48 protein-coding genes and 2 pseudogenes are annotated in these 52,921 nt (G+C 69.9%); 2 read left to right on the top strand and 48 right to left on the bottom strand.

Annotated features, from left to right (window positions below; translation table 11 throughout):
* From mnmA to hisS, 9 genes are all read right to left on the bottom strand, one after another.
* Positions 1-849, bottom strand: an 849-nt coding sequence (gene mnmA, locus QN163_09575; GenBank protein ID MDR5684258.1) for a tRNA 2-thiouridine(34) synthase MnmA, incomplete at its 3' end; no start/stop codon positions are given.
* A gap of 84 nt (positions 850-933) precedes the next feature.
* On the bottom strand, positions 934-2,820 hold the full coding sequence (locus QN163_09580) for a glycoside hydrolase family 125 protein (GenBank protein ID MDR5684259.1): 1,887 nt from the start codon (positions 2,818-2,820) through the stop codon (positions 934-936).
* Positions 2,821-2,830: 10 nt separating this feature from the next.
* Positions 2,831-3,916, bottom strand: a complete 1,086-nt coding sequence (locus tag QN163_09585; protein MDR5684260.1) for an ABC transporter ATP-binding protein — start codon at positions 3,914-3,916, stop codon at positions 2,831-2,833.
* Positions 3,917-3,923: 7 nt separating this feature from the next.
* A complete protein-coding gene (locus QN163_09590) occupies positions 3,924-4,733 on the bottom strand; it encodes a carbohydrate ABC transporter permease (protein MDR5684261.1) in 810 nt (269 codons plus the stop codon).
* The gene (locus QN163_09595; GenBank protein MDR5684262.1) at positions 4,730-5,629 is read right to left on the bottom strand and encodes a sugar ABC transporter permease; all 900 of its coding nucleotides are present in this window, start codon (positions 5,627-5,629) and stop codon (positions 4,730-4,732) included. The genes QN163_09590 and QN163_09595 overlap by 4 nt, the downstream gene beginning before the upstream one ends.
* A gap of 122 nt (positions 5,630-5,751) precedes the next feature.
* A complete protein-coding gene (locus QN163_09600) occupies positions 5,752-7,059 on the bottom strand; it encodes an extracellular solute-binding protein (GenBank protein ID MDR5684263.1) in 1,308 nt (435 codons plus the stop codon).
* Positions 7,056-8,468, bottom strand: a complete 1,413-nt coding sequence (locus QN163_09605; GenBank protein MDR5684264.1) for a replication-associated recombination protein A — start codon at positions 8,466-8,468, stop codon at positions 7,056-7,058. Before QN163_09605 ends, QN163_09600 begins: the two co-directional genes overlap by 4 nt.
* A 57-nt stretch (positions 8,469-8,525) precedes the next feature.
* Positions 8,526-10,271: an aspartate--tRNA ligase gene (gene aspS / locus QN163_09610; protein MDR5684265.1), complete on the bottom strand. Its 1,746-nt coding sequence runs from the start codon at positions 10,269-10,271 to the stop codon at positions 8,526-8,528.
* On the bottom strand, positions 10,268-11,548 hold the full coding sequence (hisS, locus tag QN163_09615; GenBank protein MDR5684266.1) for a histidine--tRNA ligase: 1,281 nt from the start codon (positions 11,546-11,548) through the stop codon (positions 10,268-10,270). Before hisS ends, aspS begins: the two co-directional genes overlap by 4 nt.
* A 416-nt stretch (positions 11,549-11,964) precedes the next feature.
* Here hisS and QN163_09620 point away from each other — a divergent pair, with 416 nt between their 5' ends.
* Positions 11,965-12,666 (top strand): nucleotidyltransferase family protein, encoded by a 702-nt coding sequence (locus tag QN163_09620; GenBank protein MDR5684267.1) that lies wholly within the window; start codon positions 11,965-11,967, stop codon positions 12,664-12,666.
* Positions 12,667-12,717: 51 nt separating this feature from the next.
* Here QN163_09620 and QN163_09625 read toward each other — a convergent pair whose 3' ends face one another.
* The 36 genes and pseudogenes from QN163_09625 to rny form a co-directional block, all read right to left on the bottom strand.
* Positions 12,718-13,839, bottom strand: coding sequence for a PQQ-dependent sugar dehydrogenase (locus QN163_09625; GenBank protein ID MDR5684268.1), 1,122 nt, complete (start codon positions 13,837-13,839; stop codon positions 12,718-12,720).
* Positions 13,836-15,212 (bottom strand): amidase, encoded by a 1,377-nt coding sequence (locus QN163_09630; protein ID MDR5684269.1) that lies wholly within the window; start codon positions 15,210-15,212, stop codon positions 13,836-13,838. Before QN163_09630 ends, QN163_09625 begins: the two co-directional genes overlap by 4 nt.
* A complete protein-coding gene (locus QN163_09635; protein MDR5684270.1) occupies positions 15,209-15,400 on the bottom strand; it encodes a hypothetical protein in 192 nt (63 codons plus the stop codon). The genes QN163_09630 and QN163_09635 overlap by 4 nt, the downstream gene beginning before the upstream one ends.
* Complete coding sequence (gene dtd, locus QN163_09640; GenBank protein ID MDR5684271.1) at positions 15,397-15,849, bottom strand: D-aminoacyl-tRNA deacylase; 453 nt, start codon at positions 15,847-15,849, stop codon at positions 15,397-15,399. The genes QN163_09635 and dtd overlap by 4 nt, the downstream gene beginning before the upstream one ends.
* Before the next feature lie 4 nt (positions 15,850-15,853).
* A complete protein-coding gene (locus QN163_09645; GenBank protein ID MDR5684272.1) occupies positions 15,854-17,026 on the bottom strand; it encodes an aminotransferase class I/II-fold pyridoxal phosphate-dependent enzyme in 1,173 nt (390 codons plus the stop codon).
* Between the two features lie 34 nt (positions 17,027-17,060).
* Positions 17,061-17,825, bottom strand: coding sequence for an enoyl-ACP reductase (locus QN163_09650; protein MDR5684273.1), 765 nt, complete (start codon positions 17,823-17,825; stop codon positions 17,061-17,063).
* Positions 17,826-17,917: 92 nt separating this feature from the next.
* Complete coding sequence (locus tag QN163_09655) at positions 17,918-20,125, bottom strand: bifunctional (p)ppGpp synthetase/guanosine-3',5'-bis(diphosphate) 3'-pyrophosphohydrolase (GenBank protein MDR5684274.1); 2,208 nt, start codon at positions 20,123-20,125, stop codon at positions 17,918-17,920.
* Positions 20,126-20,128: 3 nt separating this feature from the next.
* Positions 20,129-23,680: a single-stranded-DNA-specific exonuclease RecJ gene (recJ, locus tag QN163_09660; protein ID MDR5684275.1), complete on the bottom strand. Its 3,552-nt coding sequence runs from the start codon at positions 23,678-23,680 to the stop codon at positions 20,129-20,131.
* Positions 23,681-23,720: 40 nt separating this feature from the next.
* Positions 23,721-24,014 carry a LapA family protein gene (locus tag QN163_09665; protein MDR5684276.1) on the bottom strand — a complete coding sequence of 98 codons (294 nt, stop codon included), beginning with the start codon at positions 24,012-24,014 and terminating at the stop codon, positions 23,721-23,723.
* 62 nt (positions 24,015-24,076) lie between these two features.
* On the bottom strand, positions 24,077-24,697 hold the full coding sequence (locus QN163_09670) for an ABC transporter permease (GenBank protein ID MDR5684277.1): 621 nt from the start codon (positions 24,695-24,697) through the stop codon (positions 24,077-24,079).
* Between the two features lie 22 nt (positions 24,698-24,719).
* Complete coding sequence (locus QN163_09675) at positions 24,720-25,679, bottom strand: ABC transporter ATP-binding protein (protein MDR5684278.1); 960 nt, start codon at positions 25,677-25,679, stop codon at positions 24,720-24,722.
* Positions 25,680-25,743: 64 nt separating this feature from the next.
* Entirely contained in the window at positions 25,744-26,646 is a 903-nt protein-coding gene (locus QN163_09680) for a glycine betaine ABC transporter substrate-binding protein (GenBank protein MDR5684279.1), read from the bottom strand.
* Positions 26,647-26,688: 42 nt separating this feature from the next.
* A complete protein-coding gene (locus QN163_09685; GenBank protein MDR5684280.1) occupies positions 26,689-27,330 on the bottom strand; it encodes an ABC transporter permease in 642 nt (213 codons plus the stop codon).
* Positions 27,331-27,355: 25 nt separating this feature from the next.
* Positions 27,356-28,321, bottom strand: coding sequence for a protein translocase subunit SecF (gene secF / locus QN163_09690; protein MDR5684281.1), 966 nt, complete (start codon positions 28,319-28,321; stop codon positions 27,356-27,358).
* A complete protein-coding gene (gene secD, locus QN163_09695) occupies positions 28,318-29,670 on the bottom strand; it encodes a protein translocase subunit SecD (GenBank protein ID MDR5684282.1) in 1,353 nt (450 codons plus the stop codon). Before secD ends, secF begins: the two co-directional genes overlap by 4 nt.
* Before the next feature lie 104 nt (positions 29,671-29,774).
* A complete protein-coding gene (locus QN163_09700) occupies positions 29,775-31,256 on the bottom strand; it encodes an aldehyde dehydrogenase family protein (protein ID MDR5684283.1) in 1,482 nt (493 codons plus the stop codon).
* A 53-nt stretch (positions 31,257-31,309) separates the two neighbouring features.
* On the bottom strand, positions 31,310-32,512 hold the full coding sequence (locus QN163_09705; protein MDR5684284.1) for a 3-oxoadipyl-CoA thiolase: 1,203 nt from the start codon (positions 32,510-32,512) through the stop codon (positions 31,310-31,312).
* 3 nt (positions 32,513-32,515) lie between these two features.
* On the bottom strand, positions 32,516-34,084 hold the full coding sequence (locus tag QN163_09710; GenBank protein MDR5684285.1) for a 3-hydroxyacyl-CoA dehydrogenase NAD-binding domain-containing protein: 1,569 nt from the start codon (positions 34,082-34,084) through the stop codon (positions 32,516-32,518).
* Between the two features lie 37 nt (positions 34,085-34,121).
* The gene (locus QN163_09715; GenBank protein ID MDR5684286.1) at positions 34,122-34,907 is read right to left on the bottom strand and encodes an enoyl-CoA hydratase-related protein; all 786 of its coding nucleotides are present in this window, start codon (positions 34,905-34,907) and stop codon (positions 34,122-34,124) included.
* Positions 34,908-34,917: 10 nt separating this feature from the next.
* The gene (locus QN163_09720; GenBank protein MDR5684287.1) at positions 34,918-35,691 is read right to left on the bottom strand and encodes an enoyl-CoA hydratase-related protein; all 774 of its coding nucleotides are present in this window, start codon (positions 35,689-35,691) and stop codon (positions 34,918-34,920) included.
* 43 nt (positions 35,692-35,734) lie between these two features.
* Positions 35,735-36,676, bottom strand: a complete 942-nt coding sequence (locus tag QN163_09725; GenBank protein MDR5684288.1) for an enoyl-CoA hydratase/isomerase family protein — start codon at positions 36,674-36,676, stop codon at positions 35,735-35,737.
* Between the two features lie 70 nt (positions 36,677-36,746).
* Positions 36,747-37,052: an EthD family reductase gene (locus QN163_09730; GenBank protein MDR5684289.1), complete on the bottom strand. Its 306-nt coding sequence runs from the start codon at positions 37,050-37,052 to the stop codon at positions 36,747-36,749.
* Positions 37,053-37,141: 89 nt separating this feature from the next.
* Positions 37,142-37,567, bottom strand: coding sequence for an SPOR domain-containing protein (locus QN163_09735; GenBank protein ID MDR5684290.1), 426 nt, complete (start codon positions 37,565-37,567; stop codon positions 37,142-37,144).
* Positions 37,568-37,582: 15 nt separating this feature from the next.
* On the bottom strand, positions 37,583-40,225 hold the full coding sequence (locus tag QN163_09740; protein MDR5684291.1) for a valine--tRNA ligase: 2,643 nt from the start codon (positions 40,223-40,225) through the stop codon (positions 37,583-37,585).
* Between the two features lie 271 nt (positions 40,226-40,496).
* Positions 40,497-40,778, bottom strand: coding sequence for a SelB C-terminal domain-containing protein (locus QN163_09745; GenBank protein ID MDR5684292.1), 282 nt, complete (start codon positions 40,776-40,778; stop codon positions 40,497-40,499).
* A complete protein-coding gene (locus QN163_09750; protein ID MDR5684293.1) occupies positions 40,775-41,554 on the bottom strand; it encodes a hypothetical protein in 780 nt (259 codons plus the stop codon). Before QN163_09750 ends, QN163_09745 begins: the two co-directional genes overlap by 4 nt.
* 61 nt (positions 41,555-41,615) lie before the next feature.
* On the bottom strand, positions 41,616-42,170 hold the full coding sequence (locus QN163_09755) for a GTP-binding protein (protein MDR5684294.1): 555 nt from the start codon (positions 42,168-42,170) through the stop codon (positions 41,616-41,618).
* 83 nt (positions 42,171-42,253) lie between these two features.
* Positions 42,254-42,850: pseudogene (locus tag QN163_09760) on the bottom strand (L-seryl-tRNA(Sec) selenium transferase).
* Between the two features lie 46 nt (positions 42,851-42,896).
* Positions 42,897-43,307, bottom strand: a pseudogene (locus QN163_09765) (L-seryl-tRNA(Sec) selenium transferase).
* On the bottom strand, positions 43,208-43,609 hold the full coding sequence (locus tag QN163_09770; protein ID MDR5684295.1) for a hypothetical protein: 402 nt from the start codon (positions 43,607-43,609) through the stop codon (positions 43,208-43,210). Before QN163_09770 ends, QN163_09765 begins: the two are co-directional and overlap by 100 nt.
* Positions 43,610-43,630: 21 nt before the next feature.
* The gene (locus QN163_09775) at positions 43,631-43,852 is read right to left on the bottom strand and encodes a hypothetical protein (GenBank protein ID MDR5684296.1); all 222 of its coding nucleotides are present in this window, start codon (positions 43,850-43,852) and stop codon (positions 43,631-43,633) included.
* A gap of 16 nt (positions 43,853-43,868) precedes the next feature.
* Positions 43,869-44,723 carry a PHP domain-containing protein gene (locus tag QN163_09780; GenBank protein MDR5684297.1) on the bottom strand — a complete coding sequence of 285 codons (855 nt, stop codon included), beginning with the start codon at positions 44,721-44,723 and terminating at the stop codon, positions 43,869-43,871.
* Positions 44,724-44,768: 45 nt separating this feature from the next.
* Positions 44,769-45,077: a stage V sporulation protein S gene (locus QN163_09785; GenBank protein MDR5684298.1), complete on the bottom strand. Its 309-nt coding sequence runs from the start codon at positions 45,075-45,077 to the stop codon at positions 44,769-44,771.
* A 61-nt stretch (positions 45,078-45,138) separates the two neighbouring features.
* Complete coding sequence (locus tag QN163_09790) at positions 45,139-45,912, bottom strand: TIGR00282 family metallophosphoesterase (protein ID MDR5684299.1); 774 nt, start codon at positions 45,910-45,912, stop codon at positions 45,139-45,141.
* Positions 45,912-46,457 carry a hypothetical protein gene (locus QN163_09795; GenBank protein ID MDR5684300.1) on the bottom strand — a complete coding sequence of 182 codons (546 nt, stop codon included), beginning with the start codon at positions 46,455-46,457 and terminating at the stop codon, positions 45,912-45,914. The genes QN163_09790 and QN163_09795 overlap by 1 nt, the downstream gene beginning before the upstream one ends.
* 22 nt (positions 46,458-46,479) lie before the next feature.
* A complete protein-coding gene (gene rny, locus QN163_09800; GenBank protein ID MDR5684301.1) occupies positions 46,480-48,009 on the bottom strand; it encodes a ribonuclease Y in 1,530 nt (509 codons plus the stop codon).
* 180 nt (positions 48,010-48,189) lie between these two features.
* On the opposite strand from rny, the gene lexA reads away from it, so the two are divergent.
* Positions 48,190-48,804, top strand: coding sequence for a transcriptional repressor LexA (lexA, locus tag QN163_09805; GenBank protein ID MDR5684302.1), 615 nt, complete (start codon positions 48,190-48,192; stop codon positions 48,802-48,804).
* Positions 48,805-48,855: 51 nt separating this feature from the next.
* Here the strand turns inward: lexA and hflX are convergent, their stop codons facing one another.
* The 3 genes from hflX to miaA all read right to left on the bottom strand — a co-directional run.
* Positions 48,856-50,592 carry a GTPase HflX gene (gene hflX, locus QN163_09810; GenBank protein MDR5684303.1) on the bottom strand — a complete coding sequence of 579 codons (1,737 nt, stop codon included), beginning with the start codon at positions 50,590-50,592 and terminating at the stop codon, positions 48,856-48,858.
* Between the two features lie 141 nt (positions 50,593-50,733).
* Entirely contained in the window at positions 50,734-51,915 is a 1,182-nt protein-coding gene (locus QN163_09815; GenBank protein MDR5684304.1) for an LL-diaminopimelate aminotransferase, read from the bottom strand.
* Positions 51,916-51,966: 51 nt separating this feature from the next.
* Positions 51,967-52,921, bottom strand: a 955-nt coding sequence (gene miaA, locus QN163_09820) for a tRNA (adenosine(37)-N6)-dimethylallyltransferase MiaA (GenBank protein MDR5684305.1), incomplete at its 5' end; no start/stop codon positions are given.

The following is a 52,921-nucleotide window of genomic DNA, read 5'->3' on the forward strand; positions in this document are numbered from 1 at the left end:
CTCGACCTCGGAGGCCATCAGTTCGTCTTCGGAGCCCACGATCACCGTGTTGGACTCGGGGTCGATCGCGACGACGTACAGCGGCTTCCCCGTGGCGACTCCGAGCCCACGCCGCTGCCCGACGGTGTAGCGTCCGATCCCCTGGTGGGTTCCGAGGCGCCGGCCCTCGGTGGCGACGATCGGACCCGGACGAAGGGCCTCCGGTCGGAATCGGCCGATCACATCGCTATAATGTCCACGCGGCACGAAGCAGATCTCCTGGCTGTCCGGCTTGTCCGCGACCTCCAGGTTCCACCGCCGGGCGATCGACCGCGTCTGCTCTTTCGTCAGCTCCCCGACTGGCAGCAGCAGGCGACGCAGCTGTGGCTGCGTCAGCGCGTACAGCACGTAGGACTGGTCCTTGCGCCGATCCCGTCCCCTCAGCAGCACCGCGCGGTCACCGTCGCGCCGGATGCGCGCGTAGTGGCCGGTGGCCAGGTAGTCCATCCCCAGCGACGACACCTTCTCGAGCAGCAGCGCGAACTTGATCGCGCGGTTGCACGACACGCACGGATTGGGCGTGCGGCCGCGCGCGTACTCGTCTGCGAACGGCGCGATCACCGCGTCCTCGAACGCCTCGCGCATGTTCAGGACGTAGTGCCGGATGCCTAGACGGCGCGCCACACCGCGCGCGTCCTCCACCGCGCCGACACCGCAGCACAAAGCGGACGCCCCGTCTTCGTCGTGCGGAACCCACGTCGGCCACAGGTTCATCGTCAGGCCCACGACCTCGTGACCCGCCTCGACCATCAGCGCCGCCGCGACCGAACTGTCCACGCCGCCGCTCATCGCGACGGCGACGCGCGCCATCTCCGTCTCTCACCTCCGTGGGACCATCATAGCAGAGGCATGAGCGGCCGTCGGCGCCCGGTCGGCGCAGGCACGGCGCCGGGTTCACAGCGAATCCCCCAGCAGCAACGCGGCCAGCACCGCCCCAGGCCAGGCGAACCATGCGCGTGTGCGGGGCAGGCCGGAATGCGCGTCGTAGGACTCGCACAGCAGCCCGTCGTCGAACGCCACTGCCCGCAAGCGCTGTTCTGCAGCCGCCTTGGCCGCGGCGTCTCCGGTGTCGTGCGCCACGATCCACCGCTGGATGTCGCCCAACGTCCACGGCCCGGGCGCGTGCACCGACCCCAGGCCGCCGAACGGCCCGTCGAACCAACCGGCGTTGGCTGCGCTGTACGCGAACACGATCGTCCGGCGCCACCACACGTCGTCGGGTGCGCAGAATCCCCACCGAGCCGCGCAGGCGGTGGGCAGGTCGTTGGCGTCGTGATACCGTCGGTGCCCACCTTCGCCGTCCGTGGCGTACGCGTAGATCCCGCTGTCCCGGATGCGGAAGTGGCGTTCGACGAGCCCGCGCAGTCGGTCGGTTTCGGATAGCAGACGCTCACAGCCTGGCAGGCGGCTGAGCAGTGCGAGCGTCCGCCAGGCCAGCACGTGGGAGGAGAAGTGGTACGGCAACGACAGCGGGTCGTCGGCCGGCGTCTCCGACGTGGGAAACAACCCGAGGGCAGAGCGCATCGCCAGCAGGGCGTCCAGCGAGCGCAGCGCCTGGCGGCGGTGACGGTCCCACAGGTCGGTCTGTCCCCATTCCAGCGCCGCGCGCGCGAGTTCGAGCAGCGGATACCACTGCTGGTCGAGCTGGAACGCGCGGTCCTTCACCTCGCCGTTCGTCAGGTGGCTGCGGCCCCACAGCCCGTCGGGGCGCGCGGCCACGTCGAACAGCCAGGTCAGGTGGCGCCGCAGCGCACGGCGCGCGGTCTGCCCCAGCGGCGATCCGGAATTCCGGACGGCGAACGCGCCGAGCAAGCAGGCGACGTAGTAGGCGTCGCGGTTCCACGACAGCGGCAGCAGAACGGGATCGGTGACCAGGCAGGTGCCCTCGCCGACGTCGACTGCACAGACGTCGAGTGCGAACGCCAGGTTGCGGTGAATCCACCACCGCGCCGCGGGTTCGGTGCCGACTTCGGGTGCGCACGCGCGGCCGACGGCGTCGTGCAGCCACGCGTGCACGTCGTCTGCGGACGGAATCGCCAGCGGAGCGCGAAACTCGGTTTCCCCGAGTTCGGCCACCAGGACGTGTTCCGCACAGCCCTCGCTCAGGTCCAGGGTCACGTCCCACCGCAGGGCCACCGGAGGCATCCGTTCGCAGTCGGCGACGCGCGGGGCCGGTCCCACCCGCGCCCATCCCGGAAGACCCGGTGCCTCCCACCACACCGCCCCCTGGACCCAGCGCACGCGGTTGCGGGCGTCGTATGGAGGGAGCGGTCCACCTTCGGTGATCTGACCGTAAGCCGCCCGCACAACCCCCAGAGTCGGCGCGAATTCCACGGTCAGTGCGGCCGGACCGTCGGGCCGGCGGGAACGGGCGTGCAACCAGCAGATCAGTCTGCCGTCCCGGACAAACGGGATCCACCACACCGCCAAGCCGTCTGCGCGCCAGCGAAACGCCGGGATCCGATGCGCCACCCATCCGCGTTCCGGACTGCCCATGCCCCGGGGGCGCACAGACAGCCCTGGCCCTGACGGGTCGCCCATGCTCCGTCGAAATGTGCGCACGAACTCCGGATCCCTGCGCCGATCCTCGGGAAACGGGGGGAAGCCCGCGAGGTGGAACCAGCCGTGGCGGGTGTGGGGACGGTGCATCGACAGCACGCGGCCGTCGCTGCCCAACGACGCCGAGGCGGTCCCGTCGCCTGCGTCCCACGGCTTGGCGTGGCGCCCGACCGGCGGGTCCACGGGGAGGGCACCCACCGGCGCGGGGAGCCAGCCGGACATCACTGCCAGCTCAGGGGGACCGCGGCAGCGCCTGCTCGGTGGTCGGGTCCATGAACCGCATCCGCCCGGGTTCGGGGTTCAGGCGCACGCGCTGGCCGGGCTCGGCCGGATCTTCGGCCCCGACGGAGACCTTCAGCATCTCGTCACCGACCCGCACGGTCACCAGCTTGTGGGGCCCCAGCGGTTCGGTCACCATCACCTCCCCGGCCAGGGGCCCGTCACCGGGACGGATGTGCTCGGGGCGAACGCCGACCAAGACCTCCCGACCGCGGTAGGCCGCGACAGCCGTCCGGTAGGGCGCGGGCACAAGCAGCGAAGCGTCTCCCACCCGCACCACCGGCGTGCCATCTGCGGCGTCGACCGCCCCTCGCAGGAAGTTCATCGGGGGGCTGCCGATGAACGAACCGACGAACACGCTCGCCGGGTCGTCGTAGATGCGAGAGGGCGTGTCGCACTGCACGATCTCGCCGTCCTTCATGACCGCGATGCGGTCGCCCAAACTCAGCGCCTCCACCTGATCGTGCGTCACGTAGACGGTGGTCGACCGCACCTCGCGGTGCAGCCGCTTGAGTTCGGCCCGCATGTGCAGCCGCAGCAGCGCGTCGAGGTTGCTGAGCGGCTCGTCCATCAACAACACGTCGGGCCGCATCACGATCGCCCGCGCGACGGCCACCCGCTGGCGCTGGCCGCCCGACAGCTGGGCCGGGTAGCGGTCCAGCAGGCCGCCGATCTGCAGCAGTTCGGCCACCTCCTGCGCCCGGCGGCGCTGCTCGGCGGCCGGCACGCCGTGCATCCGCAGCCCGAAGACGATGTTGTCGTACACGCGCATGTGGGGGAAGACCGCATAGGACTGGAAGACCATGCCGATGCCACGCCGGCCGGGCGGCAGGTCCGTTACGTCGCGTCCGCCAATGCGCACCCGGCCGCGGTCCAATCGCTCCAGACCCGCGATGGCTCGCAGCGTGGTGGTCTTGCCGCAGCCCGAAGGGCCCAAGAAGACAACGAACTCGCCTTCCTGGATGTGCAGCGACAGGTCGCGGATCGCAGTCACGCGACCGTAGGTCTTGCGCAGTCGTTCGAGGTGGATCTCCGCCATGTCTGCCCTATCGGACCGTCACGCCCCACAGCGTCAGCAAGTAGCGCCGGATCAGGAAGATGATCACCAGGGCCGGTACGACCATGAAGAAGCCGCCGGCGAACCGATAGTGCAGGGGCGCGCCGGCCGCGCTGATCGCGTTGATCACGAGAGCCGGCAGCGTCCGGTTGTTGAGCGTCAGGATCGTCGCGGCGAACACCTCGTTCCACGAGAGCACGAACGTGAAGATCGCGGCGGCAGCCAAGCCCGGCAGCGCCATGGGCATCGCGATGCGCAAGAACGCCTGGAAGCGGTTGCAGCCCAGGGTCATCGCAGCCTCTTCTAGTTCGTAGGAGATGCCCACGAACACGCTGGTGACGATCACCGTGACGAAGGGGACGCTGAGCGCCGTGTGGACGATCGCCACACCGAGCAGCGTATCGTACAGTCCCCATCGGATGAACGCCACCGCGAGGGGGATGGACAGCACGGTGGCCGGAAACATCTTCGTCGCGAGGATCGCCAGGTTGATCGTCTCCCGTCCCCGGAAGCGGTAGCGGGCGAGCGCGTATCCGGTCGGCGCGGAGATCGCGAAGGCGAGCGCGATCGTCATTCCGGCGACCAGCACGCTGTTCCAGGTGGACTGCAGCACACCCGCCGAGCGGACGAAGAACAGCAGCGTCTCGGTGGTCAGCTGGCGCGGGACGATCGGGCGTGGCCAGTCGTACAGGACGTCCCGCGGCGTGAACGTCGCTAGCGCGATCAAAACCAGCGGGAGCAGCACCCAGGCGGCGATCAGCACGGCGGCGCTGTAGACCCCGAACCGCCGGAACGTCATCCGCCCGCGACCTCCTCGTGCCGCGCGCGCAGCGCGCGCAGATAGACCCAGGTGATCCCGCCCGACAACACCAGGATCAGCGTCGCGTAGGCGCTGGCGACGTTGGGGCTCCGGTACAGCGAGTACCAGAAGTACGCCTCGCCGGCCAGCACCGGCACCAGCCGCCCGGCCAGTGTGATCACCGTCGCGAACAGCTGAAAGGCGAGGATTGTCCGGATGATCAGTGCGGTCTGCAGGCTCGGGCGCAGCAACGGCAACAGGACGTGCCACAGCGTCTGCCAGGGCCGCGCTCCGAACACCTGGGCCGTCTCCAGGTAGTCCTTGGGGATCAGCTGCAGGCCTGCCACCAAGATGATCATGACGATCGCGGTGGCGCGCCACACCTCGGTCAGCACGATCGCGCCGATCAGCCACACCGGCCGCTCGTAGGTGAGGAACGTGATGGGCTGGGCAGTCAGGCCCAGCGCGTCCAAGAACGCGTTCAGGTACCCACGCTCGGTGAAGATCGACAACCAGATGAGCCCCGCCGCAAGGTCCGAGATCGCGATCGGGATCGCGCACACGTACAGGAAGATCGAGTGACCCGGAAAACGCGTGTTCACGAGCAGCGCGATCGTCAGTCCCAGTGCGACCTGCAGCGGGATCGCGATCGCGGTGATGAGGACCGTGTAACGGATCGCCTGCCGGAAGTACAGGTCCTCCGACATTCGCCGGAAGTGCTCCAGGGTCAGCGCGCCCGACTGCGGATCCGAGACCGCCAGCCAGATCGCCTGCGCCATCGGGTAGACGAAGAACACTGCCAGGTAGGCCGCCGTCGGCAGCACCAGCAGGTAGGGCGTCCAGTCGACGCGGCGTCCGGCGCGCTCGAGTTCCAGTGGGGCCTCAGCGACAGCCATGGGTCAGCCGCCGGTCGTCCCTCGAGAAGGACCGCGTCTGCGTGTCACGTGCCGGGTCCCCAAGTTTCCCTCCGGTCCAGCGGGGCCGCGGATGGACCCCACCCCCATCGCCGACCGCAGACCTAGTCCGGCCTGCACGGACGCATCGGTGGGTCCGGCGGCGGGCACGGAGCGTTGGTCGCGCGGTACAGATCCTCCAACCTGCGGGCCTGCGTCGCCAGGGTCTGCGGGATGTCGCGCCCCTCGATGGCGATCAACCGGAAGGTGTCGACGTAGATGGGCACGAACTCACCGGTCCGCGCCCCCAGGCCCACGGGCAGCAGCGCGGTCCGCGCGTCCGGCGCGCCCGCCTGCGCCGACACGCCGTCGGCCATGACCCTGAGCCCGCCGGTCGGGACCGCGCGCGCGGCCTCAGGGGACACCGGGAAGAACGCCACTCCCTGCAGCGTCGCGACCTGCGTCGCGGGACGCGTCAGGTACTCGATCAGCCGCGCGCCCGCGTCGGGGTTGGGCGCCACGCGGGGGATCGCCAGCCCCACGACGACCGAGAGGAACGAACGTCCCTTCGGCCCCGCCGGCGAGGGCAGCACCACGAAGTCGCCCGGCCGCTGGCGCAGCGCCGGGATCAACCGCGCGGTGTGGTCCCACCCCACCCACGCCTCGCCGGTCAGGAGCGGTTCGTGCATGAACTCCCACACGAACGACGACGGATGCGTCACACCCCACAGCCGCCGCAGGTAGCGCCACATCTCGACCGCCTCGGCGGACTTGAATCCCTTCACCTGCGAACCGGTAAACGACGGGTACGCGTAGCCGTGCAGGAACCGCCCGTACAGCCCGCGCGGCCCAACGGGGAATCCCAGCCGCCGCTGCCCGGTGGCCTGGCGGATGTTGTCGCCCCACTCCAGCAGATCGTCATAGGTCATCCGCATCGGGTTGCGGCCCGACGGGAAGTAGCGCATCGCCTCGCGGCGCGCCGCGATCAGGTAGGTCGCCTGCATCCACGGGATGAACGCCTGGATGTTTCCGATGCGGCTGACGTCGCGCAGGTCCCGGTAGAACGTGCGGTCACCCCGCGCATCCAGCTGCCGCTGAAGGGCCGCCATGTCGCGGATGGCGTTTTCGGCCACGAAGACCGGGAAGATGCCGTGCAGCGTCCCGGTGACGTCGATCGTGCCGCGCCCCGCCCGGGCTTCGGCCAGGACACGGTCGACGTACGGCCCCTCCGGCTCCGTGATGAAGCGCACGCCGATGCCGCTTTCCTCCGTGAAGCGGCGCAGCAGCGTGCCGCGCGCCCACTCCTGTTCTTCGACCGGCGTGAACTGGTTCGAGGTGAAGACGATCTCCTGCGCCGGCGCGCCCACGCCGGGGCTCACACCGGCCACCAGTACGACGGCGACGAGGATCGCCGACAACCTCAACACGCTCATGATCCCCCCTCTCCCTTCTCAGATGTGTCGCTGTCCGAAGTATTTGCCCTGCGGTCGGCATCTCCCTCCCCGACGCCGGCGGTCTCGTCCGAGTAGGCCTTGCGGCCACGCCACAACCTGCGCAGGCGTTCGCGCACTCCGGCTTCCTCACCGTAGCCGGTGGGCTCGTAGTAGACGCGGTCGCGGATGGCCTCCGGCACGTAGTCCTGCGGCACGAAGCCACCGGGGTGGTCGTGGGGATACTCGTAGCCGCGCCCCGACCCCAGCCTGCGCGCACCAGGATAAGAGGCATCGCGCAGGTGGAGCGGGACCGGCGGGGAAGGCAGGTTCTCGACGTCGGCCGCAGCCCGGTCGATCGCGCGGACGACTGCGTTGCTCTTAGGCGCGCAGGCGATGTAGATGGCAGCCTCGGCCATCGGGATGCGGGCCTCGGGAAGCCCGACGTATTCGACCGCGTGGGCGGCGGCGGTCGCCACCAGCAGCGCCTGGGGATCGGCGAGCCCGACGTCCTCGGCGGCGTGGACGATCATCCTCCGGCAGATGTATCGCGGGTCCTCGCCGGCGGCCAGCATCCGGGCCATCCAGTAGACCGCTGCGTCGGGATCCGATCCGCGCAGGCTCTTGATGAACGCCGAGATCACATCGTAGTGCTGGTCGCCGGACTTGTCGTAGCGGACGACACGGCGCTGCAGCGCGTCCGCCACCACCGCCACCGTCACCCGCCGCACCCCGTCTGCGTCGGGGGGTGTCGTCGCCACGGCCAGTTCGAGCGCGTTGAGCGCGATGCGCGCATCCCCGTTTGCGACTTCCACCAGGTGCGCGATCGCCTCCGCCGTCAGTTCGGCCCGGGCGGCCCCCAGACCCCGCTCGCGATCGGAGAGTGCGCGCTCGAGCAGGCGCGCGACGGATGCGCCCGACAGCGGCTCCAGCCGCAGGATCCGAGAACGCGAAACCAGCGTGGCGTTGACCTCGAAGAACGGGTTCTCCGTGGTGGCACCGATGAGCACGACCGTCCCGTCCTCGACGTACGGCAACAGCAGGTCCTGTTGGGCCTTGTTGAAACGGTGGATCTCGTCGATGAACAGGATCGTGCGCTGCCCGTGGAAGCGGCGCCGGTCCTCGGCCTCGCGGATCACCCGCCGCATGTCGGCCACGCCGGACGTGACCGCGTTCAGGGAGACGAAGTGCGCGCGCGTCTGCTCGGCGATGACGTGGGCCAGCGACGTCTTGCCGGTGCCCGGGGGTCCATAGAGGATGAGCGAGGTGAGGTCGTCGGATTCGATCAGTTTGCGCAGCAGTCGGCCCGGCCCCAGGATGTGCTCCTGCCCGACGAACTCCTCCAGCGTGCGCGGGCGCATCCGCGCGGCCAGCGGAGCCCTCAGATCGGTCTGCGCCTCGAACAGAGACATCCCAACAGCAGCATAGCAACCGACGGCGGGTGCGGACAGCGGGCGGTCTCCAAGCCCCTACTCCCGGATTTGGATGTGGGCTTGGGCCAACTGTTCTTCGTCCACCTCGGAGGGCGCACCCATCATCAGATCTACGGCGCTTGCGGTCTTGGGGAACGCGATCACGTCGCGGATGGTCTCGCGGCCGGCCAACAGCATGACGAGGCGATCGAAACCGAACGCGATGCCGCCGTGCGGCGGGGCGCCGTACTGGAACGCCTCCAGCAGGAAGCCGAACCGTTCCTGGGCCTGCTGCGGGCCGATGTCCAGCAGACGGAACATTCGCTCCTGGAGTTCGCGGCGGTGGATGCGGACGCTGCCGCCGGCGATCTCGGTTCCGTTCAGCACGAGATCGTACGCTTGGGCGCGGACCCGGAGCGGATCGGTCTCGAGCAAATCCACGTCCTCGTCCATCGGCGCGGTGAACGGGTGGTGGACGGCTGCCAGCCGGCCGGCGTCGGGATCCGTTTCCAGCAGAGGGAACTCGGTGACCCAGACGTACGAGTAGGCGCCGCGGCGAATCAGGTCCAGGCGGCGTGCCAGCTCCTCGCGCACCCGGCCCAGCGCCGCCGACGCCCGGTCCGGATCGTCGGCCACCAGCAGCAGCAGATCGCCGCGGCTGGCGCCCGCCGCCGCGCACAGCGCCGCCAGCTGCCCCTCGGCGAGGTGCTTCGCCGCGGGCCCCTTGGGGCCCGATTCGGCCAGAGGCAGGGGCGCCAGCCCTCCGGCGCCCGCCCGGACGGCGGCCTGCGACAGCGCGTCCAGCATGGCACGCGGCATGCCAGCCCGCCCGGGCACGCGAATGCAGCGCACCGAAGGCGCCTCCCGGAAGGCGCGAAACTCCGTGTGCGCGACCACCTCCGTCACGTCGACGATTTCCAGTCCGTAGCGCAGATCCGGTTTGTCTGTCCCGTAACGCGCCTTCGCCTCGGCGTGGGTGAGGCGGGGGAACGGCACCGACGTCTTTACCCCCATCACCGCCTGCATCAGGTGCTGCACGAGGCGCTCGCTGAGGACCATGACGTCCTGGGGCTGCACGAACGACATCTCGATGTCGATCTGCGTGAACTCCGGCTGTCGGTCGGCGCGCAGGTCCTCGTCCCGGAAGCACCGGGCGAGCTGGAAATAGCGGTCGAACCCAGCGACCATCAGCAGTTGCTTGAGGATCTGGGGGGACTGCGGCAGGACGTAAAACTTTCCGGGGTGCAGCCGGCTGGGCACCAGGAAGTCGCGCGCCCCCTCAGGCGTGGCCCGGATCAGGTGCGGCGTTTCGATCTCCACAAACCCCTCGGCGTCCAGGAAGTCGCGCGCCGCCTTCGCCAACCGATGGCGCAGGACCAAGTTGTGTTGCATTTCCGGACGCCGCAGATCCAGGTAGCGGTACTTCAGGCGCACCGCTTCGTCGACCGCGTCGCCGTCGGCGATCTCGAACGGTGGGGTGCGCGCGGGGTTGAGGACTTCGACCGACACGGCACGCACCTCGACCTCGCCCGTCGGCAGCCTCGGGTTCACGGTGTTGGGCGGCCGTCGCATTACGGTTCCCCGTACCCGCACCACGTACTCGCCGCGGACGGATTGGGCAGCCGCGTGGGCTTGAGGGACTTCCGGCGCGCAGACGACCTGCACGACGCCCTGCCGGTCGCGCACGTCCAGGAAGATCAGCCCGCCCAGATCGCGGCGGCGGTGCACCCACCCCGCGATCACGACCTCCTGCCCCACGTGGGCATTGCGCAGGTCGCCGCAGGCGTGTGTCCGCATCGTCATCCTCCTCGCTCCAGGTGCCGCCGTGCTTCCGTCTGAGCCTCCTGCAACGGCACGGCCTGCTGCTCGCCGCGCTCCAGGTCCCGCAGCGTGACCTCGCCTCGCTCCACGGACGCGTCGCTGACGATCAGCGCTACCCGGGCACCGGTCTTGGAAGCGGCCCGGAGTTGGGCACTCAGGCTTCGCCCCATCAGGTCGCCCTCCGCGCTCAGACCCCCAGCCCGCAGACCGTCCAGCAGGGCGAACGCCTCCTCCTGGGCTCGCACACCGTCCGCAGCGACGTACACGTCCACGCGCCAGTCCACCGGCGGCAGCAGACCCTCCTGTTCGAGGACCATCAGCAGCCTCTCCAACCCCATCCCGAACCCCACCCCGGGCGTGGGGGGTCCTCCCAGCACCTCGGCCAGACCGTCGTAGCGGCCGCCCCCGAACACCGCGTTCTGCGCGCCCAACCGCCCGGAGTGGACTTCCGCCGCGGTCCGCGTGTAGTAGCCGAGTCCACGCACGATGTAGGGGTCGATCTCCGTCGGGATCCCCAGCCTCGCAAAGTGCCGCAGCACGCCCTCGAAGTGCGCGCGACAGTCCGTGCACAGGTGGTCCAGCATCCTCGGCGCGCCCTGCGCGATCCGCTGCGTGCGTTCGACCTTGGAGTCCAAGATCCGCAGCGGGTTGGTCTGCAAGCGGCGGCGGCTGTCGTCGTCGAGTTCTTCGTAGTGGCGCTCGAAGTACTCCCGGAACCGCTGCAGGTAGCTGGGCCGGCAGCGGGGATCGCCGACGCTGTTCAACCGGACCACCACCTCCCGCAGGCCCAGACTCTGGATCGCGCGGATCGCCAGGGTGAGCACCTCGACGTCGGCCGCTGGTGTCGCCGCTCCGAGGATCTCCGCGCCGAACTGCGTGTGCTGCCGGTACCGACCAGCCTGCGGCCGGTCATACCGGAACATCTCGGCGAAGTAGTAGAGTTTCACCGGTTGCGGCCAGGTGTGCATCCCGTGCTCGATGTAGGCCCGGACGACGCCGGCCGTGCCCTCGGGGCGAAGTGTGACGCTGCGCCCACCGCGGTCGGTGAAGGTGTACATCTCCTGGTCGACGATGTCGGTTCCCTGGCCCACGCCTTTGAGGAACACCTCCGTGTGCTCCACGAGCGGGGTGCGGATTTCCCGATACCCGAACCGGTGCGCCGTCTCGCGGCAACGAGCGATCACCTGCTGCCAGCGTTCGGACTCCGGCGGCAGGACGTCCCGCATGCCGCGCGGCGCCTGGTGCTTGGGCATCGCCATCGACCTCCTCCTCAAAGCGGTGGCCGGCGAGCCGTCTGGAAAATCAACAACGCCCCGTCCGACGAAGGACGGAGCGCCGCTGCGCGGTGTGACCTCGATTCCGGCCGCAGTGGCTCTTCACGGATGGGCCGACGACCGATCCTCGCTCCGCTGTCACGAGCTGCCCGGCGGGCCCTGGTACCGCCTCGGATCCTTCGGCGCTCCGACCGGTGGCCGAGTGCGGCCCCGTTTTGCGGCTTGGGGGTGTCTTCGTCCGGGATCGTACCGGGGACCTCCCACCGCGCGCCCCCTCGCTGCGGCACAGCCGGCCGGACTGCTCTTCCGCTTTCGTCGCCTTGCGCGCATTGTACCACGGGCGCGGGCAGAGGGAGGACGGCGCCCGGCCCCGAACATCCCGACCAGGAGGTGAGGCCACGTTGCAGGCCATCATTCTCGCCGGTGGCAAGGGCGAGCGGCTGCGCCCGTTCACCGAGGACCGCCCCAAGCCGATGGTCGAGATCCTCGGCATCCCGATCCTCGGCTACCAGATTCAGTGGCTGCGCGCCCAGGACGTCACGGACATCATCATCGCCTGCGGCTACCGTCACGAGGTGATCCAGGACTACTTCGACGACGGCAGGAAGTGGGGCGTGCGGATCCGCTACTCCATCGAGCGCGATCCCCTCGGCCGCGGGGGCGCGCTCAAGCAGGCCATGGCCTACGTCGACGACAGCGTCTGCCTGGCGACCAACGGCGACGTCATCACCAACGTCCGCATCCGCAGTCTGATGACACAGCACCGAGAGTCGGGCGACGCCATCACGATCGTGCTGTCGCCATTCATCAGCCCGTACGGGATCGTGGACGTCGGCGACGACAACAAGATCACCGGATTCCACGAGAAACCCGAGCTGCCGTACTGGATCAACGCCGGGGTGTACGCGATCAACCGCGACGTGCGCGACCTGCTTCCCGACCAGGGAGACCACGAGACCACGACGTTCCCCCAACTCGCCGAGGAACGGCGTCTGGGTGCGTTCCGGTCGCGTGCCTACTGGCGCGGCGTGGACACGATCAAAGACCTCTCGGAGGTCACCAAGGACCTGGAGCAGCGTCTGCTGTCGGCGTTCATGGCCTGAGACGGTGGGCAGGCAGGCCAGCGCGCATCGGTCCGCGGTCAGACCGGTGCGCTACCGCGCCACCAGGCGGTAGATCGCGCCGCCGTGGTCGACGACGTAGATTTCGCCGGCTTCGTCTTCACCGAAGGAACTGATCCGGATGGGACCGCGCAGCACCGGGTTCATCGCCCACCGCCCACCGGAGCGCTGCGTCAGCGACCAGATCTGCCCGCTGCAGTAGTCGCCGAAGAAGTACATGCCCCGCAGCGCCGGATACCGGGTCCCGCGGTATACGTAGCCCCCGGTCACCGCACAGGCACCGTCATCGCGCGCCCCGTACTCGGCGATCGGCAACTCCAATCCGGTGCTGTCGCACCCGGTGGGCGGTTCGAAGCACAGACTGCCCTCTATGACGTTCCATCCGTAGTTCTTGCCACGCCCGATGAGGTTGACCTCCTCGCGGCGGCCCTGCCCTACGTCCGCCAGCAACAGCCGTCCGTCGGCCCGGTCGAAGGAGAAGCGCCAGGGGTTGCGCAGCCCGTACGCCCAGATCTCCGGCATTCCCCGTCCGACGAAAGGATTGTCGGGTGGAATCCCGTAGGGCTCGCCGCCTTCGACGTCGATCCGCAGCACCTTGCCCAGCAGCGTGTCCAGACGCTGGCCGTAGCCATGCGGATCCCCCCCGCTCCCGCCGTCGCCCGTCCCGATGTAGAGGCGACCGTCCGGACCGAACTTGTTGAGGCCGCCGTTGTGGTTCGCGTACGGCTGGTCGATCTCCAGGACGATGCGCCCGCTGGCAGGGTCGGCGACGTCCGGGTCCGCGGCGGACACCCGGTACTCGGCGACCACGGTCCGCAGCGGTCCGGATGCGGTGTAGTTGACGAAGAACCGGCCGTTGTCGCGGTAGTGCGAGTGAAACGCGACGCTGAGCAGGCCCATCTCCCCGCCCGAGGCGACGCGCGAGACGATGTCGAGGAATACTGCAGCCGTTCCATCCCCATCCCGGATGACGCGAATCCTGCCGGGCTGCTCGACCACGAACAGCCGCCCGGAGCCGTCTCGTGCGTGTGTGAGGTAGACGGGCTGTGTAAACCCGCCGACCACCCGTTCAAGGCTCACCACCGGCGGCGCGGGCGCGCCCGAGCAGGCCGACGCCGCCGCGATCGACAGCAGCGCCGCGAGGACCGGCCTCACCGCAGCGTCGCCCCCCGTTCGGGAAGCGCGAACACGCCGCGGTGGCGTTCGTAGGCCGCGCCGACCGCCAGCACCTTCTCATCCCCCATCGGCGGTCCGACGATCTGCAGCCCCACGGGCAGCCCGCGGGCGAAGCCGCACGGCACGGACACAGCCGGTAGGCCGAGCGCGTTGAACGGATTCGTCAGACGGGTGAGCAGGGCGCGCGTGTTGTACGGCTTTCCCGCCACGTGGGTCGTCTCCTCACCGATCGGTGGAGCCGGGACCGGGACGGTCGGGCTTGCGACGACGTCAACGTGGGAGAGCACACCGTCGGTCCAGGCGGCGGTCAGCCGCCGCCTGACATCCAGCGCGCGCACGTACCGCTCGGCCGGGATCGCCAGGCCGACCAAAAGGCGGTGGCGGACGTCTTCACCGTACGCCTGAGGATCGCGCCGCAGCTGCTGCAGGTGAGTCGAGGACGCCTCCGTCATGAGGATCGCCGTCGCGGCCGCCGACGTCGCTTCCATCTCGGGCGGCACGAACTCCACCAGCGTCGCCCCGGCATCTTCGAGGGTCCTCAGCGCCCCCCGCACGACCCCCGCCACCTCCGCGTCAACGGCCTCCCACACGTATGCCGTCGGAACCCCGACGCGCAGACAGCGCAGGGCGTCCTGGCAGGACGGCACCGCGCCGTCTGCAATCACCGACCACAGCGCGATCAGGTCCTGGACGGTCCTGGCCATGGGACCGACGTGGTCCAGTGAGGGCGATAGCGGGTACACGCCCACGGTCGGCAGCCGTCCGGACGTCGGCTTCAGCCCGCAGACGCCGCACAGCGCCGCCGGGATGCGGATGGAGCCTCCGGTGTCGGTCCCGATCGACCCGTAGATGCAGCACGACGCCAGCGCCGCGGCGCTCCCTCCGCTGGAGCCGCCGGGCACCCGGGACGGATCCCAGGGGTTGCGGGCCGGGCCGTAGTGCGGGTTGTTGTTCGACACCCCGTAGGCGAACTCGTGCAGGTGCGTCCGTCCCACGAACACCGCTCCCGCGGCGCGCAGCCTGGCGGTGACCTCGGCGTCGCGATCGGCCACGACGCTCCTCCGCAGAGGTGACCCGCACGTGAACGGCGCGCCGGCCTGTGCGATCAGGTCCTTCAACGCGAACGGGACGCCGTGCAGCGGCCCGCGCGCACCGCCGGTGGCGACCTCCGCTTCGGCCCGCCGGGCGGCGTCCATGGCGCGCTCGGCGTCCACCGAGAGGAACGCGTGGATCGTCGGGTCGACTTCTTCGATGCGCCGCAGCGCTGCCTCGGTGGCCTCGACCGGCGAGACGTCTTTGCGCCGGATGCGTTCGGCCAACTCCACCAGCGACAACCGCGACAGTTCGGTCAACGGTCGCCCTCCGAAACGGCCTCGAGCGCAGCCAGCCGACGGAGAACCGCCCGGAGTTGATCGGCTGCCGCGGCCAAGTCCTCCTCGGTCGGACGCACCCCGTATGCGATCAAGGCGGCCCGCAGCAGGTCCCACGCGTCGGAAGCCGAAAGGGCAGTCTCGTGTCGCCCGCGGTCGTCGGAAGTCAACGGCGCAGCACCTCGGTATCCAGCAAGATGGTGACCGGCCCGTCGTTGTGGATCTCCACCAGCATCGCCGCCCCGAACACCCCCGTCGCCACGGCAATCCCCGCCTCGCGCAGAGCGCCGTTGAAGACCTCGTACAGGTGATGGGCCTCCTCTGGCCCCGCGGCGTCCACGAAGCCCGGACGGTTGCCGTGTCGCACGTCGCCGTAGAGGGTGAACTGGGAGACCGAGAGGACCGAACCTCCCACGTCCTGCACCGAGCGGTTCATCTTCCCTTCGTCGTCGGCAAAGATGCGCAGCCTGCTCGTCTTGCGTGCCAGCAGCCTCGCGTCCTCCTCCGCATCGCCCTGCCGCACCCCAACGAGGGCGACCAAGCCCGCGCCGATCTGGGCGACCGCGCGGTCTTCGATCCAGACTGCGGCCCGTCTGACGCGCTGCACGACCGCTCGCATGCCCTCAGATGCGCTCCGGCAGGACCCGAAGGCGCTCGCCGGCCGAGCGCAGGGTAGACTCCCTCTTGGGGAAGGCGAACCGGATGTAGCGGCGGCCCAGGGCGGGGTCGTGGAAAAACGAGGAGCCTGGCACCGTCGCCACGCCCACCTCGCGGACGAGGTGGTGCGCGAACGCCACGTCGTCGCCGAAGCCGAACCGCTCGATGCCGGCCATGATGTAGTAGGCACCCCGCGGCACCAGCGGCCTGAAGCCGACCTCGCTCAGGATGCTCAGCAGCAGGTCGCGCTTGGCCCGGTAGGCATCCGCCATCGCTTGGTAGTAGGCGGCGGGAAACCGCAGGGCGGTGATCCCGGCCTCCTGTAGGGGGGCCGGGGCGCCGACGGTCAAAAAGTCGTGCGCCCGCCGGACGGCCATCGTGACGTCCTCGTCACGGATCGCCACCCACCCCACCCGCCAGCCGGTGACGCTGTAAGTCTTGCTCATGGAGTTGACGGTGATCGTGCGCTCGGCCATGCCGGGCAGCGACGCGATGCTCACGTGATCCGCGCCGTCGTAGAGGATGTGCTCGTAGACCTCGTCGGTGATCGCCAGCGCGTCGTACTCGATGCACAGCTCGGAGATCCACCGCAGCTCCTCGCGGGTGAACACCTTGCCGGTGGGGTTGTGGGGGGTGTTGACGATGACCGCCTTCGTCCTCGGCCCGAACGCACCGCGCAGTTCGTCCAAATCGAACGGGCAGCCGGGCCGATCGCAATCCAAAGGCACGTAGCGCAGCGACGCACCCGACAGCACCGCATCCGGACCGTAGTTCTCGTAGAACGGCTCGAAGACGATCACCTCGTCGCCTGGGTTCACCGTCGCCAGCAGCGCCGCCATCATGCCCTCGGTCGCCCCACAGGTGACGGTGATGTGGCGGTCGGAGTCGTATTCGACCCCGTTGTAGGCGGCCATCTTTTCCGACAGGGCGGCGCGGAAGTTGGGCGCTCCCCAGGTGATCGCGTACTGGTTCACGCCGCCGTCCAGGGCCCGTTTGGCCGCCTCCAGCAGCTCGGTCGGCGGATCGAAGTCGGGGAACCCCTGTGCGAGGTTGATTCCCCCGTGCAGGTTGTTCAGCCGGGTCATTTCCCGGATGACCGACTCCTGGAACAGCGAGACGCGCTGCGCCGTTCTGGCCACTCTTCGATCCTCGCGAAGCGGACCACCCATTCCCCTATATCCCCATCACGTGGTAGCCGGCGTCGACGAACAACACCTGTCCCGTCACACCGCGCGCCAGGTCGGAGCACAGCAACACCGCCGCATCCCCGACCTCCTCCTGGTCCACGGTGCGACGCAGCGGTGCCCTCTGCGCGTAGGCCTCGATGAACCCCGACAGCCCCGCCACCGCGCGCGCGGACGCCGTCTTGATGGGGCCGGCGGAGATCGCGTTCACGCGGATGCCCTTCTCCCCGAGCTCGTAGGCCAGGTAGCGCACCGACGTCTCCAGCGCAGCCTTGGCCGTGGCCATGACGTTGTAGTTCGGAAACACCCGCCCGCTGGCAGCGAACGTGAGCGTGACGATCGCGCCGCCCCGGGGCATCAACGGCTCGACGGTGCGGGCAGCCGCCACCAGGGAGTACGCGCTGACGTTGTGTGCCAGCAGGTAGCCGTCTCGGCTCGTGTCGACGAACCGCCCGCGCAGGTCTTCGGTCTTTGCGAATGCGATGCTGTGCACGAGCACGTCCACGCGCTCGACCGAGCGGCGCAACTCCTCCCGCAGCCGCTCCAGGTCCTGGTCCTGCGTCACGTCGCAGCGGATAACCACAGCATCCGACAGGTCGGCCACCAGCTTGCGCACCGTGTCCTCGTTGCGTTCTTCGCAGGTGAACACGAAGCGTGCGCCCTCGCGGAGGAAGGCCTGCGTGATCCCCCACGCGATGCTCCAACGGTTTGCGACCCCCATGACGAGCGCGTTGCGCCCGGACAGCAGACCCATGGTCTTCCTCCTCTCGTCCGCCTCCCCCGCCGCACCGCACGCTACGCCCGTCGAAGTCGTCTCGCGCCGCCCGACGGGGACGGTCGGCGGAGCTAGGCCGACACCACGCGCTCGACCCGATAGACGTCTGGCATCTTGCCGATGCGCTGCATGACGGCGGTGAGCTGGCCGACGTTGCGGATGTCCAGCGTCAGGTTGATGACACCCACCTTGTCCTTCCGCACGCGGGCGTTGACCGAGATGACGTTTGTGCGCGCGTCAGCAACGGCGGCCAGCACGTCCTTCAGCAGCCCGACGCGGTCCATCGCTTCGACCTGAACCTCCACCGGATACGTTCCGTCGGCCGACGGTTCCCACTCGACCTCGATGAGGCGCTCGGGGCGGCCGCGGAGGTAGGTGATGTTGCGGCAGTCGCGCCTGTGGATCGTGACCCCACGGCCTCGCGTGATATAGCCCACCACCGGATCTCCCGGCAGCGGCATGCAGCAGCGGGCCAGCGTCATCAGCACGTTCTCGACGCCCCGGACCCGCAGACCCCGCGGCGCCTCCGGCGCCGCTTGGGTCACCGGCGACTCCACCGCTTCCTCGGAAGCGACTCGTTCGTCGCCCTGCAGCGCCTGCACCACCTGCAGCAGCGACAGGTCGCCGTTGCCCAGCGCCGCGAGCATGTCCTCTTCGGTGGGCAGCTGCAACCGCTCGGCGGCCTGGCGCAACCGCTCCGATTTCATCAGCGACGACAGCGCACCCAGCCTCCGCAGTTCGCGCTCGAGCAGCTCACGGCCGCGCGCGATGTTCTCCTCGCGGTGCTGCTTGCGGAACCACTGCCTGATCTTGTTGCGCGCGTTGCTCGTGACGACGAACGACAGCCAGTCCCGGCTGGGCCCGGCCGACGTCTTCGAGGTGAGGATCTCGACGATGTCGCCGCTGCGCAGCCGGTGGCTGAGCGGCACCAGCCGGCCGTTCACCTTCGCACCGACGCAGCGGTGGCCGACGTCCGTGTGGATCCGGTACGCGAAGTCCACCGGCGTTGCGCCGCTGGGGAGGTCGATCACGTCTCCCTTGGGTGTGAAGACGAAGACCTCGTTCTGGAACAGGTCGAACTTGACCGAGCGCATGAACTCCTGCGCGTCCTGCATCTCCTGGTGCCACTCCAGCAGCTGTCGGATCCAGGAGAGCTTCTCCTCGAACGCTCGGTCGCGCCCGGCCGCGCGCCCTTCCTTGTAGCGCCAGTGGGCCGCGATCCCGTACTCAGCCTCCTGGTGCATGCGGTGCGTGCGGATCTGGATCTCCAGAGGCACGCCGCGGTAGATCACCGCCGTATGCAACGACTGGTAGCCGCTGGGCTTGGGGTTGGCGATGTAGTCGTCGAACTCGCCCGGGATCGGCCGCCACAGCGAGTGGACCACGCCCAGGGCGGCGTAGCAGTCCTTCTCGTCGTCGACGATCACCCGTACGCCCAGCCGGTCGTACACCCGCGACACGCTGCGCCCCTGGTATTCGGGCCGCTGCAGTTTCCGGTACAGGCTGTAGGCGTGCTTGGGTCGCGCGGTGATGTTCTGTCGCTCCACGCGGATGCCGGCCCGGTTCAGCTCGCGGTACAGCTCGTCGCTGACGCCGCGCAGGACGTCCTCCTGCTGCGCCCGCGCCTCGGCCAGGGCCTCGGTGATCTCCTTGTAGGCTTCGGGTTCGAGGATCGCAAACGCCAGGTCCTCGAGTTCGTTCTGCAACTGGCCGATGCCCAGCCGTTTGGCCAGCGGAGCGTAGATCTCCAGGGTCTCCTGCGCCTTGCGCCGCTGGTGGTCCGCCGGCATGACGGCGATCGTGCGCAGGTTGTGCAGCCGGTCGGCGAGCTTGATGAGGATGATGCGGACGTCCGAGGCCATCGCGAGGAACATCTTTCGCAGGTTCTCGGCCTGCCGCTCCTCGCGGGTCTTCCACTGGATCTTTCCCAGTTTGGTCACCCCATCGACCAGGTTGGCGATCTCCTCGCCGAAGGTCGCACGCACCTCGTCCAGGGTGTGTCGGGTGTCCTCGGGGACGTCGTGCAGGAGGGCCGCGGCCACCGTCACGGGATCCAGCCGGAGGTCGGCGACGATCTGGGCCACCGCGACGGAGTGTAGGACGTACGGTTCACCGGACCGCCGTTGCTGGCCCTCGTGGGCCTCGGCCGCGAACACGTAAGCCCGGTGCAAGAGGTTGGCGTCCGCGTTGGGATGGACCTCGCGGACGCGCTCGACCAGCCGCCGCACCGGCTCGGGCAGCTCGACCTGACGCACCGTACGCGACGCACGCGTCGCCATACCTTATCCTGCACCCGACGGCGCTCCCGAAGCAACCGAGGGCGCGGCCACCGCCTCCAGGATCTGCATCGCAGACGCCGCCAACGACCACCGGATCCCTTCTTCCCGCGCCGCGCGGGTGCGCTCCCCTTCGGCGAACCGGATGGAGAGCCCCAGGTCCCGCCTGCCGTCCGCCTCGGGCAGGTTGACCGTCCACCCGCCGTCCACCCGCTCCCGGCTGAGGATGCCGGCCTGTTCGAGGATCTCCAGGACCGCAGGCACGAGTTCGGTCGGATCCAAGCCCGTCGTCGTGCGGATCGCTTCGGCCAGGTCGGCGTCCGGCCAGCGCGCCGACGACCCCTTCCGCCTCAGAATCCGGTACACCGCCGCGACGGTCGCCCGTGTGGGATGCGTCGTCTGGACGGCCCTGCGCGCACGTTCGGCATCGGCCGGCCCGTACAGCAGGTGCATGGTGACCGATTCCCGACCCCTGCCCGCGGCGGCCGCCCGCAGGAGGAACCCCTCCCGGGACGGCGGGGCCAGCCAGACCAGGTGGCGGACTCCTGCGATCTCGGCCTCCTCGGGCACCGCGCCCGCGCACACCAGGCAGCGGATCTTCCCCTGCGACAGGAGACTGTACAACGTCTGGCGGATGCGGCGCGGGAGGCGGTCGTGATCGTAGGTGACCCGGTACGGTGCACGCGCGCGCAGGTTGGATGCGGTCTGGACAGCGCTGCGGGCATCCGACTCGAAGACGACGGCGCTCTCGCCTGCGGCCAGGATCCGATCGAGGATCGCCCCCCGCTCGGCGGAACCACGCCGGTCCTGGATGCGCACCCCGGTCCGTGCCTGTGTCGCGTACAGCCCCATCCACCCCTCCGGCGCTGCAGCACGCGGGTCCCACACGCACCACAGCACCGGGCCGGGGTTGCGCGCCACCACCACTTCCGGAGGAGTTGGCTCGCCGAACCCGTCGCCCACGACCGCGGCCCGCTCGGGCAGCACGACCTCGGCATCGCCACCGTGTAGGTACGCCAACGTGGTGAACACCACGTCGGTCTGACCGGAGCGCACGGCTTCCAGGGCCCGTGTCCTCTCGCGGCCGCCGACCGTGCCGTGCAGCCTCACTGCACGCACGCCCACCGAGGCCAGGCGCGGCCGCCAGCCCTCCCAGCGGGCATCGCAAACCTCGTCGGTGGGCAACAGGCACACGACGCGTTCGCCGCCGATCGCGCGTGCTGCGGCGACCAGCAACAGCGCCACCCAGGCTCCGCGGCCCGGACCCGCCACGAGCACCGTTCGGTCCGCGTGCAAAGCGCGCGCGGCCCACTGTCGGGGCTCGGTCGATCCGAGGGGGCGATGGAGCAGGTGCAGGCCCAGCCGCTCGATCTGCTCGTCGCCACCGGCCGCCGCCAGCGCCATGCGCACCAGTTGCGGCCGTGAGGGTCCGCCGTCGGTCGCCTCTTCGATACGCTCGATCAAGACGTTGACGCCCAACGACCGGTCCCCGCCACCGGTGACCTGGGTCACCGTCGCCCGGTACCGCGCCCCCCGATCCATCGTCGGCGCGATGCGGCCGGCCAGTACCGCCGCCAGGTAGCCGACCTGCTCACCGTCGGCACGGCGGACGCGGATGGCGTGGGGATCGTGCGGGTTGTCAGGCTCTCGTTCAAGCACCAGCGGCTCACCGGGTGCGAGCCGGCCTACCACCGCCTGGCGGTCTTCGAACGTTACGCCGACGACCTTGGTGTAGAACGAAGCCGCCTCCTCGATCCCGCGGTACGCCCCGCTCAGGTACTCCTCGCTGCGCTCGAACAGCCGCCCGGTGAGGACGCCGGCGTCGGACAGCACGCGCTCCAGGTCGACCCCGGGCGTCTGCAGGTCCTCGAGCAAAAGGCGCGGCCCCTCCACTTCGCCCCACCGGTCGCGCTCCAGGCTGCCGGCCACGTCGACTACGGGTTCGGTGAACGCCAACACCTCCGCCAGTTCGGCACCCCGGAAGGCGAACGCGTCCAGGTAGCGCTCGCCGTCCGTCAGGCGCAGCCGCAGGTGCTCACCCCCGGCCACAGAGACCGCCACCGGACGCAGCCCCCGCAGCGCGATCACCGGACGCGGGTTCCCGGCACCGAACGGCGCCAGCGACTCCAGTTCGGCCGCCAGCGCCCCGTCGATCTCCTCCAGCCGCGCTTCGGCGTCGACCTCCACGACGGGAACCAGGTCGTCCGGGGACAGGCGCGCCCGCACGGCCCGCTCGAAGCGTTCGCGAAACGCTTCCAGGCGGTCGGCAGCGACGGTGACCCCCGCCGCGGAAGCGTGCCCGCCGAAGCGGTCCAGCAGGTCCCGGCAGTCGTGCAGCGCTTCGACCAGGTTCAGCCCCGGCACACCCCGGGCGGACCCGCGCGCCACCTCACCTTCTACCGCCAGCAAGACCGAGGGGCGGTAGAACGTCTCCCGCACGCGCGCGGCCGCGATCCCGACCACGCCGGCGTGCCAGTCCTGCCCCCACACGACGATGCCGGCCCCTCGGTCCAGCCCGAGTTCGGTCACCGCCGCGACGGCTTCGGCCAGGACGCGGTCCTGCAACTGTTGTCGGCGCACGTTGTACCGGTTCAGCGCGTCGGCCAGCCGGCCGGCTTCCTCGGGATCGTCCGTGAGCAGCAGGGTCAGTGCCTCGGACGCCGACTCGACCCGGCCGGAGGCGTTGATGCGGGGGGCGACCTTCCAGGCGACGTCGTCGGCGGAGACCGGACGGCGCTCGGGTGCCAGGCCCGCCGAACCTAGCAGCGCCCGGACACCGACCAGAGGCGATGCCGCGAGCCGTTCGAGGCCGGCACGGGTCAGGATCCGGTTGTCGCCGACGAGCGGCACGACGTCGGCGATCGTCGCGAGGGCGACAAGCTCGAGGAGGTCTTCCGACGGGGCCGCCCCCGTACGGCGCCGCAGCGCCCGCACCAGCATCCAGGCGAGCCCGGAAGCACAGTAGTCCGAAAACGCCGCCCGCCCGTCCCCACCCCCCGACCCCGATCCCCCGACCTTGGGGTCCACCACGGCGTCGGCCTCCGGCAGGACGGGGGGCGGTTCGTGATGGTCTATGACGACGACCTCCATCCCCAGCCGCCGCGCGAGGGCGATCTCCCGGACGGCGCCGATGCCGCAGTCGACCGCGACCAACAGGCGCGTGCCGTCCTCGGCAATCGCCCGGACGGCGGACTCCGCGAGACCGTAGCCGTCGCGCATCCTGTGCGGGATGAACGTGTGCGCGTCGAAACCCAGCGCGCGCAGGCCCCGCACCAGGATCGCAGTCGCGCACACCCCGTCCGCGTCGTAGTCTCCGTAGACCGTGATCTTGGCGCCGGCGCGCGCCGCCCTCAGCACCACCCGGGCGGCCTCCGGCAGGCCGGGTATGCGGTCCGGATCGGTAAGTTCGCCCAGCGAAGGGCTTAAGAACGCCCGGGCACACACCGGATCCCGGTACCCGCGCAGGGCGAGGACCTGCGCGGTGATGGGGGCAATGCCTAGGGCCGTTGCGAGGTGTCGGCTTTCGGGAAGGAGCGGGCTGATCCTCCAGCGTGTCATCGTCAGTCGCGACGCCCGAGCCGGCGCAACCGGGACGACCTCATGCTCCGTGTCCGGATCCGATGCGCTGCGTATCCTCCACGGTTGCGGGCGCGGTCCGGGCGGCCGACTGCTCCAGGTGGGCCACCCGCCGACGCAACAGCACGTTGGCGACCAGCATGGGCAGCCCCGCGATCGCAGCGCCCACAAACAGCGCACCCACGATCGCCACCGGCACCGTGGTTGGGGGCAACCACCAGAAGGCCAACCGCAAGGATACCGGCGTGACGTCGTGCGCGTTGCTCAGAACGAGCAGCACCGCCAGCACGGCCAGTACGAGGAGGACGGCCAGCAACCCTCGCATCGGGTTGGCGAGAGTCTAGCACGATCGCCGTCGGCTGTCAGCCGTCGCGCCCATCACCTGAGCGGTCGGGCGGCGCGCTGCTCCAGAGCGCGCACGGCTGCGCTGGCCGCCAGTGCCAGCGACGATACGGCCATCGCGCCGGTGACGATCTTGTCCCGGTGGCCCTGGGACACACCCTGGAACAGCAGCACGCCCAACCCTCCGGCGTTGATGAACGCGGCGACCGCTGCGATGGCGATCACGGCGACCACGGCGACCCGCAGCCCGGCGAGCATCACCGGCAGACCCAGGGGGAATTCGACCCGCCAGAAGGTCTGCCAGGGGCTCATCCCCATGCCCCGCGCGGCCTCCACCACCGCCGGGTCCACCGCGTCCAGTCCCACCACGACGTTGCGCACGAGGATGATCTGCGCGTACGTCACCAGCGCGGTGACCGCGGGCAGACGGCCGAGGCCCATCAGCGGGATCAGCAATACAAACAGCGCCAGGCTCGGGACCGTGTACAGCACGCCGAGCACCGCCAGCAGCGGTCCGCGCAGACCCCGCACGCGAACCGCGGCGACGCCCAGTGGCAGGGCGATCGCCGCCGCGATGCCCAGCGACACCAGCACGAGCCAGGCGTGCTGTCCCAGCAGGGTCAGCACGACGTCCGGATGTTCCAGGGCGTAGCGCACCGTCGCCTCGCCGAGATCCCGGCTACCTTCTCAGCACGTTCCGGATGTCCTCGAGCCCCACCCGCCCCACGACCACCCCGCCGTCACCGACTACGATCACGGAGGCCACGTCCGTCCGCAGGAGGACCGAGAGGGCCGAGCGCAGGTCATCGTCCGCCCTCACCGTCGCCACGTCCCCCAAGACGTCCCCGCCCCGCGCAGCGTCCCCTCGCAGGACCGACGCCACCGGCATCAGGCTGAGGTGGCGCAACACGTCGTCGCTGGCCAGCAGTTCGGCGACGAACGCGTCGCGCGGCCGGGTCAGGATTGCCAGGGGCCGGTCGTGCTGGACGATGCGGCCGTTCCGCATCACCGCAATCCGGTCGGCCAGCCGCAGCGCCTCGTCGACGTCGTGCGTCACGAAGACGATCGTCTTGCGCAGCTTCCGCTGGATGGCCCGCAGTTCGTCCTGCAGCCGCGCGCGGGTGATCGCGTCGACTGCGCCGAACGGCTCGTCCATCAGCATGATCGCCGGATCGGCGGCCAGGGCCCGCGCCAGCCCCACCCGTTGCTGCTCCCCGCCCGACAGCTCGCGCGGACGGCGGCGGCGGTACTCGCGCGGCAGGCCGACCAGATCGAGCAACTCGTCGATCCGCGCCTCGATCCTTGCCCGGGGCCAGCCCAGCAGTTCCGGGACGACGGCGATGTTCTGCTCCACCCTCAGATGCGGGAACAGGCCGATCTGTTGGATTACGTACCCGATGCGGCGGCGCAGCTGGGTGGGAGGTTGGGAGCGGATGTCGTCGCCGCCGATGAGGATGCGGCCGCTGTCAGGCTCGTACAGCCGGTTGATCAGCTTCAGCAGGGTCGTCTTGCCGCAGCCGGAGGGTCCCAGCAGCACCGTGAGCTCTCCGGCGTCGACGGACAGACTGCAGTCGTCCACCGCAGGCCGGGGCGAGCCCGAAAAGCGCTTGGTGACGTGCTCGATCGCGATGGCGGTCATGGGTCCGCGGGGCACCGACAGCCGTCCGCCGGGACCGGTCACCGCCCACCGACCACGGCGTCGGCTATCGCTTCCGGATCAGTCCTCTCTCCTCCAGGAACTCGCGCGCGACGACCGCGAACTCCCTCTTCTCAGGGCCGTCCACTCTCCAGTTCAGCTCCGCCATGATGGCGTCCGTCAAGGAGGGGGCGAGTTTGTTGAGAGCATCGGCGATCTTCGGATATCTCTCGAGCACTTCGGCCCGCACGACCGGAGCCGCCTGGTAGACCGGGTAAAAGTTCTTGTCGTCGCGCAGCAGCACCAGCCCCAATCCGCTGATCTGCCCGTCGGTCCCGAACGCCACGACCACGTCGACCTGACCGTTGACGAGCGCCTCGTACCGCAGGCTGCCGGTGCCCAGCTGGCGGAACTCCTTGAAGCGGAATCCGCCGTATGCCTGCTGCAGCCCCTTGATCCCGTCCTCGCGCTCGGCGAACTCCGCCGGCGCACCCAGACGCAGCTCGCTCGCTCTGCGCGCGAGGTCGGAGTACGTGCGGATCTCGTACCTCTCGGACACCTCCCGCGTGGTGGCCAGCGCCTGCGTGTTGTTGAACGGTGCGGGCTCCAGCCACACCAAGTCGAACTTCTGCCGGTATCCGTTGCGCACCGCCTCGACGACCGCCTGCGCGTTGGGCAGCGGCCGCTCCTTCAGCACGGTCAGCAACCCGGTGCTGGTGTACTCCGGATACAGGTCGATCTCACCCTTGAGCAGCGCTTCGTGCGCCACCGGCGTGCCGCCGAGGTTGAACTTCCGTTCCACCCGGAACCCTGCGTCTTCCAGCAGCAGCGCGTACATCTCCGCGAGGATGAACGCCTCGGTAAAGTCCTTCGACCCGACCCGGACCGTCGGTGCTTCCCCGCCTCGTCGGGCGCACCCGACCGCCGCCAGGACGACGCCCAACAGCAACACGAGCATGCGCGTTCGCATCAGCTCCCCCTCGTCTGACGAGTTCCATCCCCGGCCCGTCGCTCAGGCACTTCCGGTCGCCCACTGCAGCCACCGCTGCGTCGCCGCCAGCGTCCCCTCGGTCAGCATCGTCAACGCCGCGACGGGAACCGCACCCACGAGCATCACGGACACGTCGAACAGCGCGAACCCGCGATAGATGAAGTCCCCCAACCCGCCGCCCCCGATGAACGCTGCCAGCGTCGCGCTTGCCGTCACCTCGACGGCCGCTGTGCGGACGCCGCCGACGATGACGGGAAGCGCGAGGGGGACCTCCACCCGCCACAGGACCTGCCGCCCGTCCATCCCCATGCTCCGCGCGGCTTCGACGACGGCCCGGTCCACACTCCGAAAGCCCGCCTCGGTGTTCGCGAGGATTGGGGGGCAGGCCAGGATCGTGAGCGCGACCAGCGCCGGCAAAAAACCCAGACCCAGGTAGGGCAGCGCGAGGAACAGTGTCGCCAGACTCGGGACCACGCGCAGCCCGTTGACCAGGTGCAAGATCTGTGCGGAGAGCGGACGTCGGCGCGCCGCATACAGCCCCAGCGGCAAACACAGCCCACACGCGATCACCAGCGCCGTCCCGCTCAGACGCACGTGCGTTCCGACCGCCTCCCAGAAGAAGGCCTGGTTGTCCAGGGCGTAGCGATATGCGGCTTCGAGCATCCGATGGCCGGCGGCCGGTCCTTCCCTACCGTCGCCGATTCCGCCGGTTCGCCGTCGCGAGTTCCCGCTGCGGCTGCGGAGCCGGCTTCGGCTGCGGCGCGGCGGACTTCCGTTCGCCCCGCAGCTGCATGTCCACCAGCAGCGGCCCGGCGACGCCGATCGACGAGTAAGCCCCGGTCAGGACCGCGACCGTGAGCCCGAACGCGAAGTCCCGGATCGTCGGGCCGCCGAAGACGTAGACCGCGCCGATCGCCAACAGCGTCGTCAGGCTCGTGTTGATGGATCGCACCAGGGACTCGAGGATGCTGCGGTTCACCAGGGTCGGAAACGGCTCCCGGGTTCGCATGTCCAGGTTTTCCCGGATGCGGTCGAACACCACGATCGTGTCGTTGATCGAATATCCGACGACGGTGAGTAGCACCGCGACGAAGCTGCTGTCGACGGTCGCACGCAGCAGCGCGTAGGCACCGATCACCAGCAGCACGTCGTGCAGCAACGCCACGTCGGCGGCCAGCGCGAAGCGCACCGACCGGAACCGGACGGTCACGTAGGCGACCTGCAGGATCAACCCGATCGCGAGCCCGATGATCGCGATGTTCCGCAGCTCGCGTCCGATCTTGGGGCCGACGTCGTCCACGCTGAGGATCGTGAACGCCCCCGCGCCGTCGCGCACGGCGCGCAGCATCCGCGCCCGCTCGGCCTCCTCGAGGTGGCGCGTCCGAATGGAGACGTCCGCAGTGCCGGGCGTCTGCTGGATGATCGCGTCGCGCAGCCCCAGCGGGGTGAGCGCGGCCCGGACCTGTCCGGTGGTCACGCGGGAATCTTCGAAGCGCAGGTTCACCAGTGTGCCGCCGGTGAAGTCCACGCCCCAGTTCAACGCAGGACGGCCCGCGGCGACGTTGACGGCGATCGCGACGACGCCGGGCAGGACCAGGCACGCCGAGATCAAATACAGCCAGCGTCGCCGGCCGATCAGGTCCCAGGCTTTCATGACGCCGCCTCCGCCGCGGTCTGCGGCAGGCGCGCCATCGTCGTCAGCGCCCGCCCCCATCCGAACCCGGCAGTGGCCTCCACCAGCCAGCGGGTCAGCAGGATCACCGTCACCATCGAGACCGAGACCCCGATCACCAGCGTGACGGCAAAACCCCGGATCGGGCCGCTGCCCAGCCACCACAGCACGACTGCGCCCAGCAACGTCGTCACGTTCGCGTCCACGATGGTGGAGATGGCCCGTCGCCAGCCCGCATCGATCGCAGCGCGCAGCGTCTTGCCCATGCGCAACTCTTCTTTCATCTTCTCGAACACGATGACGTTGCCGTCCACGCCCAGGCCCAGGCTGAGGATCAGCCCGGCGATGCCGGGAAGGGTGAGGGTGGCACCAATCAAGGAAAAGATCGCGAGCACGGTGAGCATGTAGATCGTCAGGATCGTCGACGCGAGGACACCGGACAGGTGGTAGTACATACCCATGAACAGCACGACGGTCGCAGCGGCGATCCAGCCGGCACGCAGGCTCTTCTCGATCGAGTCCCTCCCCAGCGTGGGCCCGACGGTCCGTTCCTCCACGACCTCCACCGGTACCGGCAGGGCTCCGCCGCGCAGCAGGATCGCGAGGTCACCGGCTTCGGCGGCGGTGAAGTTGCCTTCGATCACGCCCTCCCCGGGGATGCGGGCACGGATGACCGGGGAGGAGATCACACGGTTGTCCAGCACGATCGTCAGGTATTGCCCAATGGCCTGGGCGGTGTGCTCCTCGAACCTGCGCGCGCCCTCACCGGCGAATCGGAACCGCACGAGCCACGCGAGCTGGTTCTGGTCGAACTCCGCGCTCGCGTCGCGGAGGTCGGCTCCGGTCACGATCACCTTCTTGGGAAGATCGATCGTCCGCCCGTCGGGCAGGCGCACGCGCCGGTTGTCCGCGGTCCACTCCGCGCCCTGCGGCAGGCTCTGCGCGCCGGTGTCCACGAACTCCAGCAGGGCCGTCCGCCCGATCAGCTGCTTCGCCCGCTCGGGGTCCTGCAGGCCCGGGAACTCCACGATGATCCGGTTGTCCCCTTGTCGCTGCAGCAGCGGCTCGGCTACGCCCAGCGCGTCGATGCGGTTCTCGATGACGCGCATCGCCGCGTCCACCTTGTCCGGCGTCACCTCGATCCCGGGGGCGCTCTGCGCCTCCAGCACCAGCCGAGTACCTCCCTGCAGGTCCAGTCCCAGACGGATCTGGGGCTGGAGGGGTTGGAGCATCGGCGTCCAGCCGTCCAACCGGATCGGGCGAAAGACAACCTGGAAGGCGGTAGCGGCGATCAGCAGGATCACCAGTAGCCGAACCGGGTGGGATCGCATTCGGGCTCCTCCGCGTTCGCCGTGGCCGACGTACAAAAAGACGCCTGAGGGTGGCCGACCCTCAGGGCCGTTCCATTATAGCAGGTGCCATCCGTTGGCGGCCGCTAGAGCTTCCACGGCAGAGCCGGGCGCTCCCGTGTGTTCCACAGCACGGTCTTGGTCTCTGTGTACTCGTGCAGCGTCTGCAGCCCCTGATCGCGGCCGAACCCCGACTGCTTGAACCCTCCGAACGGAAGACCCGGGAACGCCACGAACGGCGTGTTCACCCCGACGGTGCCCGACCGGATGCGCTGCGCGAGCCGGTGTCCGCGGGCTCCGTCCGACGTCCACACCGTCGCGGCCAGCCCGTAGGGCACGTCGTTGGCCATCGCGACGACCTCATCCTCGGTGGAAAAGCGCAGGACCGCCAGGACCGGTCCGAAGACCTCCTCCTGGGCGACCTTCATCTCGTTGCGGACATCGGCCAGCACGGTCGGCAGGTAGAAGTTCCCGCGCTCCAGCCAGCCCTCGGTGGCGCGCGATCCTCCCACCACGACCTCGGCACCCTCCGCGCGCGCGGCCTCTACGTAGCCGTGCACGCGCTCGAGGTGCGCCCGCGAGATCAACGACCCCATCATCGTCTTTGGGTCCAGCGGATCGCCGACCACCACACGCCGGGTCTTTTCGACCAGCATCGCGAGGAAGTCGTCGTAGACGGGCGCGGCGACGAGCAGCCGAGTGCGCGCCTCACAGGACTGGCCGGCGCTGTAGTATGCGGCCCACACCGACCCGGCCGCCGCCGCCTCCAGGTCCGCGTCGGCGAACACGATGTTCGGAGACTTTCCGCCCAGTTCCAGCGACACGCGCTTGATCGTCCCCGCCGCCGCCGCCATCACCCGGGCGCCATTCGCCGTGCTGCCCGTGAAGGTCACCTTGTCGACCCCAGGATGTTCGACGAGCGCGCGACCGATCTCCACGTCCCCGGTGACGACGTTCACCGCGCCCGCAGGTAAACCGGCCTCCGTGCACAGCCGCGCCAGCGCCAGGGCCGTGAGCGGCGTCAGGGGCGAAGGCTTCAGTACGACGGTGTTGCCCGCCGCCAGCGCCGGCGCGATCTTCCACGCTGCCAGCATCAGCGGGTAGTTCCAGGGCACGATCGCCCCGACCACGCCTACCGGCTCCCGCACTGTGTACGCGAAGGACCCGGGGAACGGACCGCCCAGCGTCTCGCCGTAGATCTTGTTCGCAGCGCCCGCAAAGAACTCGAACGTCGCCGCTGCGACCTCGACCTCCGCCTGCGCGCTGGCGATCGCCTTGCCGACGTTGAGGGTCTCGGTGCGGGCCAGGTCGGCTCCCCTCTCGCGGATCAGGGACGCGACCCGTGCCAGGATCTGGCCGCGCTTGGCCGGCGCGGTCCTCGCCCACTCCCCCTCGAACGCTGCCCGCGCCGCACCCGCGGCGCGATCGACTTCCTCGGCGGTGGCGAGTGCGACCTCAGCCATCACCTCGTTCGTGGACGGGTTGGTGACCTCGTAGCGTTGCGGCGTGTCCACCTCGGCGCCCCCGATGTGCAGCGGATGGTAGGTGCGCTCGGTTGCGGTCCTCACGGCGTTGCCTCCCTTCGGAATCGTGGTCACCGAACGGCGGCTGGGCGCGTCGTCTACCCACTCACGCGTTCCACGATCGTCGCGATCCCCTGGCCGACCCCGATGCACATCGTCGCCAGTCCGTAGCGTGCTTCGCGCCGCCGCATCTCCCACACCAACGTCGTGAGGATGCGCGCGCCGCTCGCGCCCAGCGGGTGGCCGAGCGCGATGCCGCCGCCGCTGGGGTTCAGCCGGTCGATGTCGATGCCGAGTTCTCGCGCGCACGCCAGGACCTGCACGGCGAACGCCTCGTTCAGCTCGACCAGATCGATCTGCTCGATGCGCAGCCCCGCCCTCGTCAGCGCCTTGCGCGTCGCCGGCACCGGTCCGATCCCCATGATCGCGGGGTCGACGCCGGCCACGGCGGTCGCCACGACGCGCGCCAGCGGCCGCACGTCCAGCGCAGCCGCGGTCGCAGCGTCCATCATCAGCAGCGCCGCGGCGCCATCGTTGATGCCCGAAGAGTTGCCTGCCGTCACGCTGCCTCCGCTGCGGAACGCCGGGCGCAGCGACGCCAGCTTCTCCAGGGTGGTGTCGGGTCTGGGGTGCTCGTCGGTGTCCACGATCACGGGATCGCCCCGGTCGCGTGGCACCACCACGGGCACGATCTCGTCGCGGAAGCGGCCCGCAGCGATCGCCGCCGCCGCCCTCTGCTGGCTCAGCATCGCGAATCGGTCCTGCTCCTCCCGCGAGATCCCGTAGCGTTCTGCGACGTTCTCCGCGGTCTCGCCCATCGAATACGGTGGGTACATCTCGGCCAGACGTGGGTTGGTGAAGCGCCAGCCGATCGTGGTGTCGTAGATCTCGACCCGGCGGCTCCAGGCCTCCGCGGCCTTGGCCATGACGAACGGGGCGCGCGTCATGCTCTCGACGCCGCCGGCGATCATCACGTCCGCATCGCCGCAGCGGATCGCATGGTAGGCGGTGTTGACGGCCTGCAACCCCGAACCGCACAGACGGTTGACCGTCTGCCCCGCGACCTGTACCGGCAGCCCGCTTAGCAGCACCGCCATGCGCGCCACGTTGCGGTTGTCCTCGCCGGCCTGGTTGGCACAGCCCAGCACGACGTCCTCGATCCGAGACGGATCGATGCCGGTGCGTTGCACCAAGGCCCGGATCACCGTCGCGGCCAGGTCGTCCGGACGGACGTCCCGCAGTGCGCCGCCGTAGCGTCCCACCGGCGTCCGCACCGCGTCCACGATCACGACTTCGCGCACGGGCTAGCCCTCGCCGCCCCCGATCTCCGAAGGCCACCGGCCCGCCAGCGCCGCCCGCCGCAGCAGCGGCGCCGTGCGGTACCGCTCCTCCCCATAATACCCGTGCAGCGCGGCGAGGATCCCCGCGACCAGCCCCACCCCGATGTCTTCGGCCCACCGGAACGGACCGCGCGGATAGTTGGTGCCCAGCCGCATCGCAGTGTCGATCTCCGCGGCAGATGCCACGCCCTCCGCGTAGGCGAACGCTGCCTCGTTCACGAGCATCGCGAGGATGCGGGCCAGGATCCCTCCGGGGGCGTCGCCCACGCGCAGCGCCGGCAGCCCCAGCGCCCACAGCGTCGCGGGAGGTTCACCGCAGCCGATCCACTCCACGACCCCGCGGTCGCGCAGCGGGGGGAGAGCGACAAAGCCGTGCACGCGCTGGGGCAACTGCGACCACGACGCGACCTCCGCGCGGCTCGCGGTCAGACAGCCGGCCAGCACCGGCACTCCAGGATCGCCGTCGTCGACCGCTCCGATCCACTCGCGCATCGACCCGCGATCGGGTTCGACCACGAACACCGCAGCCACGCCGCGGGGCGGTTGCCCGCGCAGGGGCCGGAGGACCGCGTGCCCGCGGCCGCGCAGGTGTTCGGTCAGTTCGTCGGCCATCTCCCCTCCGCAGACCGCGTAGGGGCCCGCCGGAGCCTGCTGCGGCTCCAGCAGGGGCGGTGGCGTCCTCTGCGCGTTGCCGTACTCGTAAAAGCCCCTGCCGGTCTTGCGTCCCAGACGCCCGGAGGCGACCATGCGTCTTTGGATCGGGTGGGGTCGGTACCGCGGCTCACCGAAGAACGCTTCGTACACCGAACGCGTGACCGCGAAGTTGACGTCGATCCCGATCAGGTCCATCAGCTCGAACGGTCCCATGCGGAACCCGCCGCCGTCGCGCACCGCGCTGTCGACGGTCGCCACGTCGGCCAGTCCCTCCCCGACGATCCGCAGGGCCTCCCCGTAGAACGGCCGCGCGACGCGGTTGACGATGAACCCGGGAGTGTCCGCGGCGACCACCGGCGTCTTTTCGATCCGCCGGCAGAAGGCGACCAAAGCCGCCACCGTCTCGTCGGACGTCGCCTCCCCGCGGACCACCTCCACCAGCGGCAGGATGTGGGCGGGGTTGAAGAAGTGCAGTCCTGCCACCCGGCCCGGACGGCGCGTGACCGCGGCCAGTTCGGTGATCGAAAGCGAGGAGGTGTTCGAGGCCAGGATGGCGTCGTCGGCCAGCGCGTCAAGGGTGCGAAAGATCTCCTGCTTGATCGCGAGGTCCTCCGGCGCGGCCTCGATGACCAGGTCGCAGCCCGCGAAGGCGTTCAGGTCCAGCGTCGGGACGATGCGCGCCCGCGCCGCATCGCGCGCCGACGCGCTGAGCCTGTTGCGGCTCACCGCGTCGTCCATCTGACGGGCGATGCGGTACAGGCCCCGGCGCAGGAACTCCTCGGTGGTGTCGTACAGGACGACGTCGCAGCCGCAGACCGCGCAGACGTGGGCGATGCCGCTGCCCATGGTCCCCGCCCCGACCACGCCGACCCGCCGCATCAGGTCTTCTTGACCGCTGTGCCGACGCCTGGGGGGTTCACCGACCGAGGTAGGAGGGCGCACGTTTGGCGAGGAAGGCCGCCACACCCTCCCGGTGATCCGACGTGCGGCCCGCGATCTCCTGGACCATGGCTTCGTAGTCGAGGGCCGAATCCAGATCCGAGAACAGGTTGCGGTTGATGGCCCGTTTGGTGAGCGCGTACGCCCTTGTGGGACCCCGGCTCAGCCGGCCCGCCACCTCGCGCGTCTTGGCCTCCAGCTGTGCGGGGGGCACGACCCAGTTCACGAGTCCGATGCGGGCCGCCTCGTCCGCGCTTACGGGATCGGTCAGGTAGCACATCTCGAACGCCTTGCCCAGCCCCACCAGCCGTGGCAGGAAGTACGTGCTGCCCGAATCCGGCACCAACCCCACCCGAGCGAACACCTCGATGAACGACGCCGTCTCCGAGGCGATCCGCAGGTCGGCGGCCAGGGCCAGGCTGCACCCCGCGCCCGCCGCCACGCCGTTCACCGCGGCGATCACGGGCTTTTCGATCGTGCGCAGCTTCAGGATGATCGGGTTGTAGCGTCGGCGCAGGCTGTCGACGAAGGAGAACGACTCGTCGCCGGCCCGGTCGCGGAGGTCCTGGCCCGAGCAGAACCCCTTCCCCGCGCCGGTGACCACCACGCACCGGACCGCCTTGTCGCGCTCGGCCCGCCGCAGGGCGTCCTGCACCTCGTGCGACATGCGGTCGTTGAACGCGTTGAGCACCTCCGGTCGGTTGAGCGTGACGGTCAGGACGCCGTCGCTCACCTCGTAGAGGATCGTCTCGTAGGTGGACATCGCAGACCTCCTATCGCCCCCGAAACACCGGCCTGCGCTTTTCCAGAAAGGCCGCGATCCCTTCTTCCTTGTCTTCGGTCCCGAACAGCAGGTAGAACAACCGCCGCTCGTGGTCCAGCCCCACTTCCAGGGGCGTGTCGAGGGACTTCAGCACCGCCTCCTTGGCGAGGCGGACGGCCACCGGCGCCTTCGCGGCGATCTCCCGGGCCAGGGCGCGTGCCTCGTCCAGCAGCATCTCGGGCGGCACGACGCGGTTGACCAGGCCCCAATCGTACGCCTCCCGGGCCGTGAGGTGGCGGCCGGTCAGGATCAACTCCATCGCCCGGTGCTTGCCCACCGCCCTCGGCAGCCGCTGGGTCCCGCCCGCACCGGGCATGATGCCCAGGTTGATCTCGGGTTGCCCGAAGCGGGCGGTCTCCGAGGCAACGATGATGTCGCACAGCATCGCGAGTTCGTTCCCGCCGCCCAGGCAGAAGCCGCTGACCGCTGCGACGATCGGCTTGGGGAAACGCCGGATGCGCTCCCACTGCTCGAACCGGTATTCGTGCAGCATCTGCACGGGGGTGGCGCCCGCGAATTCGTTGATGTCGGCGCCCGCGGCGAAGGCACGCTCGTCGCCGGTCAGGATCACCACACGGACGGCTTCGTCGGCGTCGAACGCCTGCAGCGCGGCGACGATCTCGTCCATCGTCTGCCGGTTGAGGGCGTTGAGCACCTTCGGCCGGTTGATCTGGATGGTGGCGACGCCGTCTGTGACGCTGGTGAGGATGTTCTCGAAGGTCATAGGCACCTCGCGACCCGAAGGGGAGTCGACCGACGATGAGGCCCTACCCGTTCGCTCCCAGCGCGGCCCCGCACATTCCGCAGAAACGGTGTTCGGCAGGCAGGGCGACCGCGCCGCACGAAGCGCATGTCCGTGTCGGGTGGGCCAGCCTCTCGCGGAGCATCGCGTAGTCCACGGGGCGCTTGTCGTGGAACGCACGCAATCCCTCGGCGGTCTCTGCCATCCCGCTGTGCAGCGCCAGCCAGTCCCGCGCGTGGCCGACGGTGAGCCCCCACGCCAAGTCGCGCCAGAAGTTCAGTTGCTGTTTGGTGTAGCGCGTGCACTCCGGCAGCTTGTCGACGAGCTTGCCCACCAGGCGGTCCACCGCCGCGTCGAGCTCCGGGCGCGGCACCACCTCGTTCACCAGGCCCCACGCCAGCGCCTGGGCTGCGGAAATCGGCTCGCACAAGTACAGCATCTCCCGCGCGCGGCGGTCGCCGATCACCAGCGGCAGCCACTGCGTGGCCCCCCCCGCCGCCACGCTACCGCGCGCCGTCCCCACTTGCCGGATCGTGATGTCGTCGGCTGCCACCGCGAGGTCGCAGGCAATGTTGAACTCGTTGCCCCCGCCCACCACCATGCCGTTGAGCCGCGCCACCGTCGGCTTGCCCAAGTTGCGCAGCCTGTCGTGCGCTTCGATGAACGCCCCCATCCACTTCCAGTAGTCGTGCGGGCGGCTGAGGAACTGCATCTGCTCGTCCAGATCCGCGCCGGTGCAGAACGCACGGTCGCCCGCTCCCGTCAGCACGAGCACACGCACCCGGTCGTCGTAGGAGGCGTCCTCGAATGCCGCCGACATCTCCTTGAGCGTGACAAAGTCCAGCGCGTTGAGGACGTGCGGGCGGTTGATCACCACGGTGGCCCGCTCTCCGTCCTTTTCGTAGACGATGCTGCGGAAACCGAAGTCGGAGGGTGCACGGGGTCGGAAGTCGTACCGCATGCCCATCACTCTCACCTTCTTCGCACGGCGGCCAAGCCGCCGGCTCCGGCGGAACGTGAGGGCGGGCGCGGTGCGCTCACTCCACGACCTCCGCGGTCATCAAGACCACCAAATCCCTAGCGAAGGACATCAGATCACGCCCCGCCGCCCGCGCCTCCGGAGAGGCCAGCGCCTCGCGCATCGCCTCCGCGTCGTCGAAGTACATCTCCGCCATCATGTAGTAGGGCGCCTGTCCTCCCATCGGGGAACCGGTGACGCGTGAGATCTCCACGCGGCGCAGGTTCGGCGTCTTGGCGTTGAGGGGGACGTGCACGTTGAAGTAGTGCTCGTCGAACGCCTTGGGATCGGACGGCGGCCGGTACAGGGCGACCAGTTTCACCATCGTCTGCCCTCCGGAGGGAAGTCTGAACGGAGAGGTTCGCGATCGGATCGCCGCGCTCCTGGCGGTGTGGGCGGTGTCTGCCGCGCACCTCAGCGCACCGGAAGCACGATCGCCGGGTAGCCGCGCCGCTGCAGCCGCTCGGCGGCGTGTCCAGCGAGGTCTCGGGATGCGTAGGGCCCCACGACGACGCGAAGCCACTCCCCGGGCAGGACGGTGGCCGCGAACCCCTCCCGCCGCAGCGCCGCGGCCAGCGCATCGGCATTGGAGCGGCTGCGGAACGCTCCCACCTGCACGCGATACGCGGACGCCGCTGCGGGCGGCGCGACGACCCGAGACGTCGCAGCACCCGAGCGCATCGGGGCCGCGGTCGCCGGTCGGGGCGAGGCGGGCGTCGGGGTCGGGTGGACGGCCGCCGGCGGGCCGTCGGGTGCCCCGCGCTGCGTGGACTGGAAGCCCAGGACGAACCCGGCCGCGAACAGCGCACCGAAGATCACCACCCTGAGGACCGTCGCCACGCGTACCCCCGGCCGTCAACCCGCCAGGTATCGCCGGAGTCTGTCGGCACGGCGCTGCGTCTCGGCGAGCCTCTCGCGCTCCGCGGAGACCACCTCTGCGGGCGCACGGGCCACGAACATCGGGTCTGCGAGTCTGCGTTCCAGCCGCTGGAGTTCCCGGCCGACGTCTTCGAGTTCGCTGCGCGCCCGCTCCGCCAGGGATTCGGCCTGCTCGGCGGCAAGCGGCACGTACAGTTCGACGGTCCCGACCACTCCCAAGGCGGCCGGATGGGGCCGGTCGGCGTCGGGCGACCACTTCACCTCGGCCCGCGCCAGCGCGCGCACGAAGGGGCTCGCTTCCTCCAGGACCGCGCGTTCGGCCGGCGGTGCTGCGATGTGGACCCCGATGGTGTGGTGCGGGGGCAGCCGAAGGTCGGCGCGGAGGCTGCGGATCTCCCGGATAACATCCTGCACCAGCGTTATCTGCCTGTCGACTTGCTCGTGGATCCGGCGCGGATCGGCCTGCGGCCACGGCCCCAACATCAGCGTCTCGCCCCGGTGGGGCAGCGACCGCCACACCTCCTCGGTCACGAAGGGCATGATGGGGTGCAGGAGGCGCAAGCTCTGATCCAGGACGTACCAGAGCACCCAGCGGGTCGTGGAGACGGATTGGCCCCCCGCGGCGGGCTGCTGGATCTGTACTTTGGCCATCTCCAGGTACCAGTCGCAGTACTCGCTCCACAGGAAGCGGTACAGGCTGCGCGCGGCGTCGTCGAACCGGTAGGTCTCGTACGCGCGCGTGACCTCCTCGACGGTGCGCTGGAGGCGGCCCAGGATCCAGACGTCCGCCGCGGTGAAGCTGAGTTCCGCCGGGTTTGCCGCCGATGGGTCGGTCTCACCCAGGTTCATGTGCACGAAACGGGCCGCGTTCCAGATCTTGTTGGCGAAGTTGCGCGTGTCCGCGATCATCTTCTCTTCGAACCGCATGTCCTGCTGAGACTGCGAGCAGCGGGCGATCAGCGCGAAGCGCAGCGCGTCCGCACCGTGCCGTCCGATCACCTCCAGCGGATCGATGCCGGTGCCCAGCGACTTGCTCATCCGGCGCCCCTGCATGTCGTGCACCGTGGGGTGGATGTACACGTCGGCAAAGGGCACCTCACCTATGAACTCCAGGCCGAACATGATCATGCGGCACACCCACAGAAAGATGATCCCCCGGTCGGTCACGAGCAGACGCGTCGGATAGAAGTAGCGCAGATCTTCGGTGTCGCGCGGCCAACCCAGTGTGGCGAAAGGCCACAGTGCCGAGCTGAACCACGTGTCGAGCACGTCGGGATCCTGTGCCCATCCCCGGTGGTTGCAATTCCTGCAGGCGGACGGTTCGGCCTTGGATGCGATGCGCTGCCCGCACCCCTCGCACGTCCACACCGGGATCCGGTGCCCCCACCACAACTGGCGGGAGATCGTCCAGGGGCGGATGTTGTCCAGCCAGTCCAGCGCCACGCGCGTCCACCGCTCCGGATGGAAGCGGACGCGGCCCGACCGGATCGCCTCCGCCGCGCGGGCGGCCATGCCCTTGACGTCGCAGAACCACTGCTCGGTGATGTACGGCTCGATGACCGTGTGGCACCGGTCGCATCGGCCCACGCTGGTGCGGTACGGCTCCACCTTCTCGATCAACCCCAACGACGCGATGGCCTCCGCCACGCGCTCGCGGGCCTCGAAGCGGTCCAGCCCGGCGAATTCACCCGCGGCCTCGTTCATCCGGCCGTCCTCCGCGATCACCACCAGCGGCACCAACCCGTGGTCCCGCCCGATCGCGAAGTCGGTGGGGTCGTGACCGGGCGTGATCTTGAGCGCTCCGGTGCCGAACTCGGGGTCGACGCGCCGGTCAGCGATGACGGGCACCTTGCGCCCGACGATCGGCACCACCACTTCCCGTCCGATCATGTCCCGGTACCGCTCGTCCTCCGGATGCACCGCCACGGCGACGTCGGCCAGGATCGTCTCCGGCCGCTGGGTGGCGATCACCACCCCGGGCGAACCGTCCGCGCCCGAATACCGCACGTGCCACAGGTGGCTGTCGACCTCCTCGTGCTCGACCTCCAGGTCGGAGATCGCGGTGCGGCAGCGCGGACACCAGTTGACCATGTAGTCCCGGCTGCGATAGATGAGCCCCCGCTCGTACAGCCGCACGAACGCCTCCAGCACGGCGTCGGAGTATTGGGGGTCCAGGGTGAAGACCTTGCGATCCCAGTCGCAGGACAGCCCCAGGCGCTCGAGCTGCGCATAGATGATACGGCCGTACTTACCCACCCAGTCCCACACCCGCGCCTCGAACCGCTCCCGGCCCAGGTCCTCGCGCCGCAGTCCCTCGGCCGCGAGTTCCTTTTCCACGACGTTCTGGGTCGCGATGCCGGCGTGGTCCGTACCGGGTTGGTACAGGGCGTTGCGCCCCCGCATGCGCCAAAAGCGCGTCTGCACGTCCTGCAGCGTGTTGTTGAGGGCGTGTCCGATGTGCAGCTCCCCGGTCACGTTGGGCAGCGGCATCATCACCGCCCACGGCTCGCGCGCCGCATCCGGGACCGCACGGAAGTACCCGCGCTCCCTCCACTCCTGGTACAGGCGCTGCTCGACCTGCGCCGGATCGTAGGCCTTCGGAAGTCGATCGATCGCCACGTCTGCCTCCCTCCATGGGGGCAACGAACGAGCGCCGCTCCGTCCCTGGGGACGAAGCGGCGCTCCGCGGTACCACCCTGATTCCGCCACCCGCATGGGCGCGTGCGATCGCCCGGCCGGGTCGCGGCCCTCTGTACGCTGTCACGGGCGAACCCGTCGGGCTCTGACCTGCAGCGCAGGCTGTTCCCGCCGCTCGGGGGCGACGTTCACCGGCGACCGCACAGAAGGGCTCTCAGACGCCGGCCCTTCCTCTCTCGGTGCGGTGTCCCGGCTACTCCTCCCCGTCCTCGCCTTTGCCCGCATTATGGGCCACGGCGGTCGATCTTTCAACCGGCAGGCGTCCCACGTTGGGGCCCGCGACCCGAACGTCACCGCGCCGGCGCGTGACGCCCGCGCCGTCGAGGTGCTCGAGCAGCGCCAGCATGTACTTGCGCGACCCGCCCACGGTGTCGCGCGCCTGCCCCACGCCGAGGGAGCCGGCGGCCCGGCGCACGACCGCGGCGTCGAACAGGAGGCCGCGCAGCTCGACCACCTCGCCGTCGTCCATCATCATCTGCAGCACCGGCTCTGAGGCCGGCCCAAACGCGCGAAGGAGGTCGCCGCGTTCGGGGGCCTCCACCCCTGCCCCCCGAATCCGCTCCCGCACGGCCGCCCGCAGCCGCTCCTGCTCCGGGGTGGCGCGGGGAACGTGCCCGGGCGCGCGCACGAACCCCGCATCGTACTCGACCGCGTCTGCGACGAAGGTGGCGAGCGCCTCGTCGACCTGGCGGCGACCGCCGCAAGCCACTCGCCGCGCGGGATGCCCCGCCGCCAGGGCCGGACGCGGTGGTAGGCCCGCAGCGCCTCCAGCGCCCAGGCTCTCGCGGACTCCATGGCCGAGGCGGCGACCCACCCCTCGCCCGAGACCACCGCCTCGCCCCGTTCGCGCATCCTTTTGAGGACGTCGCCGACGGTCGCGGCATCCAGCGCCGCCGCGCGGGCGATCTCGGCGACGCCCAACGGCCGCACGCCAGCCTGCCGCAGCACCTCCGCCACGACGACGTCTGGCGAGCCGCTTTCCACCGCGCACAGGGAGGCGAGGACGCTCGCGTCCCCGCGCCGGTGGCGCGCTGTCCCGACGCGCAGGACTTGCCCGCCGCCCCAGGTCAGCATCGGAGACAAGCGGCGGATCACGAACGGGTCGCCGCAGGCTGCCACGACCGGTGATTCCAGCAGGATCTGGACGGGCGCGTCCTGGCCGGCATCGAGTGAGGCGCGGTCGAGCAGCGCCACGCGACCGATGGCTTCCGCCGTACCGGGGTAGAAGCGTACGCGTTCGAGGTGGCGCATACGCGGCACACCGGGCAGAAGGCACAGGCGTGCGTCGAGCGCGATCGCGGCCTCGTAGGCATCACGAACGACCGGTCGACGGGAAGCCGAACCGGCCCGTCCGGGTTGCGCGGGGATCCGTCCCCCAGGCTCTGTCCGAGGAGCCGCAAGAGTTCGTCCAAACCCTCGCCCGTCCGCGACGACACCGTGACCATCGGGGCCGACTCCAAGAACGTGCCCTGACGAACGCTCGCACCTCTCCCTGCACCAGGTCCAGCCACTCGTCGTCCACGAGGTCGCACTTGGTGATCGCGACGATGCCGCAGAGGATCTGCAGGAATTGCAGGATCTCCAGGTGCTCACGGGTCTGGGGCATCACACCCTCGTCGGCGGCCACCACCAGGATCACGAGGTCGAAGCCCGCAGCCCCAGCCAGCATGTTGCGGATCAGGCGTTCGTGTCCGGGGACGTCCACGAATCCCACGCGCAACCCGTCCGGCAGGTCGAGGTGCGCGAACCCCAGGTCGATCGTCATCCCGCGTCGCTTTTCTTCTTCCAGACGGTCGGGATCGATGCCCGTCAGCGCGCGCACCAGCGCGCTCTTGCCATGATCGATGTGGCCTGCCGTGCCAACCACGGCGGTCCGGACGACATCAGGCTGTGCGCACACGTCGCACACTCTCAGAGAACGCGGGTGGGGGGGGACCTCCGTTTGCGCCTTCAGCGGGCCGGCGCAGCCTGCCGCCCAGCGGCGACCACCGCCGCCACGAGTTCTCCGTCCTGTTCGGGGAGCACCGAACGCAGGTCCAGCAGCACGGTGTCGTCGTGGATGCGCGACAGCACCGGTGGATCGGCGCAGCGCAGACGTGCGGACCACGCCTCGGCGTCCACGTGCGGATGCCTCACCGCCACGGCGAACGACGGCAGGGAGGCTCCGGGAAGCGAGCCGCCGCCGGACTCCGCCTCGGTCGGCAACACACGCACTTCCAACGAAGGCAACGCTGCGCTGATCTTACCCGCCACACGCTCCGCCCGAAGGCGCAGCTTCCCGGTCGAAGCCGCGAGCGTCCGGAGGATCGGGACGCGGCGCCACGCCCGATCCGGATCCAGGTACAGCCGCAGCGTCGCCTCCAGCCCCGCCAGATCGAGCTTGTCGATGCGCACCGTGCGGTACAATGGATGGGATCGAATGCGATCCACCAAATCGCGCCGCCCGAGCAGCACGCCGGCCTGGGGGCCGCCCAGCAACTTGTCCGCGCTGAACGTCACCACGTCGGCGCCGGCCGCGACCGCCTCCGGCACCGTGGGGTTCGTAGGGCAGCCCGCGCGAGCGCAAGTCCAAGAGGCATCCGCTTCCCAGGTCGTAGCAGACCGGTACGCCGACCCGCTGCCCCAGGGCGGCCAGGTCCGGGACCGACACTTCGGACGCGAAACCCACCAGCCGGAAGTTGCTGCGGTGGACCTTGACGAGCAGGGCCGTGTCCGGGCCGATGGCACCTTCGTAGTCGGCGAGCCGCGTGCGGTTGGTCGTGCCGACCTCGATCAGACGCGCCCCGCTGGCGCGCATCACGTCGGGCATCCGAAACGAACTGCCGATCTCGACTTGCTCGCCGCGCGAGACGGCGGCCGCGTTGTTGTTGACGACCACCGCCGCCTGCGCACCGGTCAGCTGCGTCAGCAGGGCGGCGACGTGGTCCTGGCGCGACGCCCGGCGCCCGGTGTGCAGGTCGAGTTCCAGGTTGACCGACCCAGTCGCCCGAGCGATCGTCTCCACCGCCTCGTCGGCGAGGGGGCCCGTCCGAGGTTCGTGTGCAGCAGGACCCCGCTGGCATTGAGGACCCGCCGCAGCGACGGCCGCGTCGCCGTGCAGATCCTCCGGTCGATCTCGCGCAGCAGGAAGTCGAAGCCGACGCGGTCTGCAGCGCCAGCCAGCATTGCCTCCCGCTGCTCGTCGAAAACGCCGCGGACGATCTCGGTCGCCAGCGCGCGCCCGATCCCCTCCAAGCGCGACCGCGCCCCGAGGGCTTCAAGCACCCGCTCGACCGAAGGCAGATCCCGCAGCGTCTGGCGCGACATACAAGACCCCGCACGATCTCACTACCGGATCACGAACAGCCCCAGGGCCGCACCGACGGCCAGCGCGACGGCGAACGCGAACGCGACACCCACCAAGTCGTGGCGGATTCGTATCATCAACGCCTGCTCGGTCTCGCGGACGATCGGCGCCGGCGCCTGACGGTTCGCCCGCAACCGCGCGCCGCACCTGCGGCAGACGATCTTACCCTGGGGGTTCTCCGTTCCGCAGCGCGCGCAACGCATCGAAACCTCCCGGCGGTCAGGGACGGGGAGTCGGCCTGGACGACCCGCCGCTCACGACCCGTTCCTTCGCCTTGCGCAGTTCCTCGACGGCCTGCGGGGGCACGTACTGGCTGCCCAGCGGCGCCTTGGAACCAATTCCCGGTCCATGATAGTCGCTGCCGCCCGTCAGCACGAGTCCCAGCCGACGGCCCAGCTCGACGAACGAGCGCGTCTGGCTGGGTGTATGCTCCGGATAGTACGCTTCGATCCCCATTAGACCCACCCCCACCAGCGCTTCGATCCGTTCCGGCTCTCCGCCCCACAGCGGGTGGGCGAGCACGGGCACGCCCGCGGCGGCGCGGATCGTCTGCACCGCCTCCTCCGGCGCGAACCTGGGCCGCTCGACATAGGCAGGACCGTGGCGTCCTATGTAGCGGTCGAACGCCTCGTCGAAGGTGGCCACGTGGCCGCGTTCCACCAGCGCCCGCGCCACGTGTGGCCGGCCGATGGCGCCGTCGGCGTACCGGACCACGTCCTCGAACGTGATGGGCACGCCCAAAGCGTTCAACCTCCGCACCATCTCCCGGGCACGGGCCAAGCGGGCACGACGCATCCCCGACAGGAACGCTGCGAACCAGTCGGCCTCCCAGTCCACGAAGTAACCGAGGATGTGCACCTCCGTCCCCGGCACGTCGGTGCTGAGCTCCACGCCGGGGACGACCTCGACCCCCGCGCGGGCTCCCTCGTCCAGCGCCTCGGCGACTCCCTTGACGGTGTCGTGATCGGTGATGCCGAGGACTCCCACACCCACCTGCCTGGCCAGGCGCACGAGCTCGCGCGGAGACAGCGTTCCGTCGGAGGCGGTGGTGTGCGTGTGGAGGTCGATGCGCACGAGGCAGGGTGCCCAGGCAAATGGGGCAGCTTCGCAGACCGCCCGTCAGAGAGCGCCGCCCCGGTCTCTCGACTCCGTCCCCTGTTCCCGGCCCTTACGCGGTTCCACGAGGAAACGGATCGCGGTGCGGGCCTCGCCGTCGATCTGGACTTCCGTGAACGCCGGGATGCACACCAAGTCCATACCCGTCGGGGCCACGTAACCGCGGGCGATGGCCACGGCCTTGACGGCCTGGTTGATCGCCGCAGCGCCGATCGCCTGCATCTCCGCGCTCCCGCGCTCGCGGATCACGCTGGCCAGAGCCCCGGCCACCGCAGTGGGGTTCGACTTCGCCGAAACCCGCAGCATCTCCATGCGCACCCCGGTCCGATCCTACGGCCTGCTCAGCGCCTATTCGAGGAGGGAAGCGAAAATCCTACTCCACCTCGTAGATCCGCCGGATGCCAGTCGCCCGTCCGTCGTCATCGACCTCGACGAGCACGGCGTTGAGTTGAACCGTACCCCTGGCCACCTCGAAGCGTGCCGGCAGCTGGGTGAGGAACCGGTCGAGGATCGCGCGCCGGTCCATGCCGATGATGCCGTCGCGCGGACCGGTCATGCCCACGTCGGTGATGTAGGCGGTCCCGCCGGGCAGGACGCGCTCGTCCGCCGTCTGCACGTGGGTGTGCGTCCCCACGACCGCGCTGACCAGGCCGTCCAGGTACCACCCGAGGGCGACCTTCTCACTGGTCGCCTCTGCGTGGAAGTCCACGACGACGAACGGTGTGATCTCCCGCAGCCTGGCCGCCTCCGTCCGTCCCAGCCGGAGGGGGTCGTCCAGCGGCTGCATGAAGACCCGACCCTGCAGGTTCAGCACGGCGAGCGCTGCGGATCCGGCGCGGACCACGGTGCTGCCCTGACCCGGCACGCCTGGGGGGTAGTTGGCAGGCCGCACCACGCGGGGGTTGCTGTCGAGCAGTTCGTAAGCCTCCCGCTTCTGCCAGGTGTGGTTGCCGCCGGTCAGGACGTCCACGCCCGCGGCGAAGAGTTCGGACGCCGTCTGCTTCGTGATCCCTGTCCCGCCCGCACTGTTCTCGGCGTTGGCGATGGCGAAGTCCACGCCGAGTTCTCGGCGCAGCGCGGGCACCCTGCGCTGCACCACGCGGCGGCCCGGCTTGCCGCAGACGTCGCCGACGAACAGGATCCGCATCAGCCGTCGCGCACGCGCCGGCCAGCGTAGTAGACCAGGACCTGGCCGCGTTCCCGTACGCCTACCACCGCGCGTGCGGGGCGGCGCTCCCGGACGTGCTCGAGTGCCCTCTGCAGATCCTCCTCGGCGGCATCCAGGTCCTCGGCCACCTCCTCGCCGGCCGCCAGGTCCGCGCCGAACGCATCGGCGACGAGGTCGCAGATCAGCTGCACTTCCTCCGCCGTCAGGTCTTCCACCGAGCGCGTGATCTCGATCCGCGTGAACTGTGGCCCCAACATCCTGCGGATCGTCACCTCGGGCGTCGGGAAGCGGCTCAGTTCGTGGAGGACTCCCACCGAGTCCTGGAGGCGGCGGCGGAACGCCGCGAAGCCCGCCGCCGAAAGCCTCCGGGACAGCAGCAACACCAACCGGACCGCCCCGGTGGCCGGATCGAACGACGCCGAGGACAGCTGCGGGAACCGGAGCAGCAAGGCCGCCAGAAAGTTGGCTCCGTCCGGCGCCTGGCGACCTCCGCCCGCCGGTGCGCCGGCACGCGGTCGGGTCATGGGCACAGCCGACGGGTCGGGGTCATCGCGCGTACTCCACGATCCGCGTCTCCCGGAGCACCGTCACCTTGATCTGTCCGGGGTACTCGAGCTCTGACTCGATCCTGCGCGCCATGTCCTGGGCCAGCCGGTAGGCCGTGAGATCGTCGATCTCGTTCGGCCGCACGATGACCCGGATCTCGCGGCCTGCTTGGATCGCGTACGCCTTCTCCACGCCGGGGAACGACCCCGCCAGATGCTCCAGGTTCTGCAGCCGCTTGATGTACATCTCCACGGACTCTTTGCGGGCACCCGGACGCGCACCGGAGATCGAGTCGGCGGCGGCTGTCAGGACCGCCTCGACATACTTCGCCTCCTCCTCTCCGTGGTGGTAGAAGATCGCGTTGATCACAGCGGGGTGCTCGTGGTAGCGGCGGGCCAGGTCGGCTCCGATCTCCGTGTGCGTGCCCTGGACCTCGTGCGTGAGCGCCTTGCCGATGTCGTGCAGCAACCCGCAGCGACGGGCCAGGGCTGCGTCCGCTCCGATCTGCAGCGCCAGCTCGCCGGCCAGCAGCGCCACCTCCACGGAGTGCTGCAGGATGTTCTGCCCGTACGACGTGCGGAACTTCAGGCGGCCCAGCAGCTTGACCAGGTCCGGGTGCAACCCGTGTACCCCGGCCTCGAACGCGGCCCGTTCCCCTTCTTCGGCGATGCGCTCGTCCAGCTCCCGCTGGGCGCGCTCGACGGTCTCCTCGATGCGCGCCGGGTGGATGCGGCCGTCGGCCATCAGCTTCTCGAGGGCGATCTTGGCGACCTCGCGGCGGACGGGGTCGAACGATGACAGCGCGACGGCTTCAGGCGTGTCGTCGATGATGACGTCGACGCCCGTGAGGGCCTCCAGCGCGCGGATGTTGCGCCCTTCGCGTCCGATGATCCGCCCCTTCATCTCGTCGGTGGGCAGCGGGACGACCGAGACAGTCACCTCGGTCGTGTGGTCGGCCGCGGTGCGCTGGATAGCCAGCGCGAGCACGTCGCGGGCGCGGCGCTCGGCCTCCTCGCGGGTCTCCTGCTCGATCTTGCGGATGCGGGCGAGCGCGTCCTCGCGCGCCTCCGCCTCGATCTGCTGCAGGAGTTCCTCGCGCGCCTGATCGGACGTCAGCCCCGAGATGCGCTCGAGGGTCCTGCGTTGCTCGGCGATGAGAGCGGTGATCTCTTCTGCGCGCTGGGCGAGTTCTTGCTCCTGCTGCTGGATCGCGCGTTCCCTGCGCTCGATCTGCTCGGTCTTGCGGTCTAGGGCTTCCTCCCGCTGGACCAGCCGCCGCTCGAGCCGCTGGATGTCGGCACGCTGCTCGCGGATCTCGCGCTCGACCTCGCGCTTGACCCGCAGGGCCTCCTCCTTGGCCTCCAGGAGAGACTCTTTGCGTTGGGCATCCGCTTCACGGTTCGCATCATCCAGGATCCGCCGGGCCTGCTCCTCCGCCGAACGGATCTTCGCTTCCGCGACCAGCCTCCGCAGAACGTACCCGGCTGAGAAGGCCACCACTCCCACCGCGATGACCACCAAGGCGGTCATGGCGGCGTCCGTGGCTCGTCACCTCCCTGCGATGCACTGCTGCGTCGGTTTTTCTCGATTTTATCCGGGCCCCGCTGGTAGGGTCAAGGAATCCGGGCCCCTCGAAGGGAACAGACGTTTGCGTACCGAAAGTGTGTGTGGTAGCATGCGGTCGTGTCGATTCCACTGGGAGGTTCCGTCATGGGCAGAGCTCTGACCCGGCGGCAGCGGGAGATCCTCAACTACGTGGCGGAGTACACGCGGCAGCACGGCTACCCGCCGTCGGTGCGGGACATCGGAAACGCCCTGCACCTCACGAGCAGCTCGACCGTGCACAGCCACCTCAGTGCGCTCGAGAAGAAAGGATACATCCGGCGCGACCCCAGCAAGCCGCGCGCGATCGAGATCCTCCGCGACGACGCGTCCCTGCCCCGCAAGCGGTCGGTGCTGCTGCCGGTGGTCGGCCGCGTGACAGCGGGCGAGCCGATCCTAGCAGAGCAGAACATCGAGGATTCGTTCCTCCTGCCCGAGGAGTTCACGGGGGGCGGCGAGTGCTTCCTGCTGCGGGTCCGCGGCGAGTCGATGGTCGGCGCCGGCATCCACGACGGCGACTACCTCGTCGTCCGCAGGCAGTCGCACGCCGACAACGGCGACATCGTCGTCGCGCGGATCGGGGACGAGGCGACCGTCAAACGCTTCTTCCGCGAGGAAGACGCCATCCGGCTGCAACCCGAAAACCCCACGATGGAGCCGATCCGCTCCCGCGAGGTGGTCATCGAAGGAAAGGCGATCGGGCTGATCCGCCGGCTGCACTGACCTCCGGCGGACCGGGGCGTCGTGCCGCAGGGCCGCGGCCGTCACTCGCGTCTACCTGTCCTGCGCCCGTTCCTCCAAGCTGGGCGCGTCCCGGTCGTCGGACGCCGCGACGGACCGTATCTTCTCCAGGACGGCGGTGGGCGCCTCGACCTCCAGGCGGATTGAATCCGGGCCGTAGTCCTGCTGCAACACCTGACCGAGCGCGTAGATCTCGCCCAAGAGCCCCGCGCGGCCGTACGGCACCTCCAACGTCGCCCGCGCCGTGCGCCGGGGCAGCGCCGCCCCCACGGCCTCCAGCAACCCCGCCAAGCCCTCCCTGCGCAGCGCGCTGATGGGGACGCCGCCGGTCTGCACGATCAGCGCCCGCGCCTGCTGCGGTGGGATCCGGTCGACCTTGTTGAGGGCGAGCACGATCGGCCTGTCCGTGGCGCCCAACTCGGCCAGCACTTCCTCCACGGCCCGCTTCTGCCGCGGCCAGTCGGGGTGGGCGACATCCAGGACGTGGACGAGGACGTCGGATGCGGTGATCTCCTCCAGGGTGGCCCGGAAGGCCGCGACGAGCTGGGTCGGCAACTTCTGGATGAACCCCACGGTGTCCACCACGACGGCGGGACCGCCTGCGGGCAGCTCCACACGGCGGGCCGTCGGGTCGAGCGTCGCGAACAACTTGTCCTCGACCGCCACGCCCGCATCCGTGAGGGCGTTGAGGAGGGTGGACTTGCCCGCGTTCGTGTAGCCGACCAGCGCGACGACCGGCAACTGGAACGCGCGGCGGGCGCGCCGTTGCATGCGGCGGTGGCGGGTGATCTCCTCGATGCGCACGCGCAGATCGGTGATGCGGGAACGGATGCGACGGCGGTCCGTCTCCAGCTTCGTCTCACCCGGGCCCCGCGTGCCGATCCCGCCCCCCAACCGCGACAGCAGCACACCCCTGCCGACCAGCCGCGGCAGCAGATAGGTCATCTGCGCCAGTTCCACCTGCAGGCGCCCCTCGCGCGTGCGGGCGCGGCGCGCGAAGATGTCGAGGACGAGCGCGGTGCGGTCCAGCACCTTGATGCCCAGTTCCTCCTCCAGGGTCCGCTGCTGGGCCGGGGTGAGTTCCTCGTCGAACACCACCAGGTCGGCGGCCTCCCGCTCGCAAAGGCCCCGCAACTCCTGGACCTTCCCCTTGCCGATCAACGTCGACGGGTCGGGGCGCGGCCGGCTCTGCACGACGACGTCGACGACGTCGGCGCCCGCGGTCTCGGCGAGACGGCGCAGTTCCTCCAGCGTGGCGGGCGTGGACCAGCCTTCCCTGCCGGGCACGACCAGACCCACCAGGACCGCCCGCTCCGCGCGGTGGTGGGAGGCCGGTTCGGCGGGGTCCCTCGCGTGCTGTTCGGCAGACCGAATCCGATGCGCCGCCGCGACGTGTGCGAGCGCATCGGGTGGGATCGAACCTTCGATGTGGGCGACGCCGCCGCGGCCGCGCGAGGCGACCCACACTTCGGTGACCTCGCCGTTGCGCTGGCCGATGGTGACCAGCAGGTCCAGCCGGGCATGGTCCAGCAGCTCGAGGTCGGCGTCGGTCGGGTGGGCGTCGGGCTGGCCGTAGGTCAGCAGCAGGCGCAACCCGCAAAGGCCCCTCCCGTCGCGGCGCTGCGCGAGAGTGGCCTCCAGACCCGGCCAGTTCCGGCCCACCAGCGCGTGCACGACGCGGCCGTGCCGGGAGACAAGCACGCCAACTTCGCGGCCGGCGCGGGCGCCCAGGGCGGCCAGGCGGCGGGCCAGGTCCGGCGAGCAGGCCATATCCTCGCGGACGCCTGCAGACCGCAGCGACTCCAGCTCGGTGCGGACGTCGGGCGGCAGACGGCGGGTGTTACCGATCAGGAACGGCAGACGCAGGTCTCACCTCGAGGAGCGGGGGCCGCAGGTGCGCCGCATCGTCCTTTACGCCAGGGCGGTCCGCAACCGCCGGACCGCCTCCGCCAGACGGTCGTCCGGGGTGGTGAGCGAAAGCCGCACGTACCGATCACCCACCTGCCCGTAGCCGATGCCGGGCGTGATCACCACGGCGCACCGGTCGAGCACGTGCTGCGCGAACGTCACGGAGTCGAACCCCTCCGGGACTTCCGCCCACACGTAGAACGTCGCCCGCGGCGTGGGCACGCGCCATCCGGCCTCGCGCAACGCGCCCACCACGAGGTCGCGGCGTGCCGCGAACACCGACAGACTCTCGCGCAGCGGGCTGAGGGGTCCGCGCAGGGCGGCTTCGCCCGCGCGCTGCACGGCGACGAAGATCCCGCTGTCCAGGTTGGTCTTGAGCTTGGCCAGCGCGCCTACCACCTCTGAGTTCCCGCAGACGAACCCGATGCGCCATCCTGTCATGCAAAACGTCTTGCTGAGGGAGTGGAACTCTACCCCGACTTCCTTGGCGCCCTCGGCCTGCAGGAACGACGGCGGACGGTATCCGTCGTAAGCGATCTCCGAGTAGGAGTTGTCGTGCACCACGATCAGGTCGTGGTCGCGCGCGAACCGGACCACCTCCCGGAAGAACGCGACGTCGGCCGTGGCCGCGGTCGGATTGTTCGGGTAGTTCAAAAACATCAGCCCCGCCGCCCGCGCCACGTCCGTGGGGATCGCGTCCAGGTCCGGCAGGAAGCCGCGCTCGGGCCGCAGCGCAAACGCGTAGGGCACCCCGTCGGCGAGCACCGTGGCCGCGCGGTAGACGGGGTAACCAGGATCCGGCACGAGCGCGTACTCGCCCGCGTCGAGGACCGCCCACGGCAGATGCGCGATGCCCTCCTTGGATCCGATCAGCGCCAGCACCTCCCGGTCGGGATCCAGAGCGACGCCGAACCGCTCGCCGTACCACGCGGCGACCGCCTCGCGGAACCCGCGGGTTCCGGTATACGGCGGATACTGGTGCGTCGCAGGATCGGCGGCCGCCTCCTGCAGCGCCCGCACGACGTGGCCGGGTGTGGGCAGGTCGGGATCTCCGATCGCCAGGCTGATCACATCGACGCCTCTGCGCTGCAGTTCTTCTTTGCGCCGGTCCAGATCGGCGAACAGGTACGCCGGGATCCGCTGGAGCCGCTGCGCTTCGACCGACCGGGTGCGTCCTTCGAGCATGCCGTCCCCCTTCCGTCGCAGTGTGACACCTGGCCGAAGTTCCGTCCCACGTCAGCATACCGCGCGCATCACGCGTTCGGCGACCTCGCTCGCATCCAGCCCGTCGACCGCGATCCACCGGATGCGCGGGTCTGCGCGGAACCAGGTGAGCTGGCGCTTGGCGTACCGGCGCGTGTTGCGCCGCAGGGCGCGGATCGCGTCGTCCAGTCCCACCTCGCCCCGCAGGTGGGCGACGATCTCCTTGTACCCCAGGCCCTGCATCGCGGGAAGCGCCGGGTCCACGCCGGCTCCGAGCAGCGCGCGAACCTCGTCCACCAGCCCGGCCCGGATCTGCTCGTCCACCCGGCCGTCGATGCGCCGGTACAGGGTCGCGCGGTCCATCGTCAGACCTACCTGAACGGCCTCCGGGTCCGGCGCCCGACCCCACTGATGGCTGGCCGGCCGGCCGGTGTGGTGGCAGACCTCCAGCGCCCGGATCACCCGTCGGACGTTGGAAGGCGGAATCCGCGAGGCAGCTACCGGGTCGAGCACCTGCAACCGGCGGTACAGCACGCCGGGGTTGACCCGCTCCTCCGCCTCCCAGCGACGCCGCAGCGCCCAGTCCGGCGGCACTTCGGGGATGTCCAGCCCGTCCACGACGGCGCGCACGTACAGGCCGGTGCCGCCCACCAGCACCGGAGTGCGCCCGCGCGCGCGGATGGCGTCAATCGCGGCACGCGCCATGCGCTGGAAGTCGCGGACGGTGAACAACTCACGCGGATCCGCCACGTCCAGCAGGTGGTGCGTGACCCGCTCGCGCATCTGCGGCGTGGGCTTGGCCGTACCGATGTCCATCCCGCAATAGACGGTACGCGAATCCGCGCACACGATTTCCCCGCCGATGCGTTCGGCCAGTTCGACGGCCGCCGCAGACTTACCGACCGCGGTGGGGCCGACGACGACAAGGATGCGCGGTCGGTGGCAGGGGGTCGGTGATCCGTCCACACCCATCTTCGAACACCCTCCC

The sequence above is a fragment of the Armatimonadota bacterium genome (assembly GCA_031432545.1).
Classification (GTDB): Bacteria; Sysuimicrobiota; Sysuimicrobiia; order Sysuimicrobiales; family Sysuimicrobiaceae; genus Caldifonticola; species Caldifonticola tengchongensis.

Coding starts and splice junctions, on each gene's coding strand:
- QN163_09675 (MDR5684278.1), bottom strand. CDS start 25,679: ATGACCGCCATCGCGATCGAGCACGTCACCAAGCGCTTTTCGGGCTCG.
- QN163_09710 (MDR5684285.1), bottom strand. CDS start 34,084: ATGCGGCGGGTCGGCGTGGTCGGGGCGGGGACCATGGGCAGCGGCATC.
- QN163_09680 (MDR5684279.1), bottom strand. CDS start 26,646: ATGCGAACGCGCATGCTCGTGTTGCTGTTGGGCGTCGTCCTGGCGGCG.
- hflX (MDR5684303.1), bottom strand. CDS start 50,592: ATGGCCTGCTCGCCGGACCTGGCCCGCCGCCTGGCCGCCCTGGGCGCC.
- QN163_09775 (MDR5684296.1), bottom strand. CDS start 43,852: ATGCGTTGCGCGCGCTGCGGAACGGAGAACCCCCAGGGTAAGATCGTC.
- QN163_09655 (MDR5684274.1), bottom strand. CDS start 20,125: ATGGCGACGCGTGCGTCGCGTACGGTGCGTCAGGTCGAGCTGCCCGAG.
- secF (MDR5684281.1), bottom strand. CDS start 28,321: ATGAAAGCCTGGGACCTGATCGGCCGGCGACGCTGGCTGTATTTGATC.
- QN163_09745 (MDR5684292.1), bottom strand. CDS start 40,778: ATGATGATGGACGACGGCGAGGTGGTCGAGCTGCGCGGCCTCCTGTTC.
- QN163_09585 (MDR5684260.1), bottom strand. CDS start 3,916: ATGGCGGAGATCCACCTCGAACGACTGCGCAAGACCTACGGTCGCGTG.
- QN163_09815 (MDR5684304.1), bottom strand. CDS start 51,915: ATGCTCGAAGGACGCACCCGGTCGGTCGAAGCGCAGCGGCTCCAGCGG.
- QN163_09750 (MDR5684293.1), bottom strand. CDS start 41,554: ATGCGCCACCTCGAACGCGTACGCTTCTACCCCGGTACGGCGGAAGCC.
- QN163_09605 (MDR5684264.1), bottom strand. CDS start 8,468: ATGTCTCTGTTCGAGGCGCAGACCGATCTGAGGGCTCCGCTGGCCGCG.
- dtd (MDR5684271.1), bottom strand. CDS start 15,849: ATGCGAGCGGTCGTGCAGCGCGTCAGACGGGCCGCAGTCTGGATCGAA.
- hisS (MDR5684266.1), bottom strand. CDS start 11,548: ATGGCGATGCCCAAGCACCAGGCGCCGCGCGGCATGCGGGACGTCCTG.
- QN163_09725 (MDR5684288.1), bottom strand. CDS start 36,676: ATGGGCATGCGGTACGACTTCCGACCCCGTGCACCCTCCGACTTCGGT.
- QN163_09590 (MDR5684261.1), bottom strand. CDS start 4,733: ATGACGTTCCGGCGGTTCGGGGTCTACAGCGCCGCCGTGCTGATCGCC.
- QN163_09785 (MDR5684298.1), bottom strand. CDS start 45,077: ATGGAGATGCTGCGGGTTTCGGCGAAGTCGAACCCCACTGCGGTGGCC.
- QN163_09790 (MDR5684299.1), bottom strand. CDS start 45,912: ATGCGGATCCTGTTCGTCGGCGACGTCTGCGGCAAGCCGGGCCGCCGC.
- recJ (MDR5684275.1), bottom strand. CDS start 23,680: ATGACACGCTGGAGGATCAGCCCGCTCCTTCCCGAAAGCCGACACCTC.
- QN163_09595 (MDR5684262.1), bottom strand. CDS start 5,629: ATGGCTGTCGCTGAGGCCCCACTGGAACTCGAGCGCGCCGGACGCCGC.
- aspS (MDR5684265.1), bottom strand. CDS start 10,271: ATGACGATGCGGACACACGCCTGCGGCGACCTGCGCAATGCCCACGTG.
- QN163_09580 (MDR5684259.1), bottom strand. CDS start 2,820: ATGTCCGGCTGGCTCCCCGCGCCGGTGGGTGCCCTCCCCGTGGACCCG.
- secD (MDR5684282.1), bottom strand. CDS start 29,670: ATGCGATCCCACCCGGTTCGGCTACTGGTGATCCTGCTGATCGCCGCT.
- QN163_09600 (MDR5684263.1), bottom strand. CDS start 7,059: ATGAGCGTGTTGAGGTTGTCGGCGATCCTCGTCGCCGTCGTACTGGTG.
- QN163_09730 (MDR5684289.1), bottom strand. CDS start 37,052: ATGGTGAAACTGGTCGCCCTGTACCGGCCGCCGTCCGATCCCAAGGCG.
- lexA (MDR5684302.1), top strand. CDS start 48,190: ATGGGCAGAGCTCTGACCCGGCGGCAGCGGGAGATCCTCAACTACGTG.
- QN163_09715 (MDR5684286.1), bottom strand. CDS start 34,907: ATGTCCACCTACGAGACGATCCTCTACGAGGTGAGCGACGGCGTCCTG.
- QN163_09685 (MDR5684280.1), bottom strand. CDS start 27,330: ATGCTCGAAGCCGCATATCGCTACGCCCTGGACAACCAGGCCTTCTTC.
- QN163_09770 (MDR5684295.1), bottom strand. CDS start 43,609: ATGTCGCGCCAGACGCTGCGGGATCTGCCTTCGGTCGAGCGGGTGCTT.
- QN163_09720 (MDR5684287.1), bottom strand. CDS start 35,691: ATGACCTTCGAGAACATCCTCACCAGCGTCACAGACGGCGTCGCCACC.
- rny (MDR5684301.1), bottom strand. CDS start 48,009: ATGACCGCCTTGGTGGTCATCGCGGTGGGAGTGGTGGCCTTCTCAGCC.
- QN163_09650 (MDR5684273.1), bottom strand. CDS start 17,825: ATGGGTCTGCTGTCCGGGCGCAACGCGCTCGTCATGGGGGTCGCAAAC.
- QN163_09795 (MDR5684300.1), bottom strand. CDS start 46,457: ATGACCCGACCGCGTGCCGGCGCACCGGCGGGCGGAGGTCGCCAGGCG.